This is a genomic window from Cryobacterium sp. TMT2-18-2 (genome assembly GCF_004402245.1).
GTDB lineage: Bacteria > Actinomycetota > Actinomycetes > Actinomycetales > Microbacteriaceae > Cryobacterium > Cryobacterium sandaracinum.
In genome coordinates, this window is record NZ_SOFU01000028.1 from 55,204 (window position 1) to 104,443 (window position 49,240).

Genomic DNA, 49,240 nt, shown 5'->3' on the forward strand with positions numbered 1-49,240 from the left:
GTTCGCCGACGAGCTCGCCGGCTACGGCCCGGAGGTTCTGGTGCACTCGCCCGCGGCCCTGCGCACAGCGGTCCGGTCCCGCCTGATCACCGTGCGGGATGCCCACACCGATTTCGATCTGAATGCGCACCCGGACACCACGACGGCGGCCGACGAATGAACGGCGGTCCGGCACTCGGAGCATCCGACAAGCTGACCTTCCTCCTGGCGCTGGTTCCCTTCCTGATGGACCATGACCGCATCAGCGTGACCGACGTCGCCGAGCACTTCGGGGTGTCGCCTGACCGGGTGCGCGACGCGGTCAACCTCATCGCGGTTTCCGGCATCCCCGGGGAAACCCGCCAGTACCTGCACGGCGACCTGTTCGATATCCATTGGGACGAGTTCGAAACAAACGACCTCATCGTGCTCACCCACCTCGTGGCCATCGACGACTCGCCGCGCTTCTCCGCCCGAGAAGCCGCCGCGCTGATCGCCGGCCTGCAATACCTGTCCTCGCTACCGGAGAATGCGGACGTCGACGCGATCGCGTCGCTGATGGCGAAACTCACCCGCAGCGCCTCAGCGGCTCCCAGCCAAGTTGCCGTTGCCGGCACGGATGCCCGCAGCAGCATCGCGGTCGTGCAGGCCGCGGTCCGCGGCGGAGTACAGATCGAGTTCGACTATCTGAATGCCCGCGGCGAGAATGAACTGCGCCGGGTCGACCCGTGGCGTATCCAGACTGTGGACCGGGACTGGTACCTGCGCGGCTGGTGCCACCTCCGCGAAGCGGCCCGCACCTTTCGCCTCGACCGCATGAGCGATCTGCACGTGACCGACGTGCCGACCAACCCCCGGTCCGCCGATGCCGTGCCGACCGAGACCCTCTTCGAGGGCTCCGCGTCCGACCAGGATGTGACGGTTGAACTCCCGACGTCGGCCGTTCCGCTGCTCGCGGACTACGCACCATACGGCGCCCCCGGAGCACCCGGGGACAGAGTGCGGAGGACACTCAAAGTGGCTCATTATCACGGCCTCAAACGCCTCGTCAGCGGCCTCGCCGGAGTCGTGGAAGTGGTTGACCCGGCCGAGGCGCGCGCAGTCGTGCGCGAGTGGGCGGCCGCCGGTGTGGCCCGCTACGACGAGTCCGAACCGACAGACCTGGGGGAATAGACGATGCCGTGGTGGTTGTGGGCATTGATCTGGATCGGCCTGGTGCTCGGTCTGCTCGCGATGCTGGCCTGGTTCGGGTTCGCCCTGTTCAAGAAGGTCATGGCCACACTGGAAGCCCTTCAAGAACTCGGCGATCGTGTCGCTGACGTCACCCGGGGGCAGGAGATGCCGCCCCAGGTCCGGTTCCAACCGGCCGTCTTCACAAAGCCCGCCGACCTCTACCGCGCCCTCGAACTTGTTCAGCGTGACCGGGCGCAACGTCGACAGCGGCGGCGGGATTCCTTGATCGCCAGAGGTAAACTGTTTATCACTCGCCCACTGACCCAAAGGACAGATACTGATGCTTAACAACTTGACCGGATGGCACTTCCTGATCATCCTCGTCATCGTTCTGCTTCTGTTTGGTGCGCCCAAGCTTCCCGGCCTTGCCCGCAGCCTCGGGCAGTCCATGAAGATTTTCAAGAACGAGATCAAGAGCGACAAAGAAGACGCCGAAACGACCGGCAGCGCTGACGATTCTTCGAAGGCCGCCGGCACAGCCGACCCGACGACGAAATCGTAAGTCCCGTGGCGGGGCGAATCCCTCGGCGCACGGCCACCGATGGAAAAATGTCGCTGGGGCAACATCTGCTCGAGCTGCGCAAGCGTCTCTTCCTTGCTGCGGCAGGAATTCTGGTTGGTGCGATCGTCGGCTGGTTCCTGTCCGATTTCGTGTGGGACGCCCTGCGCGAGCCGATCTACGCCATCATCGAGGCGCAGGACCGCACGGCTCAGCTGAACTACCCAGACATCACAAGTGCCTTTGACCTGAAGTTGAAGATCGCCTTCTACGTGGGGCTCGTCGTGTCCAGCCCGGTCTGGCTCTTCCAGATCTTCGCGTTCCTGGTTCCCGGCCTCACCCGCATCGAAAAGCAGTACACCTTCGGCTTCCTCTTCACCGCCATTCCGCTGTTCTTGGCGGGCTGCGCCGCGGGATGGTTCGTTCTACCGAACATTGTCGGACTGATGACGAGTTTCGCCCCCAAGGAAGACGCCGCTCTCATCGTCGCGCAAAGTTACCTCGACTTCGTGTTGAAGCTCATGATCGCGATCGGTGTGGCTTTCGTGCTCCCCGTCTTCATCGTTCTGCTCAACCTGGCCGGAGTGATCAGCGCTCAGTCGATCATCAAATCCTGGCGGATCGCCGTCCTGCTGATCACACTGTTCACCGCGATCGCCACCCCCGCTGCCGACGTGATCTCAATGTTTCTTCTGGCCATCCCTATGGTCGTGCTTTACTTCGCCGCGTACGGAATCGCGTACCTCCACGATCGACGTGCCGCCCGGCGCGCCCGTTCCCTCGAACAGGAGTTGGCGCTCTGAGCGCATCCGATGACCAACCTTGAATCGCCCGCGGAACGCTATGCCGCCTCCCGAGCCCGCGCCGGCCGGCCCCGCCTCGAGTCATTCCGCGCCGGGCTCCGCTTCGGACTGGATCCCTTCCAGCTGGCCGCTTGCGCGTCTCTTGAAGACGATAACAGCGTGCTCGTCGCCGCGCCCACGGGTGCCGGCAAAACCCTGATCGCCGAGTTCGCGATCTATCTGGCAATGCAGAGCTCACGGAAGAAGGTCTTCTACACCGCCCCGATGAAGGCGCTGAGCAATCAAAAGTTTCAGGAACTCGTCGCGGAATACGGGGCGGATGCCGTGGGCCTGCTCACCGGCGACACGAACGTGAACCCGCAGGCCCGAATCGTGGTCATGACGACTGAAGTGCTGCGCAACATGCTCTACGCCGATTCGGACCTCCTCACAAACCTTGCCTTCGTCGTGTTGGACGAGGTCCACTTCCTGGCCGACCGGTTCCGCGGCGCCGTGTGGGAAGAGGTCATCATCCATCTGCCCCAGGACGTACGTCTGGTCTCGCTCAGCGCCACGGTCTCAAACGCCGAAGAATTCGGCGACTGGCTGCAGGCCGTCCGCGGCGAAACGGATGTCATCGTCTCCGAAGAGCGACCGGTCCCGCTCGAACAACATGTGCTGGTCAAGAGCAAAATGCTCGACCTCTTCGACGCGGCCGGCCTGGCCGGGACCCACCGGGTGAACCCGGAGCTGGTGCGGCTGGCCCAGTCGGGCGGGCGCGCACCCGGCGTCCGCTCGGCGAACGGACGCCGGGGCGGCGACCGCGATCGCGGCCGGGGGACCCAGCCGCGTGGCGGTTTCGAACCGGGGAGGATGGACCGCTCCGAGATCGTGCGGCTGCTCGAGGGCAAACATCTCCTCCCGGCGATTTTCTTCATCTTCAGCCGAGTCGGCTGCGACCAGGCGGTCCGCCAGGTACTGCGGGCCGGCGTGCGCTTGACCGACGCTCAGGAGCGCGAGGAGATCCGGCAGGTCGTCGACGAGCGCTGCCGTACGCTGCTCGACGAAGACCTCGGCGTGCTCGGCTACTTCGAGTGGCTCGACGGCCTCGAGCGGGGTGTCGCCGCCCACCATGCCGGGCTGCTGCCGGCGTTCAAGGAGGTCGTTGAGGAGCTGTTCCAGAAGAAGCTCGTGAAGGCCGTCTTCGCTACGGAAACCCTGGCGCTCGGCATCAACATGCCGGCCCGTACGGTGGTGCTCGACAAACTCGAGAAGTTCAACGGCGAGGCGAGAGTGCCGGTCACCCCGGGGGAGTACACCCAGCTGACCGGTCGGGCCGGGCGACGCGGCATCGACATCGAGGGCCACTCGCTGATCCAGTGGGCTTCCGGACTCGACCCTCAAACGGTGGCGTCACTCGCGTCCCGCCGCACCTACCCGCTCAATTCCAGCTTTAAACCGACCTACAACATGGCCGTCAACCTGATCGACCAGTTCGGTCGGGAACGCACGCGTGAGGTACTCGAGTCCTCGTTTGCCCAGTTCCAGGCCGATCGGGCGGTCGTCGACCTGGCACGCAAAGTGCGACACCAGGAGGAGTCACTGACCGGGTTCGCACAGTCCATGGTCTGCCACCTGGGCGACTTCACCGAATATTCCGCCATTCGTCGCAATCTCACCGATGTCGAGCGCCAGAATGCGGCCGGGGAGACCGGCGCCCGTGCGGCGCGCGAGCGTCGCCAGCGCGAACTCGGCAGCCTGCGTAAGCGCATGCGCGAGCATCCGTGCCATAGCTGCCCTGAGCGCGAGCAGCACGCACGGTGGGCACAGCGCTGGTGGACGCTGAGGCGAGACACGGATATTGTCACCCAGCAGATTACGACGCGCACCGGCGCCGTCGCACGCGTCTTCGACCGGGTGACCGAAGTTCTCGTGGGCTACGGCTATCTCCTCGAGAATCCCGACGCCACGGTCACGCTCAGCCCGAGCGGCCTGATCCTGCGTCGCATCTACGCGGACCGTGACCTCCTGGTGGCGGAATCGCTACGCCGGGGCCTGTGGAATGACCTCGACCCAGCGGGTCTCGCCGCCATGGCCTGCGCTCTCGTTTTCGAGCCTCGCCGCGAGGAGGGTCTGATCGACGAACGTTACCTGCCCAAGGGCACCTTCCGCGAGGCCCTGCACGAGACCCAGGAGTTGTGGAGCCGCCTCGATGATCTCGAACGCGATCACAAGCTTCCCGGCAGCAACCCCCTCGCGGTGGGACTCAGCCTGGCGATGTGGAAGTGGGCGCGAGCCGGATCGCTCATCGACGTCCTGGATGAGGCCGAGATGGCGGCGGGGGACTTCGTGCGCTGGACGAAGCAGACCATCGACCTTCTGGATCAGCTCTCGGTCGTGGCCGACGACCCCGTCGGTCGCACCGCTCGCAAGGCCATGGATGCGATCCGCCGTGGGATCGTGGCCTACTCGTCAGTCGCCTAGGCTGATGACGTGATCTCGGGGACCCTTCGGCCATTGGCCCTCCCGTTGCCGGCCGCTACTGTGCTCGCCGCGGCGGCAGGCGCGATCCTGGACGCCGGGTTTCCCGATCGGTCGTGGTGGATTCTGGCCCTGGTCGGAGTCTTCCTAATGCTCTGTGCCCTGCTGGGGCGTGGTTTCTGGTCCGGCCTGCTCACCGGGATGGTGGCCGGATCAGCGTTCTGGTTGATCCACATCAGCTGGCTGACGCTCTATCTCGGATCTGTGCCCTGGCTGGCACTGGCCGGCTTGCAAACCATATTCTTCTCCATCAGCCTGGCGCTGATCGGTGTCGTGCTCGAAACGGGGCCGCGGGTGTGGCCGACCAGCCTGGGCCGCCTTGGCGTGGTGCCGGTGGTCGTGGCTGGGCTGTGGACGGCGCGGGAAGCACTCGCCTCGGTATGGCCGTATGGCGGATTCGCTTGGGGCAGGGTGGCCATCTCCCAGTCCGAGAGCCCGTTCAATTCACTGGTGGCCTGGGTCGGCATGTCGGGGCTCAGCTTCGTCCTGGTCTGGCTCTGCGCCCTGGCCCTGCAGTTGCTCCGCGAAACCCCGGTGCGACTCACCGTGCGCTCAGGCATCGCCGCAGGGGCGATCGCGGTCGTATTGGTCGTACCGGCCTGGCCGACGGTACAGACGGGGGAGGTTCGTCTGGCTGCCATCCAGGGTGCATCGGATGCCGGTCTGTTCGCGCGCTACTCACCGGGGCAGATCCTGGCGGACCACACTTCAGCGACCCTGGCCGTCATCGACGAGGAGGTCGACTTCGTCGTGTGGCCGGAGAACGCCAGCGACATCGACCCCCTTCGTTCAGCGGATGCCGCCAAGAACCTGGACTTCCTCAGCCGCCGGATGGGCGTCCCGGTCATCGCGGGAACGATAACGCAGCGGGACAACAAGTTCTACAACAGTTCTCTGTTGTGGCAAGAGGGGGAGGGCGCCGTCGACATCTACGACAAGGTGCATCCGGTGCCCTTCGCGGAGTACATGCCGGACCGTGCGTTCTGGCGGCCATTTGCTCCCGAGTTGATCGACCTGGTCGCGCGCGATTACTCCATCGGCACGCGGGACAACGTCTTCGACATCAATGGGATCGTGGCGGGAATCGCCATCTGCTTCGATATCGCCGACGACCAGCTCGTTCAGGAAATGGTCGACGCCAGGGCCGAGATCATCCTCGCCCAGACGAACAACGCCGACTTCGGCCGCACCGACGAAAGCGTGCAGCAGTTGGCCATCGCGCGACTCCGAGCCATCGAGGCCGGGCGCACGGTCGTGAATATCTCCACCGTGGGCACCAGCGCCATCATCACGCCGGATGGTGCCACGCTCGACCGTTTGCCGACCTGGCTTCCCGGAGCGATGGTGCAGTCAGTTCCCCTGAGCGACACGGTCACCCCGGCGATGGCGGCGGGACGGGCAATCGAGTGGCTGGTGTGCGGCCTCGGCCTCGCCGGGTTTGTGCTGTGCTCCGTTAATGCGCTACGCGCCCGACGGAATCGGGCGCGTAGCAGGTAAAACTGATCAGTTCAGGCGTCGAGAGAACGGGCCGATCAGGCGCCGATCTTCTGCTGTCCGCGCCGCTCCCGCAGGAACGTCAACCGCTCCTCGAGGAGTTCCTCGAGTTCGGCGCGGGTGCGTCGCTCCAGGAGCATGTCCCAATGCGTACGCGGTACTTTCTCGTCGGAATGGTCCACAATAACCGGTTTGGAGTCGACCAACCGGGTTGCTGTCTGTGAACAGAAGCGACATTCCCATTCGTCAGGGGCATCCGCCTCTGCCGAGAAGATCATGACCGTCTCCCGTGCACACGTTGCACACAGATACGTGTGACTGACTCGTGGTGAAAAGGTTACGCCCTCTTCGCTTTGAAGGCTTTGTGCGCCTAACCTCATGCCACGCAAACTGCGATCCGCCATCGTGTGGTCTCCTCTCGCGATGCAACTACTAGGTATAAACCATCAAGCTGGACGTTATCTTTCCGTTACGTGACTTCTCGGAGCGAACTCTCAGGCTCGCGCCGCGATGATCGCCACGGCCAGGTCGCACCGGTCCGTGACGATCCCGTCGACACCGAGGTCGAGGAGCCGGTTCATGGACTCCGCATCGTTGATGGTCCAGACATGCACCTCTACCTCGGTCGCGTGCATGGCGCGAATGAAGCGGGGAGTGAGGATGCGAAGGAAACGAATCGACTCCGGTACCTGCACGGCGGCGAAGCCCCTCAGGGAGTGCCGCACCGGAGCGGCAAGGCCCAGTTCGGCGGTCAAAACGGCGCGCATCAAGACCGACGCGGATGCCGATGTGGCCACCCCGGGAAGGAGCGCAGCCGTGCGGCGACGGCGGTTCTCGGAGAATGAGGTGATCAGCGTTCGGTCGATGGCGCCGGCGTCCCGGACCGCAGCGGCCGTGGCCTCGACGGCGGCCAATGATTTGACGTCGATGTTGAACCGGGCGTCCGGGAAGACGTCAAGTCCCTCGCGAAGGGAAGCGAAGGACTGTCCCTGACCGAGTCCGACCCGGCGCAGCTCGCCCATGGTGAGCTGGTCGAGGCGGATGCGGGTTCCGGCCACATCGTGTTCAGCGTCGTGGCTGAGCACGGCGATTCCGTCGTCCGTGGCGTGGACATCCGTCTCAATGTGGGTCGCGCCGACCGCCAGCGCGTGCCGGAACGCCAGCAGGGTGTTCTCCGGTGCATCGAGGGAGAGGCCGCGATGGGCGAAAACGCGCGGCCCGGCCCCCTCTAGGTACATCGTCGCCTAGGCCTCCGGGACGGCGGGGGACCGACCGGCCGTCTCGGCCTGCCCGGTCTGCGCGGCCTGCCCGGTCGGTGCGGGGGCGGCCGAGCCGCCGACGGCATGGCCGAACGCCGTCCCGATACCGTTCATCGCGGCGGTGAGTTCGCTGGGCACGATCCACAGCTTGTTCGCACTGCCCTCTGCGAGCTTGGGGAGGGTCAGAAGGTACTGATAGGCCAGGAGCTTCGGATCCGGGTCACCGTCATGGATCGCCCTGAACACCGTGGTGATGGCCTCCGCCTCACCCTGGGCGCGCAGAACGGCTGCCTTCGCGTCACCCTCCGCCGACAGGATGGCTGCCTGCCGGGCTCCCTCTGCCGTCAAAATCGCTGACTGCTTCGTGCCCTCCGCGGTCAGGATGACGGCGCGGCGGTCACGCTCGGCGCGCATCTGCTTCTCCATCGAGTCCTGGATGGACAGGGGCGGGTCGATCGCCTTCAGCTCCACCCGTCCGACTCGGATACCCCACTTGCCGGTGGCCTCGTCCAGCACGATCCGCAGCTGCCCGTTGATATTGTCGCGGCTGGTCAGCGCCTCTTCAAGGTTGAGGCCACCGACCACATTGCGCAGGGTCGTCGTCGTGAGCTGCTCGACTGCGCCCAGGTAATTCGCGATTTCGTAGGTGGCGGCACGTGCATCCGTGACCTGAAAATAGACCACGGTGTCAATGGACACCACGAGATTGTCCTCCGTGATCACCGGCTGCGGGGGGAAGGAAACGACCTGTTCGCGCATGTCCAGCAGGGGTCGCACCCGGTCGATGAAGGGAACCAGGATGTTCAGGCCCGGCTCGAGCGTCTTGTGATACTTGCCCAGACGCTCGACGACGCCGGCGTTGGCCTGCGGGATGATCTTGATGGCCCGGACGAGAACGACGACGACGAACACCCCGAGTACCAAGAGGAGGGCGGCAATGAAGATTTGCCCAATGAATTCACCGGTGGAGAGCATTATGTGATGTTCCTTTCCGAGGGCAGAACGACGGCGGTGGAGCCTTCGATCGCGGCCACGCGAACAATCTCACCGGGTTCGGCGGATTGCGTGTCGGTGTCGGGGGAGAGGCGGGCTGTCCAGGTTTCGCCGTTGGCCAGTTTGACCATTCCACCCGAGGGGCGAACGGTGGACAGTACTTGTGCGGTCATGCCGAGCAGTGCGGCGACATTGCTCGGTGTGTGATCGGCACCCTTCCTCATCAGCCGCAGGAGAACCGGGCGTATGAGCAGGATGAGGAGCACGGATACCACGGCGGCCGTGACGATCTGGAGCCACCACACGGCTCCCAGCAGGTTCGCCCCCAGGCCGGCCAGACTGCCGACCGCGATCATCAAAAAGGTGAACTCGAGAGAAAGCAGCTCGATGATCACACAGACGAGGATGAAGACGAGCCAAACGATCCACAAGTAGTCGGTCAGGTCAGCCATCAATTTTGGAGCCTCTCACGTGACGTTTCCCTGTCGAAGCTATCACCTGCTCGTCGGCCGGAGTCAAGACTGACCGAGGCTGAGTCCAGCCGCGCATGTTGGTAGGGTTGGGCGTTGTGACTATTGCACCCCAAAATCCCCTCGACGCCGGCTCTCTCACCGGCAAACGCGCCCTGGTCACGGGGTCGTCCCGTGGTGTCGGAGCGGCCACCGTCGGCCTCCTCGCTGAGGCGGGCGCCAGCGTCGCGATCAACTTCCGCAACAAGGAGGCACGGGCGATCAAGGTCGCCGATGCTATCCGCGCCGCAGGTGGCACGGCAATCACGGTCGGCGCAGATCTGACGGATGCTGCATCCGTCGAGTCCATGTTCGAAACCATCCTCACGGAGTTCGGTGGGCTCGACATCCTCGTCATGAACGCCTCCGGCGGCATGGAAAGCGGCATGGCCGAGGATTACGCCATGCAGCTGAACCGGGACGCCCAGGTCAACCTGCTGCACGCGGCACGGCCCTTGCTCGCTCCGGGTGCCCGCGTGGTGTTCGTCACCAGCCACCAGGCTCACTTTGTCGAGACCACGACGACCATGGCCGAATACGAGCCAGTCGCCCGGAGCAAGCGCGCCGGCGAGGACGCATTGCGCGCCCTCATCCCCGAGCTCGCCGAGGCCGGCATCGGTTTCGTCGTTGTCTCCGGCGACATCATCGAGGGCACGGTCACCGCCGTCCTGCTTGAGCGAGCCAGCCCGGGCACCATGAACGCGCGCAAGGATGCCGCCGGCCGGCTGTACAACGTCAGCGAATTCGGCGCCGAGGTTGCGTTGGCGGCTGTCGAGGCCGTGCCGGAGAACAACACCAGGTATGTCGGGGACATCGCGGACTACGTCGGAGAAGCCGCCAGTCGAAACTGACGTTGCGGGCAGCACGTGCGGTGCGGCCGGACGAGTGCTCTGCAGCCACTCCGTGCGGCTACGCCGTATCGAGTGTTGCCGACCGACCCCGGCCGAACATGAAGGCCTGCGCCAGTTGGATGATCCCGGACAGAACGAGGAACACTCCGCCGATCGTGACCAGAATGGTGACCGACTCGACGGGGGAGAAGAGCACCACGACGCCGGCCACGACGGCGATGGCGCCGAAGACCGTGCCGAACCACCTGCTGGAGTCCGGAGCCGTCTCGACCAATCCGGCCACACCTTCCACGATCCAGGAGATCCCGATAAGCATCCCGAGCACGGCCAGGGTGTCCAAAGGGTTCCTGATTGCGACGATACCGCCGACGATCAGCAGCACGCCGAGCAGGATGTTCACAACCCGGCTACCACCGGACGTACCCTGTGTGAATAATCCTCGGACTACGTGAACGATGCCGCTGATCAAGAAGTACAAGCCGAACAGAATCCCGAGGGACGCGACGGTGGTGTCCGGCCAGGACAGGATCAGGATGCCGACGACCAGAGCCAGCAGGCCGGTCCCAGCGATGGCCAGGCGCACACCCGTGATTTCTGACGTGCTGAGCGCTCTCGAATCCAACGACAGATCAACGGCCGTAACGGTAGTGGGCATTTCAGGTGCCTCTCGGATTCTGGGAACGAGCCGTGTCGCACACGGTAGTCGAGTCCGGCCAGCACGTCCAGACCTCTTCATTGATTGACCGATAATGCACATTATGTCAGTACGTACTGCATCTATTGCAGGAATTGCAGAATAGGACTCCCCTGGTATTTATCCGGCGGAGTGCCGGCCGCGTCAGGAACTTCCGCTGTTTCTCTGGGATGCGGGGCGCTGTATCTGCACCGGGCAAGGTCTGAGCGGTCCGATTCAACGGGGGGAATTTCGCGGCGCATATCCTCTCGGGATCCCCGTATTTCCGCGGTTTCACGCCGAGTGCCTTGCATGTTTTGCATTTGAAGAGCATAATTTGCAGACAGGTTGAGGGGGCTTATGAGCGTCGCATCGGGCCGAGTAATCCATCTGCCTCTGCGCCCCGAGGCGACCAGCCCGGATGCCGTTTTCACCGACATGGTCGACAGCTGGCGCCGCCAACAGCTCTCCCGCAATTTCCGGCACGAAACCATTTCTGGACGCGAACGAACGATCCGTCGGTTCGCGGACTTCACCGGGCACTTCCCGTGGGAATGGACGTTCGCGGACGTCGAGGACTACTTCGCCTACACGCGCTCGGTATCAAACCTGTCCCAGGCCACCGTCCGGGCGTATCAAACCAACCTCAAACTGTTTTGCGACTTCCTCACCGATCCGGCCTACGACTGGAGCGAAGTCTGCGGACGTTCCTTTGGCCGGCCCGTCACTCAGATCATCACCGACTTCAACCGGGCCACCCACACGCAACAGAATGAACAGCAGGCGACGAAACGACCGTTTTCGCGTCGTGAGCTGCAGGACTTCTTCGATCTCGCCGACCTCGAGGTCGAGCGTGTCATCAATTCGGGTCGCAAGGGCGCTATCGCCGCCTCCCGCGATGCCATCGCGTTCAAGACCGCCTACGCCTGGGGGCTTCGCGCCAACGAGGTGACCCACCTGCAGCTGGTCGACTTCTCCCGCAACCCGCACTCGCCCCAATTCGGCGACTTCGGTGTCCTCCACGTCCGTTACGGGAAGGCCCAGAAGGGGTCTGCGCCCAAGCGCCGCTCCGTTCCGTTCTCACCGTGTTCGAGTGGTCGCCTGAGGCCGTTCACCGGTGGGTCCGCACCGGACTGCCTCACCTTGCCGCTCAACCGACCGACCTGTTCCCCACCAGCCAGGGCCTCGTCGTGCCGAAGTCGAATCTGCGTCGACGCATCCGCGCCTACGTCAACGAGCTGGGCTTCCCGGCGGGCCTGGACATGCATTCCCTTCGCCGGTCCTACGTCACCCACCTGTTCGAGTTCTATGGCTTCGAGCACACGTTCGTCCAACAACAAGTTGGCCACCTCCATGCGTCGACCACATCCATTTACACGGCAGTCTCCAGCGACTACCAAACCCGGGCGTTGAACCGCGTCCTCGAGCGCACGATCAACGCGACCACCAACAGCACCCCGTGGGAGGAAAAACCATGAAACGAGAAATCGAGTACCGCTGGCGCGCACGCGAGCTCATGGCGCGCCACGGCATGAAGAACAGCCGAGAACTCGTCGCCCCGCTCCGAGAACGCGGCATCACCCTCTCGGAGTCGCAGATCTATCGACTCGTCGCCCAGGATCCCGAGCGAATCTCCTTCAAAGTCCTGACCGCTCTCTGCGACATCTTCAACGTTGAGGCGAACGAGCTCGTCACCTTCACCGCAGCGAACGCCAAGAGCCAACGCCAAGAACGAGCAATCGCCTCCGGCGAGAACATCGTCAACTTCGCCGACGCCTACAAACCCGTCCGCGCCCGCATCCTCGACGATGACGACTGAGCACCGCACCCGCGGACGCCCCCGAACCCCAGGCACCCTGCACTGCGACCGCTGCGGCGGTCTGGTCGCGAAGATTCGAGTGCACTGGCCCGACGGCGCCATCTGCGGGATCTGCCTCACCACAGCCACACACACCCGCGGCCCTTGCGCCACCTGCGGCGACACACGCCTGCTCCCTGGCAAAGACGCGGACGGATCGAACACCTGCCGTGACTGCGCCGGCATCACCACACTCCTGCACTGCGACAACTGCGGCGATGAAGCCGAACGATTTCGCAACGGCAACTGCATCCGCTGCGTCCTCCGCGTCGACCTCACCGCAACCCTCCAACCCAACACTCCCCCGGACCTCCGGCTCAAACGCCTCGTCGCTGTCTTCGCCAATGCCGAGCGCCCCAAGAGCATCTATACCTGGAAACGCGGCATCGGCGCCAGTGCGCTCCTCACCCGACTGGGCACCAGGGAACTGGCCATCAGCCACGAGGCCTTCGACGCCCTACCCGCATCCAACGCCGTCGAACACCTTCGCGAAACACTCACCCATCACGGCATGCTGCCGCCCCGGGACCGCCAACTGGCGGCATTCGAACGCTGGCTCGAGAAGCGAATCATGTCTCTTGCTGACCATCGCGAGATCCAAGGACCAATCGAACGCTTCGGTCGGTGGCATCACTTGAAACGACTCCGGGCGAAGGCGTTGCCTGGCAAGAACATGAACTTCGCCGTCCGGTCAGCGAAGCAGGAAATCACCGAGTCAGGACGATTCCTCGCCTGGCTCCTATCCGAGCACGACACCACCTACACCGATATCCGTCAGTCGCACCTCGACGACTACCTCGCCTCCGGACCATCCACTCGCCATGCCATCAACACCTTCATCGCATCGCTCGTCACATCACACGAGATCGCGAAAGTCCGGGTCCCCCGTCGTGAAGCACAATCGACCCCGATCCTGACGCAGGCAGCCAGAATCGACCACATCCGCGCCTGCCTCACCGCCGGAGAAATGCCCGCCGCAGACCGCGTCGCCGCACTCATCCTCCTGCTCTACGCACACCCGGTCGGAAAGATCGCAGCCCTGAAAACCAGCGCACTCGAAGCGCGACCCGATGGCCTCTACCTGCGTCTGGGATCGGTGCCAGCCCTACTGCCCGCACAAGTCACGGCAACCTTCTGGGACTACATCCACAACCGCCCCAACCAGCAAACAGTCAACACCGACAGCCCTTGGCTCTTTCCCGGCAACCTGCCTGGCCAACACACCCATCCAGAAACCATGCTGAACCGACTTCGCAGCTGGGGCATCGACCTCAACGGCGTCAGAAACACCGCCCTGCGCGACCTCGCCAAAGAACTCAATCCCACCGCCCTGGCCAACTCCCTCGGCTATAGCAGCAAGATAATCCACCAGCACGCCGCCGCCGGAGCACCACACGCCGACTACATCAACCTCAAATCATCACAGCTCCGGCCCTCGCCCAGGCTCAGTTCCGTGAAGGATTAGGACCCTTTCGGATAAGTCCAGTTCCCGCTTTGGCCGAAACCCGCCATGCGCAACACGTTCGTTATGCTCGTGGGCACCATCCGCGAGCGCCTACTGCAGTGCAGTTACCCACCCGATGAAACGGGCTGGGCTCGCGTAGTGGATGACGCCGTCGCGGTAGCGGTACGCGGAGTCGAACTCCGGTATCGGCCGGCTAACCGACCGCGGGCCGGTCTCGATATACCCATCAGCCAGGAGCTGAGCTCTCAGAACATCCCAAGCCGGCATATCCCGGGTCCAGTTCGCGTACCGAACGGTCAGGTCCGTCTGCGGTTTCGTCCACTCACATCGCAGACCGTCAGCTCCGACCAATGAGTCCAGTTCTTCGCGGGGGCCGTCAGCACGGAAAGTGAGTCCGTCCGTCGCCATTTTCGAATTCAGGTCAGCGGTGAAAGCGTTGTCGCATGTATCGGTTTCAGGGATCGGCGTCGGGGTTGGAGTTATGGTTACGGTCATCGTCGGCGCAGAAATTGGTCCACCAGCTCCCGGTACCGACCCAGAACATCCGATCATCGCCACCGCCAAACAACCCGCCGCCAGAACCGCACTCGCCCCTCGAAACCCCTTGATACGCATAGCCACAACCTACTGGTTCTGGCCCGCCGCGATTTCCATAAGCCGTCGTTCCGTAACTGGCGCCAGGACTCCCCTGTCAGTCAGCACGCCGCCGCCGCCGCCGCTGGAGCGCCCCACGCCGACTACATCAACCTCAAATCACCACAGCGCAGACCCCTCCCAGGCTCAGCAATGGGAACCATTAGGACCCTTTCGGATAAGTCCAGTTCCCACTTAGACTACGCTTTCGCCGGACCACGAGAGGCATCGGAGCACTTCCGAAACGTCCCGCATCGTGCCGGAGTGTGTCCAACGGTGGATTGGGACCCGTGTGCAGACATTTGGCGACAGCCAGCCGAACCGCCGCCGGCGGCCTCATTCGGGGCGGTCGATTTCCTCGTCCGTGTTCTCCGGTTCGTGCGGGCGCAGGACCATCCCGAATTCGTTCACGGGCAGGAACGCGTCCCGGTCCCACGCGCCCGGATGCGGCACGGGGCACGTAAGGATCGTGTCATGGGCGCCGCGCTCGATCGAATGCGCACGCATGGTCTGCCCACAGACCGGGCATTCCTTTAGATCGGTCGGCCCGTCCGTATCCGCGAATCGCGGATCCACTCGGTCGGAGTGACGAGTAGGACTGCTCTCCGGCGGTTTCCTGTCTTTGACCATGCGCTCAGACTACGCCGAGTTGCAAAATCGACCAGGCGTGTGTGCTGTGCGTCTACTCTTCTCCGAAACCCGATTCCAGAAGGTCTCCCAATGCGGCTACGGCTGCCGCTCCGGCCTCGTCCGAGGAGGAGATCTCCGCGGTCATGCCGCGGATGAGTCCGAGTGACATCACGGCAAGCAGACTGGACGCATCTTTGCCATTCACAGTGACTCGTGCCTCGAACGTACTGGCGAGCTTCACGAAGTCAGCAGCCGGTCGGGCATGCAGACCATCCTTGTTTACCAGGGTAACGGTTCGCGTGACCACTGGCGGCAGCGCTGGTTCCGCCCCAGGTGCGCAGACCGCCCCGGCGGCGGATTGCGCGGCCCGCACGACAGACGCGATGTCTCCCCCTATCTCGGCGGCGACGGCTGCAGCCACTCCCCCCTCGACCAGAGGCGCATCCACGATTCGTACTCGGGCACGCGCCGCGTCTCCGAGGAAATCCAACGCGGTTTCGGCCGTCAGGATCGCGGAGCCCAGGTCGCAGAGCAGCACGACGCCGGTGCCGGCGTCAGCCTGTGCAATGCCGCTGACCACCTTCGTGAAGCTCGTGCCGATACCCCCGTCGTCTGTCCCACCGGCCGGGACCATCCTCGTTCGGGGTGCCATCTGGGTCGCCAGATCGACGAGACCGTCGGCGATCTTCGAGCTGTGGGAGATGAAAACGAGACCGACAAGCCCCTCTGTGGCGGTCATTTCAGGCGGTCGCGGCGGTGTCGGCAGCTGCTCGCAACAGCAGGGCCGAAGACTGCGCTCCCGGGTCGCGGTGACCGATGGCCCGTTCGCCGAGGTAGCTAGCCCGTCCCTTACGCGCGACCCAGGGTTCCGTCGCCTCTGCCCCTGCCTCGGCAGCAGCTGCCGCAGCCATCAAAATCGCCAGGTCGTCCGCACCGTCGGCACGGGCTGCTTCGGCGGCGTCGACCGCCGGAGTCCAGGCATCGACCATGGTCTTGTCTCCGGACTCCGCTTTGCCGCGCAGGACGATGCCGTCTCGCGCGGCCGCCAGGAGTGCAACCAGAGCGGCCCCGTTAAGGTCAGCCGAGCCGGTGATGGCCACGGCCGCCTTGAGGAACGCTGTTCCGTACAGTGGACCCGCCGCACCGCCCACGGTTGAGATCAATGTGGTTGCGACGAGTTTGAAGACGTCCCCGGGGTTCGCCTCGGCCGGAAGGTCATCGAGTTTCAACAGCACCGCCTGAAAACCGCGGTCCATGTTTTCACCATGATCACCATCGCCGATTTCACGGTCCAGATCAATCAATTCCACACGGTGCTCATTCATTACCGCCGCACTGGCCCTGATCCAGGCTTTCGCCCACGTGCCGTCTAAATTCATTGGATCTCCTTCTACCCGCCTATCGTCCCCACCGTAGCGCTGCCGTCTGGACCGGCGCATCCCACAGGGCAGTCAATTCGTCATCGAGTTTCAGCACGGTGATGGATGTTCCCTGCATCTCGAGAGACGTCGTGAAGTTCCCGACGAGTGTCCTGGTCACTACGATCCCCTGTTCGGCCAACACCTCGGCGGCCCGTCGAAATACGATGTACAGCTCGATTTGCGGTGTGCCGCCCATTCCGTTGACGAAGAGAAGCACGTTGTCTCCGGCCACGAACGGGATGTCCTCAAGGATAGGGCCGAGGAGACGGTCGACGATGGCGTCGGCCGGCTCCAGCGTGATGCGCGCGCGCCCCGGCTCGCCGTGGATGCCGATCCCGATCTCGATCTCATCGTCGGCGAGCGTGAAGCTGCCTTCCCCGGCGTGGGGAACAACGCACGGCGTCAGCGCCACACCCATTGACCGCACCCCGGAGATGACCCTCTCTGCGATCGCGGCAACGGTCTCCAGGGCGTCTCCGCGCTCAGCCGACGCTCCAGCGATCTTCTCGACCAGGACCGTTCCGGCCACACCACGTCGCCCGGCCGTGTACAGCGAGTCCTTCACGGCGACGTCGTCGTTGACGATCACCGCGCGGACCTCGATTCCCTCCGCGGCGGCGAGGTCGGCGGCGGTCTCGAAATTCAAGACGTCCCCGGTGTAGTTCTTGACGATGTGGAGTACCCCCGCTCCCCCATCGACCGCCTTCGTCGCGGCGAGGATCGGGTCGGGTGTCGGTGAGGTGAAAACGGCCCCGGGTACGGCTGCGTCCAGCATCCCGAACCCGACGAACCCACCGTGAAGTGGCTCGTGTCCGCTTCCTCCTCCGCTGACCAGACCCACTTTCCCGGCAACGGGAGCTTCCGTGCGCACGATGTAGATCGGTTCCGTCGAAATCCGGACGATATCGGCGTGGGCCGCGCCGAACCCGGCCACGGCCTCAGCGACGACGTTCTTGGGATCATTGACGAGTTTCTTCATGTCTCTTCCTTCGATCGAGGTGGTTGGACTGCCCGTCGACGGGCTGGTGTGGAGCGCCGTGCACTCCAGGCTCAACCTACGCGCTGCCCTCGCTGCCGGTAAGGGGCGGTGAATTACACGTCCACCGGCCCATTCCGCTGCGTTAATCGCCGCGCTATGGTAATGCCGATCGCTCACCGCTCAGGGTTGCTCCGGCATCTCCAGCCTCACCAAGAAAGGTCAACGTGGACAATATTGGAGTCGTATTCTTATCGGAAGTGCTGGGTACGGGGATGCTCGTCCTCCTCGGAACCGGTGTGGTCGCCAACGTCGCGCTGGCCAAGAACAAGGGCCTTGGCGGCGGATTCCTCATGGTCACCATCGGGTGGGGTTTCGCAGTCTTCGCCGGCGTCATCGTCGCCTATAACTCCGGCGCACACCTCAACCCGGCAGTCACCCTCGGCCTGGTGACAGCGGGTGCGACGGAGTTCGGTTCGGGCGTTCCCGTGAACTTCCTGTCGGTCCTCACCTACATCGCGGGTCAGTTCCTCGGCGCCTTCATCGGAGCCGTCTTTTGCTGGCTGGCCTACAAACAGCACTTCGACGCTGAGCCCAACTCCGCCAACAAACTCGGCGTCTTCTCGACCGGTCCGGCCATCCGCTCCTACGGCTGGAATCTGACAACCGAGATCATCGGCACATTCGTGCTCGTCTTCGTCGTTCTGGCTTTCGGTGGCGGGCGCCAGGGCGAGAGTGGTGGACTGGCCGCGCTCGGTGCACTGCCCGTCGCGCTGCTTGTCATCGTCATCGGCACCTCGCTCGGTGGGCCGACCGGATACGCCATCAACCCGGCTCGTGACCTGGGGCCCCGCATCGCGCACTTCGTCCTGCCGATCAAGGGCAAGGGAACGTCCGATTGGGCATATTCCTGGGTTCCTGTCGTGGGTCCGGTCATTGGCGGCATGCTCGCCGGATGGGCTTCCCTGTTCCTTTTGCCCGTCCTCACGTAATCCTTCCCGCGGGCCGGTTCAGTCATTGAATCGGCCCGCACTGTGTGGCGTCACGCAGCGGCGTGCGCCGCGTCCAGCATCGATTCTCGCAATCCAAGGAGGTATTTCATGGCCAAGTACGTCATCGCAATCGACCAGGGAACCACGAGTTCCCGAGCCATCATCTTCGACAAAGCAGGCTCGGTGATCGCGATTGGTCAGCTTGAGCACGAGCAGATCTTCCCCCGGGCCGGCTGGGTCGAGCACGACCCGATGGAAATTTGGGACAACACCCGTGAAGTGATCGGCCAGGCTTTGTCCAAGGCGAACCTGACTCGGCATGACATCGAGGCCGTGGGAATCACCAACCAGCGTGAGACCGCAGTGGTCTGGGACCGCCACACCGGGCTGCCCGTATACAACGCGATTGTCTGGCAGGATACCCGCACCCAGCCGATCGTGGACCGTCTCGCCGCCGACGGCGGAGTCGAACGGTTCAAAGCCCAGGTTGGGCTCCCCCTGGCGACATACTTCTCCGGAACGAAGATCGTCTGGATTCTTGAGAACGTGCATGGCGCGCGCGCCAAGGCCGAAGCGGGCGATCTGATGTTCGGCACGACGGACTCCTGGGTGCTGTGGAACCTGACCGGCGGGCTCGAAGGCGGCGTGCACGCGACGGACGTGACCAACGCCAGTCGCACCATGTTCATGGATCTCGAGACTCTGCAATGGGACGACGACATCCTCGCCGCCTTCGGGGTGCCGAGGTCGATGCTGCCCGAGATTCGCTCCTCGTCCGAGGTCTACGGCCTCGTGAATGAGCACAGCCTGCTGCGCGAGGTACCGATCGCGGGCATCCTGGGCGACCAGCAGGCGGCCACCTTCGGACAGGCCGCTTTCGACCAAGGTGAGGCGAAGAACACCTACGGCACGGGCAACTTCCTCATCTTCAACACGGGCACCGAGATCATCCACTCCAAGAACGGTCTGCTCACCACGCTCGGTTACAAACTCGGCGACGCGGCCCCCCACTATGCGTTGGAGGGGTCGATCGCCGTCACCGGCGCCCTCGTGCAGTGGCTGCGAGACAATCTGGGAATGATCAGTACCTCCGAGGAAATCGAGACGCTTGCCAAAACGGTCGATGACAATGGCGGCGCCTACTTCGTGCCGGCCTTCTCCGGCCTGTTCGCGCCGTACTGGCGTGCGGATGCCCGTGGCGCCCTGGTCGGCCTGACCCGATTCGTGAACAAGGGCCACATCGCCCGCGCCACCCTCGAGGCGACCGCGTTTCAGACCCGGGAGGTCCTCGACGCGGTCAACGCCGACTCTGGTGTCCCATTGACCGAGCTGAAGGTTGACGGCGGCATGATCGTCAACAACACGCTGATGCAGTTCCAGGCCGACATCATCGGCGTGCCAGTGGTACGACCCGTCGTGGCCGAAACCACGGCTCTCGGCGCCGCGTACGCCGCCGGACTGGCGGTCGGGTTCTGGAGCGACCTTGACGAATTGCGGGCCAACTGGCAGGAGGACAGCCGGTGGACCCCGCAAATGGGCGAAGAAGAGCGGAACCGACAGATGCGCAACTGGAAGAAGGCCGTTACCAAGACGTTCGGCTGGGTTGACGACGACGTCGTCTAGCTCGTCTCGGTGTCTGGGCCAGCCGGGTCACACCCGACTGGCCGCAACCCACTCAGCGAGCTTGACCGTGGCCGCACCGGAGTCGACTGCCTCTGCGGCCACGGCCATTTTGGTGCGGAAGCGCTCGATGATATTGACTTGAGACTGCGCGGGATCGTTTGCCAGGTCAAACGCGACCAGGCCGGCGGCCGCGTTCAGCAGGACGATGTCACGCACCGCACCGACCTCACCGGCCAGCACTGAATGAACGACGGCGGCATTGTGCTCAGCGTCCCCGCCAACGAGCTCATTGATCGAGGCCCGTCGAATTCCCAGGTCACGCGGATCGATGTCGTGTTCCGTCACCAAGCCCCGCGACACCTCCCAGACATGGCTGTGGCCCGTCGTGGTCAGCTCATCAAGACCGTCATCACCGCGGAAGACCAGGGCCGTCGCCCCCCGCGTCTGGAATACACCCACGATGAGCGGAACTCGGTCCAGGTTTGCGACTCCCACTGCTGACGCCTCGGGACGGGCCGGATTGCACAACGGGCCGAGGTAGTTGAACACCGTGGGGATGCCGAGCTCCTTGCGCGCCAGGGCTGCGTGACGGAACCCTGGGTGAAAAGCGGCAGCGAAGGCGAAGGTGATCCCAGCCGTATCCAAAATGGCAGCAACCTGGTCGGCGGACAGTGTCAGGTCAATGCCGAGGGCAGCAAGCACGTCCGACGAACCGGACGCCGAGCTTGAGGCCCGGTTCCCGTGTTTGATCACGGGAACGCCGACCCCGGCGCAGATGATGGAGGCCATCGTCGAGATGTTGACGGTGCCGAACCGATCCCCACCAGTGCCGACGATGTCCAAGGCCATCGGGTTCACCGCCAGCGGAACGGCATGGTCGAGGATCGCATCCCGAAACCCGACGATTTCGTCAACGGTTTCGCCCTTGGCGCGTAGGGCTACGAGGAAGCCGGCCAGCTGCGCCGGAGTTGCCTCCCCCAGCATGACCTGCTCCATGCTCCACGCGGCATCGGAGACGCTGAGGTCCTCCCCCGCAAGCAGAGCGCTGAGGACGTTTGGCCAGGACTGAATTTCAAGCATGGAACGATTTTAGCGAGATCGACGATCCGTCCCGAATTCGCTTCCCGGGGCGCGTTTGTTGCAATCAGGTAGTCATTCCCGCAATTGAGGGACAGGTCCGCCCCGATGACAATAACCGCTACGCAAATCGGCCATAATGGAAGGGTGACGAGTCCATCAATTACTTACACGGTCAATGCGCCCGTTGTTAACCGGCCCAACAGCGTGGCTGTCGGCACTATCGTCTGGTTGGGCAGCGAAGTCATGTTCTTCGCCGGGCTCTTCGCCATCTATTTCACGCTGCGGTCGACGTCGCCTGAATTGTGGTTATTCGAGACAGAGAAGCACGGCTTCGGATTCGCCCTCGTGAACACGCTGATCCTTGTGTCCTCTTCGGTGACCTGCCAATTCGGAGTGTTTGCGGCAGAACGCCTGCAATCACGTTCGACCGGATGGAAACCCAGCCAGTGGGGCATGGTCGAGTGGTTCTTCCTCACCTACGCCCTCGGGGCCATATTCGTGTCCGGTCAGGTCTTTGAGTACGCGACTCTCGTTTCCGAGGGCGTCTCGCTTACCAGCAACGCCTACGGATCCGCATTTTACCTCACCACCGGGTTCCACGGTATTCACGTGACTGCCGGCCTGATCGCGTTCCTGCTCGTCATCGGGCGCGCCTTCGCGGTCAAGAACTTCGGTCACAAGGAAGCAACGAGCGCCATCGTCGTGTCGTACTACTGGCACTTCGTCGACGTCGTCTGGATCGGGTTGTTCCTCGTTATTTACGTTCTTAAATAGAAAGTCGGAGTGGACACCACGTATGACCACGATTAGCACACCGAAGCAGTCCGACGGTCGCAAAGCCGGCCGTCGCAGCCCGCTTGCCAGCGTCGCCCTCATCGCGATCGGACTCCTCTTCACAGGAGGCGCCTACGCCGCTTTCAGCACGAGCACGGCCAGTGCGGAGACGAACGCCGCGTCGCAGCAGACCGTCAGCGAAGGGCAGAAACTCTTCGCGGCCAACTGCGCCACCTGTCACGGATTGGAAGCAGCGGGGACCAATGCCGGCCCCAGCCTGATCGGCGTCGGTGCTGCATCGGTCGACTTCCAGGTGGGCACCGGACGGATGCCGATGCAGTTGAACGGACCGCAGGCTGAGAAGAAGGCCGTCCAGTTCACAGACGAGCAAATCGTGTCCCTCGCCGCTTACGTGGCGTCCCTCGCGCCGGGTCCGGCACTTCCGGATCCGTCTCTCCTCGACGCTGAGGGCGATGCCGCCAACGGCGCCGAGCTGTTCCGCATCAACTGCGCGATGTGCCACAACGTCGCCGGCGCCGGTGGTGCCCTCACTCAGGGCAAGTATGCGCCTGCCCTGGCGGGGGTCACGGAGAAGCACATCTACGAGGCCATGGTCACCGGCCCGCAGAATATGCCCGTGTTCAACGACATGAACATTTCCCCGGAGAGCAAGCGCGACATCATCACCTACCTCAAGTACCTGGACAACAACCCGTCTCCCGGTGGATTCGCTCTGGGCGCCCTCGGACCGGTCTCGGAAGGTCTTTTCCTTTGGATCTTCGGTCTTGGGTCGATCGTTGCCCTGACGGTGTGGATCACCGCCAAGTCGAACTGATCACCAACCAGGTCTGACACAAACTGTTTTATGAGAATTCCGATGAAGGAGAACAATGGCCAAGGACGATAACAGCGGGAAGGACTTGACCGCTGCTGACTCGTCGGGCGTCGGGCATGAGGGGGCTCCCGCGGGCACCGCCGTCGTCGTACGGGACGCCGTGGCCAATCCGGGTTTCCCCCCGCACCGCCTGCGCGTCACCGACCTCAACCCCAGCGCGGAGCGTCGCGCCGAGCGAACCGTCTACACGCTCTTCTACCTGTCGATCGTGGGCAGTCTCTTCGCAATCGTGGCGTATATGGTCTTCCCGATCATCCCTGAGGAACCGGATTCGGTTCGTCTGAACAACCTCTTCATCGGTCTCGGCCTCACCCTCGCCCTTCTGGCAATCGGCATCGGCGCCGTGCACTGGGGCAAGGCGCTCATGTTCGACCACGAAGGCGTCGACGAGCGCCACCCGGTGCGAGGGTCGGATGAGACCCGCGAACGCGCGGTCGAGATCTTTCACGAGGCCAATGTCGAATCGGGCATCGGTCGCCGTACGCTAATCCGAAACAGCCTCATCGGCGCCTTGATCGCCTTTCCGCTTCCGGCCGTCGTGCTGTTCCGCGGCTTGGGCCCGCAGGACACCAATCCCGCTGCAGCTCTCGAACACACCATGTGGAAGAAGGGCACCAGGCTCGCGATCGATCCCACGGGCACACCGATCAAGGCCTCCGATGTCACCCTCGGCTCGGCCTTTCATGTGATTCCCGAAGGATTGCAGGACCTCGGCCACGGCAAACTCGAAGAGAAGGCCAAGGCCGCAGTTCTTCTGATGAGGCTGAAGCCGGAAGACATCAATGAGCCCGCCGACAAGAAGGACTGGTCGTACGACGGCATTGTCGCCTACTCAAAGATCTGCACGCACGTCGGATGCCCGGTCGCGCTTTATGAGCAGCAGACCCACACGCTCCTGTGCCCCTGTCACCAGTCGCAGTTCGACGTGACGAACCAGTGCGAAGTCATCTTCGGACCGGCCAAGCGCCCTCTGCCGCAGCTGCCCATCACGGTAGACTCCGAGGGGTATCTCATTGCACAAAGCGATTTCACTGAACCCGTCGGACCGAGCTTCTGGGAGCGGAATTGAGCACTGCAACTACGACTACTGACCTAGTCGAAACAAAGAAGTCCGGTGGCCTTACCGGGGCCGCCGCGAACTACATCGACGAACGCACCAGCATTTCGACTGCGGTCAAGGAACTAGGTCGCAAGATCTTCCCCGACCACTGGTCATTCCTGCTCGGTGAGGTTGCCCTGTACAGCTTTGTCATCATCCTGTTGTCCGGTTCGTTCCTCACGTTCTTCTTCAGTGCGTCGATGACGCCGGTGGAGTACGACGGTTCGTACATGCCACTCAAGGGTGTGGAGATGTCTGCCGCGATGGCATCCTCCCTGGACATCTCCTTTGATATTCGTGGCGGGCTCCTCATGCGCCAGGTCCACCACTGGGCAGCACTACTCTTCGTGGCTGCAATCGGCTTGCACATGCTCCGCATCTACTTCACCGGTGCGTTCCGCAAGCCGCGCGAGCTCAACTGGGTCATCGGGTTCGTTCTGTTCATCCTGGCCATGGCCGAAGGATTCACCGGCTACTCCCTCCCCGACGACCTGCTCTCCGGAAACGGCTTGCGCATCATCGACGGAATGGTCAAGGGAATCCCGCTGGTCGGAACCTGGATTTCGTTCCTCCTGTTCGGTGGAGAGTTCCCGGGCGAGGCGATCGTCGGACGCCTGTACTCCCTCCACATTCTGCTGCTGCCGGCCATTATCGTGGCACTGATCGCGATGCACCTGCTCTTCGTCGTCGTACACAAACACACGCAATACCCTGGTGCCGGACGCACCAACCAGAATGTGGTCGGCTACCCGGTTCTCCCCGTATATGCGGCCAAGGCCGGTGGCTTCTTCTTCATCGTCTTCGGCATCGTGATGCTGATGGCGTCGCTGTTCACGATCAACCCCATCTGGAACTACGGTCCCTACGACCCCTCCCCCGTTTCGGCCGGAACACAGCCGGACTGGTACATCGGTTTCGCTGACGGCGCCCTGCGCCTGATCCCGCCGGGACTCGAGATGGTCTGGCTCGATCGCACCTGGTCCTTCAACATCCTGATCCCGTTGGTGTCGCTGGGCCTGTTCATCCTGGTCGTGCTCATCTACCCGTTCATCGAGGGATGGGTCACCGGAGACAAGCGAGAGCACCACATTCTCGACCGTCCCCGGAACGCCCCGACACGCACCGCCATCGGTGCCGCCGGAGTCACGTTCTACGCGGCGCTGTGGGCCACGGCCTCCTCGGACATCATCGCAACGCACTTCAAGGTGACGATGGAGGGCGTGATTCACACCATGCAGTTCCTGGTGATTGTGGGGCCCTTCATCGCCTTCTTCGTGACGAAACGCATCTGCCTGGCGTTGCAGAAGAAGGACCGCGAGATCGTTCTGCACGGCTACGAGTCCGGACGTATCGTGCGTCTGCCCGGTGGCGAGTACATCGAAGTTCACCAGCCGGTTGATGAATATGAGCGCTGGAAGCTGGTCAGCTATAACGACTACAAGCCGCTCATGATCCGCCCGAACGCCAAGGGCAAAATCACGGCGGGCCAAAAGGCCCGTGCCGGACTGTCCCGCTGGTTCTTCGAGGACCGGATCGAACCGGTATCGACCACTGAACTCGAACGGGCGCACGACCACCACCACTAGGCTCCGGCCGCGAACACAGATCGGGCATCGATGTCCCTCCAGACCCTGTCGGAGTGGCTTCGGTGCCCGAACTGTTTTCTGCCACTCACCCCCGCCGGGCCGCTGACGCTGCGCTGCGGGGCCGGACACTCCTTCGACGCGAACAAGCGGGGATACGTGTCATTGGCAGGCGGTGCGCGCCGGCTGATCGGCGATAGCGTCGCGATGGTCGACGCGAGAGCACTTTTCCTCGAGACCGGCTGGTACGAGCCGCTGCGCCACCGCCTCGCTGAGCGGGTGGCGGCTGAGAACCCCTCCCGGGTCTTAGACATCGGCTGTGGAACCGGATACTACTTGCGGGGGGTTCTCGCACTCTGTCCAGATGCGCGTGCCCTGGGAATGGACCTTTCCCCCGTGGCGGTCGGGCGCACAGTGAGCGGTCAGGACAACGTCGACGGGCTCGTGGCGGATGTCTGGTCCCCCCTGCCGGTACGGGACGCATCAGCAGATGTACTCCTCAACGTTTTTGCCCCCCGGAACCCGTCCGAGTTTCACCGGGTGCTGCGCGAAGACGGCCTGCTCATCGTCGTCGTGCCGCAAGCTTCCCACCTGCAGGAGCTCAGGGCGTCCGGTCTGGCGTTGGACGTGCCCGCGAACAAAGGCAAGCACCTGTCCGAGGCGCTGTCCCCCGCCTTCGAACTGGAAACACGGGACGAGTTGTCGTCTTCGCTGCGTCTCAACCCGGCCCAGGCATCCGCTCTGATCGGGATGGGTCCGTCAGCCCACCACACGGATGTCGACGCGCTGACCCACCAGCTCAGCGGCGTTCAGACCGTCACGGCGTCCTTCGAGTTACTCGGCTACCGTCGCATCACGATCTGAAGCCCGGCAGCCACGCGTAGCGTCCCACGACCTGAACGAATTCGACGGAGATTCTGGCAGAATCGCACCCCGACGCCCTGGAAAGACGAGTACACCAGAGAATCTCCGTCGAAATCGTTTGAGGCCATGCGGGCGGGAACTGTGGATCAGGCTACGTGGAACTGTGAAATTATCCGAACGTGTCACTCCGAAGCGATGCGCCGGGTATAACCAACGGCGACGTCCAGGACCTGTGTCCTGGACGCCGCCCCTTCTGCCTGAAGTACGCATTTCGGTTCGAATCAGCGCGCGAAATTGCCCCGGTAGTACTCGTATACCCAACCGACGAGGCAGATGACGCCGACACCCAACGCGATGATCGAGATCCACACGCCGACAGCCAGCCCCATGAAGAGCAGAGCAGCACTGGCAGCCAAGAGGATGGGCCACCAGCTCCACGGGCTGTAGAAACCAACCTCAGGGTCGCCGTCGTCGATATTCGCGTCCAGACGATCTTCGGGAAGCTCGCCGCCCTGGGCGCTGTGTACGCGTCCGAGGTAGAAGGCGATAAAGCTGAACAGGATGGCGGACAGGCCGAGTGCGAACGTCCCCGCCCACTCAACCTTGTTCTGCAACGGGTCGACGAGTCCCCAGATGACGTAGGCCACCGTGACCAGGGCGAAAAATCCTGTCAGAACCCAGAGCAGGTTGACGTTGGTTCTCATTTACTTCGTCCTTTTCGACGCGACGTCGTACGTGGGGGCATCCGGGGCGTCCTTCGCCGGCCCGATTCCGACTGTTATGGGCGCTTCCGGGTGGTTCAGGTCGAACGCAGGGCGTTCGGACCGGATGCGCGGGATCGAGGTAAAGTTGTGGCGCGGCGGCGGGCAGGAGGTAGCCCACTCCAGCGAGCCGCCGTAGCCCCACGGGTCGTTCACGGTGACCTGCGGTGCCTTGCGGGCGGTGATATAGACGTTCAGGAAGAACGGGATCATCGAGATCGCGAGAATGACCGAACCGACCGTGGACAACTGGTTCATCCAGGTGAAGCCGTCCTCGGGCAGGTACGACGCGTAGCGACGCGGCATGCCCACGACGCCCAGCCAGTGCTGTACCAGGAAGGTGGTGTGGAAACCGATGAAGAGGAACCAGAAGTGCCACTTGCCGAGGCTCTCATTGAGCATCTTGCCGGTCCACTTCGGCCACCAAAAGTAGAACCCGCTGAACATCGCGAACACCACGGTTCCGAAGATGACGTAGTGGAAGTGCGCGACGACGAAGTAGGTGTCCGAGACGTGGAAGTCGAGCGGCGGCGAGGCCAGGATGACGCCGGTGAGGCCACCGAAGGTGAAGGTGACCAAGAAGCCGAGGGCCCACAGCATGGGCGTCTCAAAGGTCAGTGAGCCCCGCCACATGGTGCCGATCCAGTTGAAGATCTTCACCCCGGTCGGGACGGCGATCAGCATCGTCATCAGGGAGAAGAACGGCAGCAGCACGGAGCCGGTGACGTACATGTGGTGCGCCCAGACCGCCACGGACAGTGCCGCGATGGAGATGGTCGCGTAGATGAGGGTCTTGTAACCGAAGATCGGCTTGCGGCTGAAGACCGGGAAGACTTCTGACACGATGCCGAAGAACGGCAGCGCGATGATGTACACCTCAGGGTGACCGAAGAACCAGAACAGGTGCTGCCACAGGATGGCACCACCATTGGCCGGATCGTAGATGTGCGAGAGGAAGATCCGGTCGGACGCCGCGGCCAGGAGCGCCGCGGCGAGGACCGGGAAGGCCATCAGGATGAGAAGCGACGTGACCAGGGTGTTCCAGGTGAAGATGGGCATCCGGAACATGGTCATGCCGGGGGCGCGCATCGTGATCACTGTGGTGATGAAGTTCACGGCTCCGAGGATGGTGCCGAAGCCGCTCAGCCCGAGCCCGACCATCCACAGGTTGCCGCCGACGCCTGGGGAGAACGTCGTGCTGGCCAGTGGCTGATAGGCGAACCAGCCGAAGGACGCGGCACCCTGCGGGGTGAGGAAGCCACCGACGGCGACAAGGCTGCCGAAGAAGAAGGCCCAGAAGGAGAAGGCGTTCAACCGGGGGAAGGCCACGTCGGGGGCGCCGATCTGCAGGGGCATGAGGGAGTTCGCGAATCCGAAAAACAGCGGTGTCGCGAACATCAGCAGCATGATTGTGCCGTGCATGGTGAAGAGCTGGTTGTACTGCTCCTTCGTCTGGACGACCTCGAGACCGGGGGCGAAGAGCTGTGCGCGGATCACCAGTGCCATGACGCCGGCGAGGCAGAAGTAGACGAACGACGTGATCAGGTACATGTACCCGATCACCTTGTGGTCGGTGGAGGTGATCCACCGGACGATGACGTTGCCCTTGCGCTCGACACCGGTGGGCCGACGCGGAGCGGTGGGGGCTGCCGGCGCGGAAGATGCCGTAGTGGTGGTAGTCATGGACTAGTTGCCCTCCTGCTCGGTCGGTGCTGTCGTTCCCGGCAGATTTTGGTTGCGCTCGTACTCGAGGCCGAGCTGGCCGTCGTTGCCTTCAGCACGCAAAGAGTCGATGTACGACTCGTAGTCTGCCTCGGAGACGACCTCGACCTTGAAGAGCATGAGCGAGTGGTACTCGCCGCACAGTTCGGCACATTTCCCGTCATAGGTGCCGATGCGCTCCGGGATGATCGACATGTAGTTGGTCTTGCCGGGGATCATGTCCTTTTTGTACAGGAAGTCGACGACCCAGAACGAGTGGATGACATCGCGGGCGTCGAGCGCCAGCTCGACCTTCTGGCCGACCGGCAGGACGAGCGTGGGGATTTCGGACTGAAGCAGCGAACCGGCGGGACCGTCGACGTCGGGCTGGCCCTGGATCCCCGCGGTATAGACGTCTTCGTTGACGTAGTTGAAGTCCCAAGCCCACTGCTTGCCGATGACCTGGATTTTGACCTCCGGCTCATCGAAGCGTGCCTCGATCTCTGCCTGGTCCCGCGCGGTGAAGGCGAAGAAACCGACCACGAGAATAAGGGGAACGACAGTGTAGAAAATTTCGATAGGCATGTTGTAACGAAGCTGCACCGGAAGACCGGTCTGGCCCTTGCGGCGACGGTAGACAACGACGGCCCAGATCGTGAGCCCCCAGGTGATGAGACCCACGATCAAAAGAACGATCCATGACGTGGTCCATAGCCCGGAGATGCGTTCGGTCTGGTTAGTCACCGCCGGCTCACCCTCGATGAAGCCGGGGAGGTAGCCATGAAGCTGGGCTTGCGAGCAACCTGCGAGAACAAGGGCCAACGACGCTGCGATTGGAATTGCAGCCCATCGGAGACGATGGTTTTTGCGCACCAGTAACCTTTCGGTGAGACTCGAGGACACTTAACTGGAAGTGCTTCTATAGACCCTCAGCTTACTGCGGGTGACACGATCCGTTGTGCAAGAACCGGCCTCCGAGATAACGAATTCGTCGCCAGTCACAGGATTTGCGGAGGTACTAGCCCGGGGCGCTTTGTCCGACGTCGGTGGGTCAGCTGAAGGAATCTCCGCATGCGCAGCTTCCGCCGGCGTTCGGATTGTCGATCGTGAACCCCTGCTTTTGGATGGTGTCCTCGAAGTCAATGGATGCCCCGTCCAGGTAGGGGACACTCATTTTGTCCACGACGATCTCGACCCCATCGAAGTCGACGAGAGCGTCACCGTCGAGTAGCCTCTCGTCGAAATAGAGCTGGTAGATGAGGCCGGAGCAGCCTCCGGGTTGAACGGCAACGCGCAGGCGGAGGTCCTCGCGGCCTTCCTGAGCGAGCAGGCTGCGTACCTTGTCAGCGGCGGTGGCGCTCAGGCCCACGCCATGGGCGGCTGTGCTGGTGGCGACTGTGTCGGTCATGGTGCTCCTCAGTGTTCGAGTCGTTTTCACGCGGTCTTTCGCGGCGGCTGAATGACCGTCGGAGGCAACGAAGATTGTACCGACCACAACCGGGAATACACCCTCTGCATTCCCGGATTTCTGCGCTCTCGGTCGGATCAGCTGCCGGTGCGCTGATTCAGACGGCCGAGTAGGAAGGCCTCACTGAGGATGGCCCGCTTGAACACTCCGAGATGCAGAGATTCGTTGGGGCTGTGCGCCCTGGAATCCGGGTCCTCGACCCCGGTGACCAGGATCTGAGCGTCCGGAAACACCCGCACCAGGTCGGCGATGAAGGGGATGGACCCGCCGACGCCGATGTCCACCGGGCTTTCGCCCCAGGCTTCGGCCATGGCGCTCCGCGTCTCAGCGACGGCCCAGCCGCCCGTGTCGACCAGGAAGGCCTCCCCCGTGTCGACGTCATCGATGTCGATCCGGGCGCCGAATGGAGCCTTGGCACGCAGATGCGCCTCGAGCGCACGGAAAGCCTCGTCGGCCGACTGACCGGGAGCGATCCGGGTGCTTAGTCGAACGGTGACGGCCGGGGTAAGCGTGTTCGACGCGTTGGCCACGGACGGCGCGTCGATCCCGGTGATTGTGATGGCCGGCTGGGACCAGATCCGGCTGAGCACCGAGCCGTGACCGATCGCGACGACGCCGTCGGTGAGCCCGGTTTCCAGGCGGAGCTGCTCCACCGTGTAGTCCGGAGTCGGAACATCGATGCTCGTCAGCCCGCGGACGGCGACGGCGCCGTCGTCGGCGTACAGGCTGTCGAGCAGACGAACGGCGGCCATCATCGCGTCGGGAACCGCTCCCCCGAACATGCCCGAGTGCGACGCGTGGTCAAGGGTGCGGACCGTCAGTCGGAACGTGACATTGCCGCGCAGCGCCGTGGTCAGTGCAGGGGTGTTGATGTCCCAGTTGTTCGAATCCGCGACGACGATGGCGTCCGCGCGCAGGGACTCCCGGTTCTCCTCCAGGAAGGTGGCGAAGGACCGGCTGCCGAACTCTTCCTCGCCTTCGATGAAGAGTGCCAGGCCGAGGTTGAAATCGGGTCCTTCTGCTTCCACGAGAGCTCGGATCGACGCGATGTGGGCCATGACCCCCGCCTTGTCGTCCGCCGCACCGCGTCCGTAGAGGCGGTTGCCGCGCACGGTCGGTTCGAACGGGTTGGAGTCCCAGTCCGCATCCTGGCCGGGCGGTTGCACATCGTGGTGCGCATAGAGCAGAACCGTCGGGCGCCCGTTGCGTGCCGCGCGCGTGGCCAAAACGGCCGGATGGCCGAGTTCGGCACCGCCCGGGATCCCGGCCCGCTTGACCTCGACCGAATCGAACACCCCGAGGTCGCGGACCAGGACCGCGACGGCATCCGCACTGGCGGCAACCTGATGCGCGTCAAAGGCATCCCAGGAGACGGAGGGAATCCGCACCAGGGCGCACAGGTCGGCAATGGTCGTGGGGAGGCCGCGTTCGACTGCCGCGCGAAGAGCCGGGGCGGCCGGGGAGATTGCCGAGGGCGCTGTTTCTCGAATATCGGTCATCAGGTAATCTTAAGGCAACCAATTGCAAGGAACTGATGTGGCTAAGCCTGTGAACCCAGACGCACAACCATCCATGGAGACCCCGGACGAGACCAGGTCTCGCCTCGCGGCATCCCACCCTGTCGGCAAAGGGCAGGCTACGCCCAGCCGCAGGCAGCAGGAGGCTTTGAATCGGCGCCCGCTTGTTCCAGATGACCGCAAGCTCGCGGCCAAGCAGGCCAGAGGCAAGGCCGCCGAGGCTCGCGAGCGTGCCCGGGTGGGTATGGCTGCCGGCGATGAGAAGTTCCTCCCGGTGCGCGACCGCGGTGCGCAGAAGCGCTTCGTGCGCGACTTTGTCGACGCCCGCTTCAACGTGGGCGAATTCATGATCCCGGTGATGTTTCTGGTCATCCTGCTCAGCGTATTCCCCGACGCGGCAGTGCAGACGTACGGAATCCTGGGCCTGTGGGTCTTCGTCATCGTCGCCGTTGTCGACTCCGTCATCCTGGGCTTTATCGTCACGCGCAAGCTCAATGCCAAGTTCGGCGCTGAGAAGGCCGAGCGTGTGCGCTGGTACGCAGCGATGCGTGCACTGCAACTGCGTGTGCTTCGCCTGCCGAAACCACAGGTCAAGCGCGGCCGCTACCCCGCCTGACGCCGCAACACTCACGCCCTCAAACGGAGAAGGTCCCCGACCTGATCAGGGGCACGCGGAGTTCCTCGTCCGTCAGCGAACCGTGCTGACCGACCATCGAACGTGCGGACTGATTCGGCTCGCGGGAGTCGTAGTAGGCGATGAGCTTGCGTGCGGCCACGATCACGTCGCCGATGCGAGGCAGGACCTCGGGTGCAACTTCGCCGAACAGCCCGGCCTCGACTGCTTCCGCGCGGCTGAAGACCCAGGCGCGGTGGCCTTCGATACCGCGCCACGTATCGGCGAGGGCTGCGGCTGCGTCGGAACCGAGTTCGGGTTCGAGGTAGAGGTGCAGGCACCGGGGATCCCCGCCGATGTGGCGGACGCCGCCGACGAGTTCGGGGACCGTGTCGAAGAGCACGTGTCTGGTCATCGGGACGTCGATGATTCCGTGGTCGGCCGTGACCAGGAGACCCTCATCGGCTGTCAGTGCGGCCGCGAAGCGGGCAACCGCGCCGTCGAGGTTTTCCAGCGCGGACAACCACCGCTCGGACTCCCAGCCGTGCGCGTGCGCGGCCACATCCAGCTCGGGAACGTAGACGTAGACGAGGGCGCGCGGCTCGGTGTCCAGAAGGTGTCGCGCGGCGGCGAACCTGTCGGGCACGCTCTCTGCGGGCACGTAGTGCGCACCGCGAAGCGCCGCCTGGGTGAAGCCGGATGTGGTGTACCGGCGGGGTCCGATGGCGAAACCGGGAATGCCGGCATCCGCGGCGCGTTCGAAGACGGTGCGCGCACGCTGCCAGGTCTCCGGTCGCATGCCGTCGTCCCAGCCGGTCAGCTGGTTCACCACACGGTCATGGTCGGCGTCTCGGACCCGGTAGCCGACGAGTCCGTGCTGCCCGGGTGCGACACCCGTGGTGAGGGTCGTGATTCCTGCAGCCGTGGTGGATGGGAAGACGCCGTCGATCACGCTGGACTTGGTCAGCAGCGAGTTCAGGAATCGGGCGTGCCCGGGACGGGCTCGGAGGGAACTGACGCCGAGGCCGTCCGCCAGAAGGACGACCGCCTTGTTCGTCTGGCCGAGGTCCAGAATGTTGGAAATGCCCTCGATCGATGAGAGAGAACTTGTGAGAACGTCGGCAAGGCGCAGGGTGCCGAATTGGCGGGCCGGTAGCATGGGGGGCATCGTGCCAAGTCTGACATAGACAGGGCCGGATCGATCCAGCGCCTACCCGACAGCGCGCGTCCCGCAACGCACGCCTCAGCAGAATTCACGAATGAGCCGTTCAGACAGCACCACGCCCGCCACGTTCACCGAGCGCATCGAAGACGTCGATGTCTCCACCGAGATGCAGGGCTCGTTCCTCGAATACGCCTACTCGGTCATCTACTCCCGGGCGCTCCCGGACGCCCGGGACGGGCTCAAGCCAGTGCAACGGCGCATCCTGTACCAGATGAGCGAGATGGGGCTCCGCCCCGATCGCGGCCACGTCAAGTCGGCGCGGGTCGTCGGCGAGGTCATGGGCAAGCTGCACCCGCATGGCGACACCGCGATCTATGACGCTCTCGTGCGCATGGCGCAGGCGTTCACGCTCCGGGTCCCTTTGATCGACGGCCACGGCAACTTCGGCTCGCTCGATGACGGGCCGGCCGCCCCGCGGTACACCGAGGCCAGGCTGGCCGCGCCGGCCCTGGCCATGACAGAAAACCTCGACGAAGACGTCGTCGACTTCGTACCCAACTACGACAACCAGCTCACCCAGCCGGACGTTCTCCCGGCCGCCTACCCCAACCTGCTCGTCAACGGCGCGAGCGGTATCGCCGTCGGCATGGCCACCAACATGGCCCCGCACAACCTGATCGAGGTCGTCGGCGCGGCACGCCATCTGCTCGCCCACCCAAACGCGACCCTCGAAGACCTGATGGAGTTCGTCCCCGGGCCTGACCTGCCCACCGGCGGCACGATCGTCGGGCTGTCGGGAATCATGGATGCCTACGCCACCGGGCGCGGCAGTTTCAAGACCCGGGCGCGGGTATCCGTCGAAGCCATCACCGCGCGCAAGGCCGGTCTCGTCGTCACCGAACTTCCCTATCTGGTCGGGCCCGAGCGGGTCATCGAAAAGATCAAGGACGGGGTCAATTCCAAGAAGCTCAGTGGCATCTCCGATGTCACCGATCTGACGGACCGCACCAAGGGGCTCCGTCTCGTCATCGGGATCAAGACCGGTTTCAGCCCGGAGGCCGTGCTCGAGCAGTTGTACCGGGTGACCCCGCTCGAGGACTCATTCAACATCAATGCGGTCGCCCTCGTCGACGGCGGCCCGCAGACACTGGGCCTGCGAGAACTCCTGCTCGTCTACATCGGACACCGAATCGAGGTCGTGACCCGGCGCTCGGCCTACCGACTGGCCCGACGAACGGAGCGTCTGCATCTCGTCGAAGGCCTCCTGGTGGCAATCCTGGACATCGACGAGGTGATCCAGGTCATCCGCGCCAGCGACGACAGCGAGCAGGCGCGCGCCAAGCTGATCGACGTTTTCGACCTGAGCCAGATTCAAGCCGAGTACATCCTCGAGCTCCGCCTGCGGCGCCTGACCCGCTTCTCGCGCATCGAACTCGAAACCGAGCGGGATCAGCTGCTGGCGGAGATCGCGACGCTGAAGAAGCTTCTCGGCAGCAAGGCCTCCATCCGCACCCTGGTGTCCGACGAACTGGCCTCGGTGGCCGAGCGTTTCGGCACGCCTCGGCGAACCCTGTTGACTGAGGCCAAGGCGAGTGTCGCCGGCGCCAACAGCGCCGCCGCCAAGCGGAAGGCCGCCATCCTCGAGGTGACGGACACCCCGACCCGGGTCTACCTCAGCGTGACGGGCAAGATCGCCCGGGTGGAGATTCCGGCCGGCTCCACTGTCCAGCCGGAGCGGATCACCCCGGCTCAGAGGCGCAGCAAGCATGACGCCGTCCTGTCCGTTCTGGACACCACCAGTCGCACCGAGGTTGGAGCGGTCACCAGCCTGGGACGGCTCATCCGCTTCTCCCCCGTCGACCTCCCCGTGCTCCCGCCGACCTCGGTCCAGCTCGGGGCCGGCGTACGCGTGCGCGACTACCTGGCCCTGTCCAACACAGCGGAGAAGATCGTCGCGCTCGTCGCGCTCGATTCCGAGCATTCGATCGTTCTCGGGACCAGACAGGGCATCGTGAAACGCGTCACACCCGGCGACTGGGCAAACAAACCCGATTTCGAGATCATCGCGCTGAAGCCCCAGGACGTGGTGGTCGGCGCGGCGCAGGGTGCGGAAGACGACGAACTCGTCTTCATCGCCTCCGACTCACAGCTGTTGCGTTTTCCTGCCGGGTCGGTGCGCCCGCAGGGGCGCACCGCCGGCGGCATGGCGGGCATCAAACTGGCCGCGGACGCGCACGTGGTGTACTTCACCAGCGTGGAAACGCACGGCGCGGCCGCGCTCGTGGTTGCGACCATCGCGACCGGCAGCCACACCCTGCCCGGAACAGACCCGGGCAGCGCCAAAGTGTCCGATTTCTCCGAGTACCCGGCGAAAGGCCGGGGAACGGGTGGGGTGCGCTCCCAACGGTTCCTGAAAGGCGAGGACACCGTCTCCGTCGCGTGGGTGGGGCCTCTGCCGGCCCGGGCGGTCGCGTCGGACGGCACTCCCCGCACGCTTCCTGAATCAGGGTCGCGGCGTGATGCGTCCGGGGCCATGCTGGACTCCGTGATCGGCGCCATCGGCGCCAGGATCGGCTGACACCCGAGCACGATCCCCAGCCATGTGCGGCGGGTAGTGCGTTATGGTGGCGACATGACACACCTCGACGATTCCGTCATTCTCGTCCTCGGCGCCTCGGGGGGTCTGGGAAGTGAGATTGCCCGACTTCTGGCTGCCGGCGGCGCCCGACTCGTCCTGAGCGGTCGCAACCAGGCGAAACTTGAGGCGCTCCAGATCCCCGGAACCCCGCTCGCCGCCGACCTCACCGATCCGAACGCAATCACGACCCTCGTCGCCGACGCGATCAGCGTGAACGGACGGCTCGACGGCATCGTCAACGCATCGGGGGTGGTTGCCTTCGGACCGGCGATCGAGGTGAGCGATGAGACGCTCGCCGAGCTGTTCGCCGTGAACACGTTGGCACCGATCCGCCTGCTCCGTGCGGCTCGGATCGCGCTGGGCGAATCCGCCGAGCAGGGGCGAGAGCCCTTTATCGTCACCCTCAGCGGCGTCGTCAGCGAGAGCCCCACTGCCAACCTCGCCGCATACTCGGCGTCCAAGGCCGCCCTCGCTGCCTTCGGACAGGCCGCCGGCCGGGAACTGCGGCGTAGCGGCATCCGCATTCTGGACGCGCGGCCCGGTCACACCGAGACCGACCTCTCCACTCACCCGATCTCCGGAAACGCCCCGCGCCTGCCGGCCGGCTACTCTCCGGTCGTCGTCGCCCAGCGCGTTGTCGACGCCATCATCAACGGCGAACGCGACCTGGCCAGCACATCGTTCCACTCGTAGGCCCCCCGGTCACGGGCGTCACACGTCGATGCGGTCGCGACTCAGTTTGTCCGAGCTCTCGATGATGAACTCCTTGCGCGGCGCGACGTCGTTGCCCATCAGGAGCTCGAAGACGTTTCCGGCCATCTCCGCGTCGGCGACCCGCACGCGGCGCAGCGTGCGATGCGCCCGCTCCATAGTCGTCGTGGCGAGCTGGTCTGCATCCATTTCGCCGAGGCCCTTGTAGCGCTGAATCGGATCCTGGTAGCGCTTGCCGGTTTTCTTGAGTCCGGCGAGCACGGCCTGAAGCTCCACCTCCGAATACGTGTAGATGGTCTCGTTCGGCTTCGTGCCCGGGTTCATCACCACGACTCGGTGGAGCGGCGGTACGGCCGCGAAAACGCGCCCCTCCGTGATCATCGGGCGCATGTAGCGGAAGAACAGGGTGAGCAGCAGCGTGCGGATGTGCGCGCCGTCGACATCCGCGTCGCTCATGATGATGACCTTGCCGTAGCGCGCCGCGGACAGGTCGAAACTCCGTCCGGATCCGGCGCCGATCACCTGGATGATGGACGCGCACTCGACGTTCGACAGCATGTCGGCAACGGATGCCTTCTGCACATTCAGGATCTTGCCGCGAATGGGGAGGAGTGCCTGGTGCTCGCTGTCCCGGGCGAGCTTGGCCGTGCCCAGGGCGGAATCTCCTTCGACGATGAAGAGCTCGCTCGTCGAGACATCATTGCTGCGGCAGTCGACCAGTTTCGCGGGCAGGGACGAGCTCTCCAACGCGTTCTTCCGGCGCTGGGTTTCCTTGTGGGCGCGAGCCGAGATTCGCGATTTCATCTCGGCCACGATCTTGTCCAGGACGACCGCGGCCTGCGTCTTGTCGTCGCGCTTCGTGGACACAAAACGCGCGTTCATGGCTTGGGCGACGACGTTGGCCACGATGGCGCGAACCGCGGGGGTGCCGAGCACCTCCTTGGTCTGCCCCTCGAATTGAGGCTCGGGCAGCCGAACGGTGAGCACGGCTGTGAGGCCGGCCATCACGTCGTCCTTCTCCAGCTTGTCCGACCCCATTTTGAGCCGCCGAGCGTTCAGCTCGACCTGCGCACGCAGAAACTTGAGCAGGCCCGCGTCGAACCCGGCTTGGTGCGTTCCGCCCTTCGGGGTGGCGATGATGTTCACGAAGCTGCGGACGACCGTATCGTAGCCTGTCCCCCAACGGAGGGCGATGTCCACGGCACAGTCCCGGACCAGCTCGGTGGGCACCATGGCACCCGTCGGGGTCAGCACCGGGACGGTCTCCCGGAAGGTTCCGTTTCCGGTCAGTCGCCAGGTGTCGGTGATCGGGCTATCGGTGGCGAGGTGATCGACGAACTCCGAGATCCCGCCCTCGAACTTGAAGGACTCGAGCACGTGCACGTCTGTGCGCTCGTCCGCGATCTCGATCCCCAGGCCCGGGACGAGGAAGGCCGTCTGACGCGCCCGCTCGAGCAATTCCTCGGTCTGAAACGACGCCCCCTTCGTGAAGATCTGACGGTCGGCCCAGTAGCGCACCCGAGTCCCGGTCACACCGCGCTTGACCTTGCCGATGACACGTAGTTCGCTCTGCTTCTCAAAAGGCGTGAACGGCGCGTCGGGGCTCTTCTTTCCCGAGTCCGCGAAAATCCCAGGTTCGCCGCGGTGGAACGACATGGCCCAGGTCTTGCCGTCACGGTCGACCTCGACGTCGAGGCGCTCGGACAGGGCATTGACGACGGATGCGCCCACCCCGTGCAGGCCACCGGACGCGGCATACGATCCGCTGCCGAATTTGCCGCCGGCGTGCAGTTTGGTGAAGACGACCTCGACGCCGGTCAGTCCCGTCTTCGGCTCGATGTCAACCGGAACGCCCCGAGCCGTGTCGCGCACCTCCACGCTCTCGTCAGCATGGAGCACGATGTCGATGCTGGTGCCGAACCCGCCCAGTGCCTCGTCGACCGAGTTGTCGATGATCTCCCAGAGACAGTGCATGAGCCCGCGCGAGTCGGTGGACCCGATGTACATGCCCGGGCGTTTGCGAACCGCTTCCAGCCCTTCGAGGACTGACAGATGGCGGGCGGAATAATCAGAAGAACTCACAACGGTCAAGAATACCGAACCAGCGCCCTCCCCCGGTCATCAACACCCGATTGAAGTGCGCTACGCGGTGAGCGAAATAACGGGCAACCGACTCGATAACCTTGCCAGACCGTGTTTCCATTGAGTACAGGTTAAATTGGTATCAATTGGTATCAGTCTGGAGGAGGAAACCATGTCCCAGATCGCAGCCGAGAATGGTGCCATCAACCACGAGAAGGCTCCCCACCAGCTCACCGCGGCAGACCGCTGTGATGCGTGTGGAGCCCAGGCCTACATTCGTGTGGTCGTGAACAACAGCGAACTGCTGTTCTGCGCGCACCACGGCCGTAAGCACCAGGAGAAGCTCGCCGCCATCGCGGAAAGCTGGCACGACGAGTCGAGCCGCCTCCTCGAGGACCAGCGCTCCTAGCGGTATCGGTTGGCCTCAGGCAGTTCAAGTTGTCCTGCGACCGGCCGATGGGCCGCTACTCCGTGGAGAGTCCGAGCCGCACCGCAATCTGATTGCGTGCGGCTCGTGCCATGTCGTCGGCAGCCAGCGCATGGTCACCGGGCAAGTACTCGTGCCCGATACGGGACAGGGTCATACGCAGCAGGTGGTCGGCCAGTCCGGGGTTTTTGGCGAGAACGGGACCGTGAAGATGGGTCCCGACGACGCTACCCATGACCAGTCCCTCCGCACCCGCGCCATTGCCCGTTCCGGAGAGCACCTGGCCGAGCGGCGACGCCTCGCCTCCGACATAGCTGCGCTGATGATTCTCGAAACCGATCAAACGTCCGTACCGGGAGGCCACCGCGATGTCATCCGTGGCCCGTGCCGGCATCGGAACAGCGCGACCGGCCACGATGCCCAGCCCCTCGACAACGGTTCCGTCAGCGAGTTCGATACCCCAGCTCAGAAGTTCCCAGCCGGTTCCGACCAGGAGGATGGGGACACCCGCGGTGGCCCAGGTGCGCAGCTCCGTGGTCATCGTCGCGAGGATATCCCTGGCACGCACAATGTCGGAGTCGGAGCCCGATCCGACGACGACGGCATCGACCTGGTCCGGCAGATCGGCCGCGGAGCGCACCTCCACGACCGTGGCATCGGCACCGGCCCATCGGGCCCGCTGGGCGAGAACGCGAGCGTTGGCGGCATCGCCGTTGGTGCCCAGGAGTTCGGGAAGCAGCGACACGATCGAGAGCGGACGGGTCATTCCTGCTCCTCCCTGTTGGTGACGAGCCCCAGGTGCGTCCTGGTGCGTCGCATGGAGTCTGCGGAGAAGATGATCGTCTTCAAACCCGTCAGCGGTTCGGGCAGGGCCAGGAAATCGTCCAGGGCCAGTCCCAGGTTCGGCTCGATGCGGTCGACGACGACGTCGTCGTACACCAGCTGGAGGGCAATTTCGTGCGCCTTCGAACCGGATGCAATGCGGACCCGGCCCAGACCCGAGGTGTTGACGGGCCAAAAGTAGGACGGGTCGCGCACGTCTGACCCGATTGCGATGAGGATCTGCTCGGTCTTCGGCTCGAGGCTGTCTACGTTCAGCTGGAAACTGGCCGGGTTCTGCACCAGTACGAATTCAACCTGCTTGCCTCGAACCGTGACGATCTCACCACGGCCGAAGACCGGTGGGATGGCCGAGATGGCGTTGATGGCCAGCACCGGATCGAAGCGGTCGCCGAGCGCGGCCTGCGCCGTGCACAGCGCGGTCAGGGCGTCGACGGCATAGTGCGTTCCGCGGGCGGGCAACCCGAGCGGGTAATCCACACCCGCAATGCTCACGGTGGCGCGGCGGCCCTGCACGGAGGTGAGGAGCATCCCCTCCCCCGCGTCCAGCCTGGTGGCGGTGGTCGCGCTGTAGCCCAAGCCCCGCGGATTGTCCACGAGAACGTCGGCGGAGACGCCGTAGCGCGCGACGGCAGAGGAAACGGGTAGGCGTGCGGCAAGGTCGCTCAAGTACTGATCGTCCGCGTTGACCACGACGGTTCCGGTGGCTCTGGCGGCGATCTTGGCGAGCATGGCCGCGACCATGTCCGAGTCATGAAATCGGTCGATCTGGTCGACCATGACGTTCGTCAGCGCAACGACGCGCGGCGTCAACGTACCGGAGATCAGGGCTCCGTGGCCCTCATCCATCTCCAACACGGCGATGTCGCCCGCGATATGACCGCTCAGGCTGGCCTGCTCGAGCAGCGCGGAGGTCAGACCCTGGCTGATGTTGGCCGTGGACTGGTTGGTGAAGACAACGGTGCCGTGAGCACGGAGCGCTGCGACCAGCATCTTGGTCGTCGTCGACTTGCCGCTCGATCCGGTGACGATGACCAGGCCGCCCGGAAAGCTGTTCAGGCTGCGCGGAAGGAATCCGGGTGCGATCCTGTTCACCACGAGACCGGGGATCGCGGATCCGCCGCCCGGCTTCCGCCACCGGGCCACTCTGCGTACGACGCGTCCCAGAAGAATCGCCGGTGCGTAGCGCAAAACGACCTCTACTCGAGGTAGTCGCGTAGGGACTGCGACCGTGAGGGGTGACGCAGTTTGGCCATGGTCTTGGACTCGATCTGACGGATGCGCTCACGCGTCACGCCGAACGTGTCGCCGATCTGGTCGAGGGTCTTCGGCATGCCGTCCCCGAGGCCGAAGCGCATGCGGATGACGCCGGCCTCTCGTTCGGAGAGCGAGTCGAGCAGGCTTTCGAGCTGCTTCTGCAACATCGTGAAACCGACGGCGTCCGCAGGCACAACGGCTTCCGTGTCCTCGATCAGGTCGCCGAACTCGCTGTCGCCGTCCTCACCGAGCGGAGTGTGCAGGGAAATGGGTTCGCGGCCGTACTTCTGGACTTCGACGACCTTCTCCGGGGTCATATCCAGTTCGCGGCTCAGCTCTTCCGGTGTGGGCTCCCGGCCGAGGTCCTGAAGCATCTGGCGCTGGACGCGGGCGAGCTTGTTGATGACCTCGACCATGTGCACTGGAATCCGGATCGTGCGGGCCTGGTCGGCCATCGCACGCGTGATCGCCTGACGGATCCACCAGGTCGCGTAGGTGGAGAACTTAAAGCCCTTGGTGTAGTCGAATTTTTCGACGGCACGGATGAGGCCCAGGTTGCCTTCCTGGATCAGGTCGAGGAATTGCATGCCGCGGCCCGTGTAGCGCTTGGCGAGCGAGACGACCAGGCGAAGGTTCGCCCCCAGGAGGTGGCTTTTGGCGCGGGCGCCGTCTTTGGCGACCCACATCAGCTCGCGTCCGAGGGCACTCTTCTTCTCGGCGTCGCTCATCTGGGACATCTTGTCTTCGGCGAAGAGCCCGGCTTCGATGCGCATCGCGAGCTCGACCTCTTCGGCGGCGTTCAGTAGGGCAACCTTGCCGATCTGCTTCAGGTAGTCCTTGACAGGGTCGGCCGTCGCGCCGGTGATTGCGCTGGAGTAAACCGGCACCTCGTCGTCGTCGTCGACCAGGGACAGTACTAGGGCACCGCTCGGGAGTGCCTCCGCGGATGCTGCGCGCTTCTTTTTGGCCTCGTCGGAGTCGTCGTCGGCATCCGCGTCATCGCTGCGTGCGGCCTCATCGTGTTCGTCAGATGCCGGCTTGGCTTTCGCCTTCGTGCTGGCGGCGCGCTTGCGCGGCGCGGGCTTCTCTTCACCGTTTGCTGCGGCGGCGGCCGCAGCAGCGGCCTTGGCCAGAGCGGACTTGGTCGGCTTCTTCGCGGCGACCTTGGGTGCCGGCGCAACGGCGTCTGAAACCTCAGTGGCGCTCACGGTGGATTCTTCGGTTTGCTCGATTTTTGTGCGGGTTGCCATTCGAACACCTCTCATGCCGTGGCGCGGGAGCCTGCGGCGCTGCCAGGCGGGTCCCGACCGGGTGGGTCTGGCGGGAGAGGAGCCTGGGCAGTGTGGATTTTGGGCAGTACTAGGACCCATGTCAAGTCCCAGGCTATTAACACCGACACTGATGTCGTTGTTCCCAGGACCAGAACGGGCCCTATTGACAATTATTGCATGCTTTGTGTAGGAGACAAGCCAGGCGCGCAGCTATTCCGGCTGCTGCCTCAGGCGCCAGGCTCGCGCCACGGCGACCCAGAGCGGCGCGACTTCCACTCCCTCGTCGCGCGACAGCTTGCTGCGGGTGCGGGCCCGGGCGTGCAGCAGAAGAATCACGCCGAGTCCCACAACCAGGAACTGCACGGAAAACGCAACCCGAAAGGAGTCGAGCGAATACAGATCGCTCACCTCCCCCCTGGCGATGCGCCAGCCGTCCTGCAAGTCAAGCAGTAGCCCGATCAGGTAGACCATCACGAAACTGGCGGTGAAGCCGCCCACGTTCACGACGCCGTTCGCCGAGCCGTGGCTGCGCTGGGGGTTGAAGGTGCGCGCGAAATCGAAGCCGATCAGCGAGCCGGGTCCCCCGATGCCAAGTGCGACGAGCAGCACGAGCATCAACCAGAACGGGGGCTGCTCCGGCCACAGCAGCACCGCGGCCCAGGCCGCTCCCATCAGTGCGACGACGCCGAGTACGATGGTGCTGCGGCGCAGCGGAAAGCGCGCCGTCAGGATCCCCAGGATCGGCCCGCACACCATGCCGGCGCCCACCAGGACCATCAGCATCCCCGCGGCGAGGGACGTGTCGTAGCCCAGTCCATACACCATGAAGGGGAATCCCCAGAGCAGGGTGAAGACGGTTCCGGAGGACTGTGTGACGTAGTGCGACCAGAAGCCGAGCTGGGTTCCGGGCCGCTTGAAACTGTGTGTGAGCTGCAGGAGCGCGCCACGCCAGCTGGTGGTCCGGTTCTGCATGGATGCGCGGTCCGGTTGGTCCGTCACCACGACGATGACCACGATCAGGGCCAACACGGCAACCGCGGCGGCGGAGAGGAACGTCGGCGTCCACCCCCAGGTGTGCAGCACCCACGCCAGCGGTAGGGCGGACAGCACCTGGCCGAGCTGACCGATGTTCCCCAGCCACTGCGAGAGCTGAGGAACGATGCGTCCGGAGAACCACGAGGCGATGAGGCGAATCATCGAGATGAAGATGGCGGCGTCGCCAGCACCGACGAGGATGCGCCCGAGCACGGCAATCGGGATGTCGGGGGCGAAGGCGAGCGTGGTCTGGCCGACCACCATCAGCGCTGTCCCGGTGGCGACCAGCACGCGTGGCCCGTACCGATCGATCAGGACTCCCACCGGAATCTGTGCCGCCGCATAGACGGCGAGTTGCACGACGGCGAGGCTGGACAGCAGCGCGGCAGACCCGCCGAACCGTTCAGTAGCGGCGACACCGGCGATCCCGAGGGAAGAGCGCTGCAGGACGGCGGAGAGGTACGCGAACGATCCGACGTAAAAGATCAACCAGGAGCGGCGCGAGTTCATTGCCCCAAACTTACCCGCGCCGGAGCATCCGGCTTCACGGCGACGCTCGGCGGATCAGGCCGGCGAACCGTCGTCTCTGCTGCGCCGGGTGGCGAGGAAGTTCTCCAGTTCGGCGGCGATCTCATCGGCGCTGGGCAATTCGCCGGCCTCGTCGGTCAGTGGGGAGCGCAGCGTGCTGCCCTCCATATAGGCGTCGTAGCGCTCTTCGAGCGTGCCGACGAGCTTGCCCAGCTCGGGGTTGTCCCGCACTTGCTCGTCGATGCGGGCGACGAACTCGCGGTTCTTCTCTCGCACCCGATCGGTGGGGAAGATCAGCCCGGTGGAGGCACTCGTGCTGTCCAGGGCTGCGAGGGCGGCGAGGGGGAATTCCGTGTCGGCCAGATAGTGCGGGATCAGCAGTACGAACCCGACGACGGAGGTACCAGCCTCCTGCAGCCGATATTCCACCAGGTGCAGCGCATTCGCCGGAACCTGGGTGTTAGGACGCCAGACCGACATACTCTCGACCAGATCGGACCGGTTTCCGCTGACGGTCACGCCGATCGGACGGGTGTGCGGGACCGGCATCGGAATCGCGTGCACCCAGGTTGTGGAGGCCACCTTGAAGCGGCGCTCGAGCTGCAGCACCGCGGCGGTGAACTGTTCCCAGCGGAAATCCGGCTCGAAGCCGGTCAGCAGCAGGAACGGCTGGCCGATCTCGTCCCTGACCTGGTACACCCTCAGGGCGGGAGACTGATAGTCGGTGAGGTGGTCCTGGTCGAACTGGATGATCGGCCGCCGCGCCCGGTAGTCGAGCAGCACGTCGGCGTCGAAGGTCGCGACGACGGTGTGGTCAAGGGTTTCCAGAAGATATTCGGTGAATTGCGAGACGGCACCACCGGCATCCGCGAAGCCCGTCACACCCGCGACAAGATGGAGCCCCTCCGGGACGTTTTCCGCGTCCGCAGTCAGCTCGTAAATGTCACCAGGATCCCGCATGACATTAACTGTAAGCGCCAAATTCCGGGCGGTGCGGGAATCGACGACGCCGTCGTGATGCCGAGAGCGAACACACCCGGAGCGTACGATCGGTGGATGACCGCACCCCGCCTGACCATATCCGCAGCACCCGCCCTCGAATCGGAGGTGGACGTTCTCATAGTCGGGGCGCTCCAGTCCGGCGACTCCACCGCCCTGTTCGCTGACGCCGCCTTCGCCGGCCTCGCGGACCAACTCGCGCCCCTGGGTATCACGGGCGGTCGCGATCAGGTGGTGCGACTGCCTGCGTCGATCGGCAACGCCCGCAGCATCGCCGTTGTCGGAATCGGCAAGGAGGCCACGGTCGATGCGCTGCGCCATGCCGCCGGGTCGGCCGTTCGCCAGCTTACCGGCGTGACCTCGGTTGCCTTTGCCTTCCCCACGACCACGGATGCCCAAGTGGAGGCCGTCCTGGAGGGTGCCGCACTCGGTGCGTACTACTACACCGCGTACCGGCAGAACTCGCTCGCCGCGACCAGGGTCCCGGCGCAGGAGATCACGGTGCACGCCGCCGCGGAGGCGGCCGGAGTCTCCGCCCGCGTCGGAGTCATCGCCGAGGCCGTCAACCTGGTCAAGGACCTGGTCAACATGCCGCCCTCCGACCTCTACCCGGACGCACTCGCGCGCCAGGCGATGGACGCCGCCGCGGGCCTTCCCGTCGCCGTGCGCGTCTGGGACGAGACGGAGCTGGCCGCGGATGGTTTCGGCGGGATCGCGGGCGTCGGCCAGGGTTCCAGTCGGCCGCCGCGCTTGGTCAAGGTCAGCTACACGCCGGAGGGCGCGACGCAGCACATTGCCCTGGTCGGCAAGGGCATCACCTTCGACACCGGCGGACTCTCACTGAAGCCGCCGGCATCCATGGTCGGCATGAAATACGACATGACCGGCGCGGCGACGGTGCTGGCTGTGACCCTGGCGGCCGCCCGCCTGGGGCTCAACGTGCGCATCACCGCCTGGCTCTGCATCGCGGAGAACATGCCGTCCGGCTCGGCCATCCGACCCAACGACGTGTTGCAGATCCGCGGAGGCCGCACGGTCGAGGTGCTGAACACGGATGCGGAGGGTCGCCTGGTTCTTGCGGACGGTCTCGTCGCGGCCGGCGAGGAGTGCCCGGATGCCATCGTCGACGTGGCGACACTGACCGGCGCCGCCCTCGTCGCACTCGGCACCCGCTACTACGCCGCCATGGGTGAGGATGCCCTGGTCGCCCGGGTGCTCGCCGCCGGCAAATCGGTGGGTGAGCTGGTGTGGCCGATGCCGCTTCCCGCGGAACTGCGCCCTCTACTCGACTCGGATGTCGCCGACATCGCCAACGCGAAGATCGGCAGCACCCACGGCGGCATGCTGCTCGCCGGAGTATTCCTGCAGGAGTTCATCGGGACCCGCGGCAACGGGGACGGCACCGAGACGATCCCGTGGGCTCACCTGGACATCGCCGGGCCGGCCCACAACACCGGCAGCGGGTGGGGATTCACGAATGCTGGGCCGACCGGAATCTCGGTTCGGACTCTGCTCCGCCTGGCCGAGGATTTTTCGCGCCCGTAGTACAGTCGAGTGGGCGAGAAATCTCGCCCACTCTCGCCTGCCCGGATGCGTATCGTCGCTGAGGGCCGACCGAGTTGTGATGTATGAGGGAGTATCTGGGTGTCGGAACAGAATTTTGACCTTGTCGTTCTCGGCGGCGGAAGCGGTGGCTACGCGGCCGCATTGCGGGGCGTTCAGCTGGGGCTCACCGTTGGCCTGATCGAAAAGGGCAAACTCGGCGGAACCTGTCTGCACCTCGGTTGCATCCCGACCAAGGCACTCCTGCACTCGGCCGAGGTGGCCGATGTCAGCCGCGACGCCGCGAAGTACGGCGTCAAAACGCAGTTCGAGGGCATCGACATGCCCGCCGTGAACGCGTTCCGCAAGAGTATTGTGGCGTCGAAGTTCAAGGGGCTGCAGGGTCTGATCAAATCGCGCGGCATCACAGTGATCGAAGGTGAAGGTCGACTGATTTCGCCGAACACCGTGCAGGTCGGTGCCGACACCATCGTGGGTAAGAACATCGTCCTCGCGACAGGCTCCTACTCCCGCTCCCTGCCGGGGCTCGCCATCGGCGGTCGAGTCATGACCAGCGAGCACGCCCTGGAGCTCGAGTTCGTCCCGAAGAAGGTCGCCGTGCTCGGCGGCGGCGTCATCGGCGCCGAATTCGCGAGCGTCTGGAAGTCCTTCGCCGCCGACGTCACCATCATCGAGGCACTTCCCCACCTGGTTCCCAACGAGGAAGAGTCCATCTCCAAGCAGCTGGAGCGCGCCTTCCGCAAGCGCGGCATCGAATACTCGCTCGGCATCCGGTTCCAGAGCGTCACTCAGCACGAGAACGGCGTCGTCATCACCCTGGAGGACGGCACCGTCATCGAGGCGGAGATTCTGCTCGTCGCCGTCGGGCGTGGCCCGTCGACCGCCGGACTCGGCTTCGAAGAGGTCGGCGTCACCATGGACCGCGGCTTCGTCCTGACCGACGAGCGCCTCGCGACCAACATTCCCGGCGTCTTCGCCGTGGGCGACATCGTCCCCGGCCTGCAGCTCGCGCACCGCGGATTCCAGCAGGGCATCTTCGTCGCCGAGGAGATCGCCGGTCTCAACCCGATCGTCGTCGACGACCTCAACATTCCCAAGGTCACCTATTGCGACCCGGAGATCGCCTCCGTCGGCTACTCGGAGGCCAAGGCTGCCGAAAAGTTCGGCGCCGACCAGATCTCCACCTTCGAGTACAACCTGGGTGGAAACGGCAAGAGCTCCATCCTCGGCACGAGTGGCTCCATCAAGCTCGTCCGGGTCAAGGACGGCCCCATCCTCGGTGTCCACATGATCGGCGCCCGCGTCGGCGAGCTGATCGGTGAGGGACAGTTGGTGGTGAACTGGGAGGCCTACCCGGAAGACATCGCCCCGTTCCTGCACGCGCACCCCACCCAGAACGAGGCACTCGGCGAGGCCTTCCTGGCGCTGGCCGGCAAGCCGCTTCACGCGTAGCCGCCGAACCTCTGCATTCAGACACTCAGCACTCTAATTACAGACAATACGTTTTGAAGGAGACAATCGCATGAGCGAATCCGTTAACCTCCCGGCACTCGGTGAGAGTGTCACAGAGGGTACGGTCACCCGCTGGCTGAAGAACGTGGGAGACCGCGTCGAAGTCGACGAGCCGCTGCTGGAAGTATCAACCGACAAGGTGGACACGGAAATCCCGTCCCCCATTGCCGGCGTGATCGAGGCCATCCTGGTCCAGGAAGATGAGACCGTCGAGGTCGGAACTCCGCTGGTCACGATCGGTGACGGTTCCGGTGCCTCCACTCCCGTCGCGGAAGCGCCTGCGCCGGTGGACGCTCCGGAGACCATCGCGGAAGCGCCGGCACCGGTCGCGGCCCCCGCACCGGTCGCGGCCCCCGCACCCGTGGCGGCACCGGCACCCGTGGCGGCACCCGCACCCGTGGCGGCACCCGCACCCGTGGCGGCACCGGCACCCGTGGCGGCACCCG

At 64.3% G+C, this 49,240-nt stretch carries 48 protein-coding genes and 1 pseudogene (1 of these 49 cut by a window edge); 26 read left to right on the forward strand and 23 right to left on the reverse strand.

The genetic code is table 11. The features are described from left to right. The 7 genes in view from E3O22_RS09140 to lnt are tightly spaced (at most 47 nt apart) and all read left to right on the forward strand, a layout consistent with a single transcriptional unit that may run on beyond the window. Positions 1 to 160: the 3' portion of a YafY family protein gene (locus tag E3O22_RS09140; RefSeq protein WP_241976591.1), read on the forward strand. It extends 902 nt beyond the left edge of the window; 160 of the gene's 1,062 nt are visible here — the last part of the coding sequence; its start codon lies beyond the left edge, outside the window; its stop codon occupies positions 158 to 160. Next, positions 157 to 1,152, forward strand: coding sequence for a YafY family protein (locus tag E3O22_RS09145; RefSeq protein ID WP_134395561.1), 996 nt, complete (start codon positions 157 to 159; stop codon positions 1,150 to 1,152). The genes E3O22_RS09140 and E3O22_RS09145 overlap by 4 nt, the downstream gene beginning before the upstream one ends. Before the next feature lie 24 nt (positions 1,153 to 1,176). Beyond that, positions 1,177 to 1,500: a hypothetical protein gene (locus E3O22_RS09150; RefSeq protein WP_134395562.1), complete on the forward strand. Its 324-nt coding sequence runs from the start codon at positions 1,177 to 1,179 to the stop codon at positions 1,498 to 1,500. Continuing rightward, on the forward strand, positions 1,493 to 1,714 hold the full coding sequence (gene tatA, locus E3O22_RS09155; protein ID WP_104102079.1) for a twin-arginine translocase TatA/TatE family subunit: 222 nt from the start codon (positions 1,493 to 1,495) through the stop codon (positions 1,712 to 1,714). Before E3O22_RS09150 ends, tatA begins: the two co-directional genes overlap by 8 nt. A gap of 47 nt (positions 1,715 to 1,761) precedes the next feature. Beyond that, entirely contained in the window at positions 1,762 to 2,514 is a 753-nt protein-coding gene (tatC, locus tag E3O22_RS09160; RefSeq protein WP_134395563.1) for a twin-arginine translocase subunit TatC, read from the forward strand. A gap of 9 nt (positions 2,515 to 2,523) precedes the next feature. Beyond that, entirely contained in the window at positions 2,524 to 4,977 is a 2,454-nt protein-coding gene (locus tag E3O22_RS09165) for an RNA helicase (protein WP_134395564.1), read from the forward strand. Between the two features lie 9 nt (positions 4,978 to 4,986). Continuing rightward, the gene (gene lnt, locus E3O22_RS09170) at positions 4,987 to 6,531 is read left to right on the forward strand and encodes an apolipoprotein N-acyltransferase (RefSeq protein WP_134395565.1); all 1,545 of its coding nucleotides are present in this window, start codon (positions 4,987 to 4,989) and stop codon (positions 6,529 to 6,531) included. Positions 6,532 to 6,566: 35 nt separating this feature from the next. On the opposite strand, the gene E3O22_RS09175 is transcribed toward lnt, so the two are convergent. The 4 genes from E3O22_RS09175 to E3O22_RS09190 all read right to left on the reverse strand — a co-directional run bounded on the left by E3O22_RS09175 (position 6,567) and on the right by E3O22_RS09190 (position 9,232). Then, entirely contained in the window at positions 6,567 to 6,932 is a 366-nt protein-coding gene (locus tag E3O22_RS09175) for an RNA polymerase-binding protein RbpA (RefSeq protein WP_134395566.1), read from the reverse strand. A gap of 90 nt (positions 6,933 to 7,022) precedes the next feature. Beyond that, positions 7,023 to 7,766: a glycerophosphodiester phosphodiesterase family protein gene (locus E3O22_RS09180; RefSeq protein ID WP_134395567.1), complete on the reverse strand. Its 744-nt coding sequence runs from the start codon at positions 7,764 to 7,766 to the stop codon at positions 7,023 to 7,025. A gap of 6 nt (positions 7,767 to 7,772) precedes the next feature. Then, a complete protein-coding gene (locus tag E3O22_RS09185) occupies positions 7,773 to 8,762 on the reverse strand; it encodes an SPFH domain-containing protein (RefSeq protein WP_134395568.1) in 990 nt (329 codons plus the stop codon). Further along, the gene (locus E3O22_RS09190; protein WP_174720088.1) at positions 8,762 to 9,232 is read right to left on the reverse strand and encodes an NfeD family protein; all 471 of its coding nucleotides are present in this window, start codon (positions 9,230 to 9,232) and stop codon (positions 8,762 to 8,764) included. Before E3O22_RS09190 ends, E3O22_RS09185 begins: the two co-directional genes overlap by 1 nt. A gap of 116 nt (positions 9,233 to 9,348) precedes the next feature. Between E3O22_RS09190 and E3O22_RS09195 the strand changes: the two genes are divergently transcribed. Then, positions 9,349 to 10,140, forward strand: coding sequence for an SDR family oxidoreductase (locus E3O22_RS09195; protein WP_241976592.1), 792 nt, complete (start codon positions 9,349 to 9,351; stop codon positions 10,138 to 10,140). Between the two features lie 58 nt (positions 10,141 to 10,198). Here the strand turns inward: E3O22_RS09195 and E3O22_RS09200 are convergent, their stop codons facing one another. Then, the gene (locus tag E3O22_RS09200; protein ID WP_166784606.1) at positions 10,199 to 10,795 is read right to left on the reverse strand and encodes an HdeD family acid-resistance protein; all 597 of its coding nucleotides are present in this window, start codon (positions 10,793 to 10,795) and stop codon (positions 10,199 to 10,201) included. Positions 10,796 to 11,251: 456 nt separating this feature from the next. On the opposite strand from E3O22_RS09200, the pseudogene E3O22_RS16360 reads away from it, so the two are divergent. Beyond that, positions 11,252 to 11,443, forward strand: a pseudogene (locus tag E3O22_RS16360) (site-specific integrase); the annotation flags it as partial. On the opposite strand, the gene E3O22_RS16365 reads toward E3O22_RS16360, so the two are convergent. Beyond that, positions 11,417 to 11,836, reverse strand: coding sequence for a hypothetical protein (locus E3O22_RS16365; RefSeq protein ID WP_241976593.1), 420 nt, complete (start codon positions 11,834 to 11,836; stop codon positions 11,417 to 11,419). The pseudogene E3O22_RS16360 and the gene E3O22_RS16365 overlap by 27 nt on opposite strands. Before the next feature lie 62 nt (positions 11,837 to 11,898). On the opposite strand from E3O22_RS16365, the gene E3O22_RS16370 reads away from it, so the two are divergent. The 3 genes from E3O22_RS16370 to E3O22_RS09215 are packed head-to-tail and all read left to right on the forward strand — an operon-like array spanning position 11,899 to position 14,136. Continuing rightward, positions 11,899 to 12,291, forward strand: a complete 393-nt coding sequence (locus E3O22_RS16370) for a tyrosine-type recombinase/integrase (protein WP_241976594.1) — start codon at positions 11,899 to 11,901, stop codon at positions 12,289 to 12,291. Next, a complete protein-coding gene (locus tag E3O22_RS09210; protein WP_104169166.1) occupies positions 12,288 to 12,632 on the forward strand; it encodes a helix-turn-helix transcriptional regulator in 345 nt (114 codons plus the stop codon). Before E3O22_RS16370 ends, E3O22_RS09210 begins: the two co-directional genes overlap by 4 nt. Further along, the gene (locus E3O22_RS09215) at positions 12,622 to 14,136 is read left to right on the forward strand and encodes a site-specific recombinase (protein ID WP_241976595.1); all 1,515 of its coding nucleotides are present in this window, start codon (positions 12,622 to 12,624) and stop codon (positions 14,134 to 14,136) included. Before E3O22_RS09210 ends, E3O22_RS09215 begins: the two co-directional genes overlap by 11 nt. Positions 14,137 to 15,105: 969 nt before the next feature. Here the strand turns inward: E3O22_RS09215 and E3O22_RS15910 are convergent. The 4 genes from E3O22_RS15910 to dhaK all read right to left on the reverse strand — a co-directional run bounded on the left by E3O22_RS15910 (position 15,106) and on the right by dhaK (position 17,799). Then, a complete protein-coding gene (locus E3O22_RS15910) occupies positions 15,106 to 15,276 on the reverse strand; it encodes a hypothetical protein (protein ID WP_166784607.1) in 171 nt (56 codons plus the stop codon). A 175-nt stretch (positions 15,277 to 15,451) separates the two neighbouring features. After that, on the reverse strand, positions 15,452 to 16,138 hold the full coding sequence (gene dhaM, locus E3O22_RS09220) for a dihydroxyacetone kinase phosphoryl donor subunit DhaM (RefSeq protein WP_134395572.1): 687 nt from the start codon (positions 16,136 to 16,138) through the stop codon (positions 15,452 to 15,454). Between the two features lies 1 nt (position 16,139). Further along, positions 16,140 to 16,778, reverse strand: a complete 639-nt coding sequence (gene dhaL / locus E3O22_RS09225) for a dihydroxyacetone kinase subunit DhaL (protein WP_134395573.1) — start codon at positions 16,776 to 16,778, stop codon at positions 16,140 to 16,142. A 19-nt stretch (positions 16,779 to 16,797) separates the two neighbouring features. After that, positions 16,798 to 17,799 carry a dihydroxyacetone kinase subunit DhaK gene (dhaK, locus tag E3O22_RS09230; RefSeq protein ID WP_134395574.1) on the reverse strand — a complete coding sequence of 334 codons (1,002 nt, stop codon included), beginning with the start codon at positions 17,797 to 17,799 and terminating at the stop codon, positions 16,798 to 16,800. Positions 17,800 to 18,023: 224 nt separating this feature from the next. On the opposite strand from dhaK, the gene E3O22_RS09235 reads away from it, so the two are divergent. Together E3O22_RS09235 and glpK are read left to right on the forward strand one after the other, a co-directional pair. Continuing rightward, complete coding sequence (locus E3O22_RS09235; protein WP_134395575.1) at positions 18,024 to 18,788, forward strand: MIP/aquaporin family protein; 765 nt, start codon at positions 18,024 to 18,026, stop codon at positions 18,786 to 18,788. 108 nt (positions 18,789 to 18,896) lie between these two features. Next, positions 18,897 to 20,411, forward strand: a complete 1,515-nt coding sequence (gene glpK, locus E3O22_RS09240; RefSeq protein WP_134395576.1) for a glycerol kinase GlpK — start codon at positions 18,897 to 18,899, stop codon at positions 20,409 to 20,411. Positions 20,412 to 20,438: 27 nt separating this feature from the next. Here glpK and trpD read toward each other — a convergent pair whose 3' ends face one another. Next, the gene (gene trpD / locus E3O22_RS09245) at positions 20,439 to 21,491 is read right to left on the reverse strand and encodes an anthranilate phosphoribosyltransferase (protein WP_134395577.1); all 1,053 of its coding nucleotides are present in this window, start codon (positions 21,489 to 21,491) and stop codon (positions 20,439 to 20,441) included. Positions 21,492 to 21,596: 105 nt separating this feature from the next. On the opposite strand from trpD, the gene E3O22_RS09250 reads away from it, so the two are divergent. The 5 genes from E3O22_RS09250 to E3O22_RS09270 are packed head-to-tail and all read left to right on the forward strand — an operon-like array spanning position 21,597 to position 26,706. Further along, positions 21,597 to 22,265, forward strand: a complete 669-nt coding sequence (locus E3O22_RS09250; protein ID WP_134395578.1) for a heme-copper oxidase subunit III — start codon at positions 21,597 to 21,599, stop codon at positions 22,263 to 22,265. Between the two features lie 22 nt (positions 22,266 to 22,287). Continuing rightward, positions 22,288 to 23,100, forward strand: a complete 813-nt coding sequence (locus tag E3O22_RS09255) for a cytochrome c (protein WP_134395579.1) — start codon at positions 22,288 to 22,290, stop codon at positions 23,098 to 23,100. 55 nt (positions 23,101 to 23,155) lie between these two features. Beyond that, positions 23,156 to 24,229: a ubiquinol-cytochrome c reductase iron-sulfur subunit gene (locus tag E3O22_RS09260; protein WP_134395580.1), complete on the forward strand. Its 1,074-nt coding sequence runs from the start codon at positions 23,156 to 23,158 to the stop codon at positions 24,227 to 24,229. Then, a complete protein-coding gene (locus E3O22_RS09265; protein ID WP_134395581.1) occupies positions 24,226 to 25,845 on the forward strand; it encodes a ubiquinol-cytochrome c reductase cytochrome b subunit in 1,620 nt (539 codons plus the stop codon). The genes E3O22_RS09260 and E3O22_RS09265 overlap by 4 nt, the downstream gene beginning before the upstream one ends. Before the next feature lie 30 nt (positions 25,846 to 25,875). Further along, positions 25,876 to 26,706: a methyltransferase domain-containing protein gene (locus E3O22_RS09270; RefSeq protein ID WP_134395582.1), complete on the forward strand. Its 831-nt coding sequence runs from the start codon at positions 25,876 to 25,878 to the stop codon at positions 26,704 to 26,706. Positions 26,707 to 26,987: 281 nt separating this feature from the next. On the opposite strand, the gene E3O22_RS09275 is transcribed toward E3O22_RS09270, so the two are convergent. The 5 genes from E3O22_RS09275 to E3O22_RS09295 form a co-directional block, all read right to left on the reverse strand. Continuing rightward, positions 26,988 to 27,410: a cytochrome c oxidase subunit 4 gene (locus E3O22_RS09275; RefSeq protein WP_134395583.1), complete on the reverse strand. Its 423-nt coding sequence runs from the start codon at positions 27,408 to 27,410 to the stop codon at positions 26,988 to 26,990. Beyond that, positions 27,411 to 29,150, reverse strand: coding sequence for a cytochrome c oxidase subunit I (gene ctaD, locus E3O22_RS09280; RefSeq protein ID WP_134395584.1), 1,740 nt, complete (start codon positions 29,148 to 29,150; stop codon positions 27,411 to 27,413). A gap of 3 nt (positions 29,151 to 29,153) precedes the next feature. Further along, entirely contained in the window at positions 29,154 to 30,041 is an 888-nt protein-coding gene (gene coxB, locus E3O22_RS09285; protein ID WP_134395585.1) for a cytochrome c oxidase subunit II, read from the reverse strand. A 178-nt stretch (positions 30,042 to 30,219) separates the two neighbouring features. After that, the gene (locus tag E3O22_RS09290; RefSeq protein ID WP_134395586.1) at positions 30,220 to 30,576 is read right to left on the reverse strand and encodes an iron-sulfur cluster assembly accessory protein; all 357 of its coding nucleotides are present in this window, start codon (positions 30,574 to 30,576) and stop codon (positions 30,220 to 30,222) included. 137 nt (positions 30,577 to 30,713) lie between these two features. Further along, positions 30,714 to 32,135: a dipeptidase gene (locus E3O22_RS09295; protein ID WP_134395587.1), complete on the reverse strand. Its 1,422-nt coding sequence runs from the start codon at positions 32,133 to 32,135 to the stop codon at positions 30,714 to 30,716. 37 nt (positions 32,136 to 32,172) lie between these two features. On the opposite strand from E3O22_RS09295, the gene E3O22_RS09300 reads away from it, so the two are divergent. After that, entirely contained in the window at positions 32,173 to 32,769 is a 597-nt protein-coding gene (locus tag E3O22_RS09300) for a DUF3043 domain-containing protein (RefSeq protein ID WP_241973235.1), read from the forward strand. Between the two features lie 19 nt (positions 32,770 to 32,788). On the opposite strand, the gene E3O22_RS09305 is transcribed toward E3O22_RS09300, so the two are convergent. Further along, complete coding sequence (locus tag E3O22_RS09305; RefSeq protein WP_198410591.1) at positions 32,789 to 33,934, reverse strand: alkaline phosphatase family protein; 1,146 nt, start codon at positions 33,932 to 33,934, stop codon at positions 32,789 to 32,791. 91 nt (positions 33,935 to 34,025) lie between these two features. Here E3O22_RS09305 and E3O22_RS09310 point away from each other — a divergent pair, with 91 nt between their 5' ends. Both E3O22_RS09310 and E3O22_RS09315 read left to right on the forward strand, forming a co-directional pair. Then, on the forward strand, positions 34,026 to 36,509 hold the full coding sequence (locus tag E3O22_RS09310; RefSeq protein WP_134395588.1) for a DNA topoisomerase (ATP-hydrolyzing) subunit A: 2,484 nt from the start codon (positions 34,026 to 34,028) through the stop codon (positions 36,507 to 36,509). 54 nt (positions 36,510 to 36,563) lie between these two features. Next, positions 36,564 to 37,262, forward strand: coding sequence for an SDR family oxidoreductase (locus E3O22_RS09315; RefSeq protein WP_134395589.1), 699 nt, complete (start codon positions 36,564 to 36,566; stop codon positions 37,260 to 37,262). An 18-nt stretch (positions 37,263 to 37,280) separates the two neighbouring features. Here E3O22_RS09315 and E3O22_RS09320 read toward each other — a convergent pair whose 3' ends face one another. Then, positions 37,281 to 39,362 carry a type IIA DNA topoisomerase subunit B gene (locus E3O22_RS09320; RefSeq protein ID WP_134395590.1) on the reverse strand — a complete coding sequence of 694 codons (2,082 nt, stop codon included), beginning with the start codon at positions 39,360 to 39,362 and terminating at the stop codon, positions 37,281 to 37,283. Positions 39,363 to 39,534: 172 nt separating this feature from the next. Between E3O22_RS09320 and E3O22_RS09325 the strand changes: the two genes are divergently transcribed. Further along, positions 39,535 to 39,771: a hypothetical protein gene (locus E3O22_RS09325; RefSeq protein ID WP_134373800.1), complete on the forward strand. Its 237-nt coding sequence runs from the start codon at positions 39,535 to 39,537 to the stop codon at positions 39,769 to 39,771. 55 nt (positions 39,772 to 39,826) lie between these two features. Here the strand turns inward: E3O22_RS09325 and E3O22_RS09330 are convergent, their stop codons facing one another. From E3O22_RS09330 to E3O22_RS09350, 5 genes are all read right to left on the reverse strand, one after another. Further along, on the reverse strand, positions 39,827 to 40,555 hold the full coding sequence (locus E3O22_RS09330) for a type 1 glutamine amidotransferase (protein ID WP_134395591.1): 729 nt from the start codon (positions 40,553 to 40,555) through the stop codon (positions 39,827 to 39,829). Continuing rightward, positions 40,552 to 41,724 carry a Mur ligase family protein gene (locus tag E3O22_RS09335; protein ID WP_134395592.1) on the reverse strand — a complete coding sequence of 391 codons (1,173 nt, stop codon included), beginning with the start codon at positions 41,722 to 41,724 and terminating at the stop codon, positions 40,552 to 40,554. The genes E3O22_RS09330 and E3O22_RS09335 overlap by 4 nt, the downstream gene beginning before the upstream one ends. A gap of 104 nt (positions 41,725 to 41,828) precedes the next feature. Further along, positions 41,829 to 43,136 (reverse strand): RNA polymerase sigma factor, encoded by a 1,308-nt coding sequence (locus E3O22_RS09340; protein ID WP_370448432.1) that lies wholly within the window; start codon positions 43,134 to 43,136, stop codon positions 41,829 to 41,831. 231 nt (positions 43,137 to 43,367) lie between these two features. Then, on the reverse strand, positions 43,368 to 44,702 hold the full coding sequence (locus E3O22_RS09345) for a nitrate/nitrite transporter (protein ID WP_134395594.1): 1,335 nt from the start codon (positions 44,700 to 44,702) through the stop codon (positions 43,368 to 43,370). A gap of 54 nt (positions 44,703 to 44,756) precedes the next feature. Beyond that, a complete protein-coding gene (locus E3O22_RS09350) occupies positions 44,757 to 45,680 on the reverse strand; it encodes a proteasome assembly chaperone family protein (RefSeq protein WP_134395595.1) in 924 nt (307 codons plus the stop codon). Between the two features lie 96 nt (positions 45,681 to 45,776). On the opposite strand from E3O22_RS09350, the gene E3O22_RS09355 reads away from it, so the two are divergent. From E3O22_RS09355 to E3O22_RS09365, 3 genes are all read left to right on the forward strand, one after another. Continuing rightward, a complete protein-coding gene (locus E3O22_RS09355; protein ID WP_134395596.1) occupies positions 45,777 to 47,264 on the forward strand; it encodes a leucyl aminopeptidase in 1,488 nt (495 codons plus the stop codon). A gap of 99 nt (positions 47,265 to 47,363) precedes the next feature. Next, positions 47,364 to 48,734, forward strand: coding sequence for a dihydrolipoyl dehydrogenase (gene lpdA, locus E3O22_RS09360; RefSeq protein WP_134395597.1), 1,371 nt, complete (start codon positions 47,364 to 47,366; stop codon positions 48,732 to 48,734). A 70-nt stretch (positions 48,735 to 48,804) separates the two neighbouring features. Continuing rightward, positions 48,805 to 49,240, forward strand: a 436-nt coding sequence (locus E3O22_RS09365; protein WP_304988789.1) for a biotin/lipoyl-containing protein, incomplete at its 3' end; no start/stop codon positions are given.

Excerpts from the sequence above, each read along its gene's own strand:
- E3O22_RS09145 (WP_134395561.1), top strand. The coding sequence starts at position 157 with ATGAACGGCGGTCCGGCACTCGGAGCATCCGACAAGCTGACCTTCCTC.
- tatA (WP_104102079.1), top strand. The coding sequence starts at position 1,493 with ATGCTTAACAACTTGACCGGATGGCACTTCCTGATCATCCTCGTCATC.
- tatC (WP_134395563.1), top strand. The coding sequence starts at position 1,762 with ATGTCGCTGGGGCAACATCTGCTCGAGCTGCGCAAGCGTCTCTTCCTT.
- E3O22_RS09165 (WP_134395564.1), top strand. The coding sequence starts at position 2,524 with ATGACCAACCTTGAATCGCCCGCGGAACGCTATGCCGCCTCCCGAGCC.
- E3O22_RS09175 (WP_134395566.1), bottom strand. The coding sequence starts at position 6,932 with ATGGCGGATCGCAGTTTGCGTGGCATGAGGTTAGGCGCACAAAGCCTT.
- E3O22_RS09180 (WP_134395567.1), bottom strand. The coding sequence starts at position 7,766 with ATGTACCTAGAGGGGGCCGGGCCGCGCGTTTTCGCCCATCGCGGCCTC.
- E3O22_RS09185 (WP_134395568.1), bottom strand. The coding sequence starts at position 8,762 with ATGCTCTCCACCGGTGAATTCATTGGGCAAATCTTCATTGCCGCCCTC.
- E3O22_RS09190 (WP_174720088.1), bottom strand. The coding sequence starts at position 9,232 with ATGGCTGACCTGACCGACTACTTGTGGATCGTTTGGCTCGTCTTCATC.
- E3O22_RS09200 (WP_166784606.1), bottom strand. The coding sequence starts at position 10,795 with ATGCCCACTACCGTTACGGCCGTTGATCTGTCGTTGGATTCGAGAGCG.
- E3O22_RS09210 (WP_104169166.1), top strand. The coding sequence starts at position 12,288 with ATGAAACGAGAAATCGAGTACCGCTGGCGCGCACGCGAGCTCATGGCG.
- E3O22_RS09215 (WP_241976595.1), top strand. The coding sequence starts at position 12,622 with ATGACGACTGAGCACCGCACCCGCGGACGCCCCCGAACCCCAGGCACC.
- E3O22_RS15910 (WP_166784607.1), bottom strand. The coding sequence starts at position 15,276 with ATGCGTGCGCATTCGATCGAGCGCGGCGCCCATGACACGATCCTTACG.
- dhaM (WP_134395572.1), bottom strand. The coding sequence starts at position 16,138 with ATGACCGCCACAGAGGGGCTTGTCGGTCTCGTTTTCATCTCCCACAGC.
- dhaL (WP_134395573.1), bottom strand. The coding sequence starts at position 16,778 with ATGAATTTAGACGGCACGTGGGCGAAAGCCTGGATCAGGGCCAGTGCG.
- dhaK (WP_134395574.1), bottom strand. The coding sequence starts at position 17,799 with ATGAAGAAACTCGTCAATGATCCCAAGAACGTCGTCGCTGAGGCCGTG.
- glpK (WP_134395576.1), top strand. The coding sequence starts at position 18,897 with ATGGCCAAGTACGTCATCGCAATCGACCAGGGAACCACGAGTTCCCGA.
- trpD (WP_134395577.1), bottom strand. The coding sequence starts at position 21,491 with ATGCTTGAAATTCAGTCCTGGCCAAACGTCCTCAGCGCTCTGCTTGCG.
- E3O22_RS09250 (WP_134395578.1), top strand. The coding sequence starts at position 21,597 with ATGACAATAACCGCTACGCAAATCGGCCATAATGGAAGGGTGACGAGT.
- E3O22_RS09255 (WP_134395579.1), top strand. The coding sequence starts at position 22,288 with ATGACCACGATTAGCACACCGAAGCAGTCCGACGGTCGCAAAGCCGGC.
- E3O22_RS09260 (WP_134395580.1), top strand. The coding sequence starts at position 23,156 with ATGGCCAAGGACGATAACAGCGGGAAGGACTTGACCGCTGCTGACTCG.
- E3O22_RS09270 (WP_134395582.1), top strand. The coding sequence starts at position 25,876 with ATGTCCCTCCAGACCCTGTCGGAGTGGCTTCGGTGCCCGAACTGTTTT.
- E3O22_RS09275 (WP_134395583.1), bottom strand. The coding sequence starts at position 27,410 with ATGAGAACCAACGTCAACCTGCTCTGGGTTCTGACAGGATTTTTCGCC.
- ctaD (WP_134395584.1), bottom strand. The coding sequence starts at position 29,150 with ATGACTACCACCACTACGGCATCTTCCGCGCCGGCAGCCCCCACCGCT.
- E3O22_RS09290 (WP_134395586.1), bottom strand. The coding sequence starts at position 30,576 with ATGACCGACACAGTCGCCACCAGCACAGCCGCCCATGGCGTGGGCCTG.
- E3O22_RS09295 (WP_134395587.1), bottom strand. The coding sequence starts at position 32,135 with ATGACCGATATTCGAGAAACAGCGCCCTCGGCAATCTCCCCGGCCGCC.
- E3O22_RS09305 (WP_198410591.1), bottom strand. The coding sequence starts at position 33,934 with ATGCCCCCCATGCTACCGGCCCGCCAATTCGGCACCCTGCGCCTTGCC.
- E3O22_RS09310 (WP_134395588.1), top strand. The coding sequence starts at position 34,026 with ATGAGCCGTTCAGACAGCACCACGCCCGCCACGTTCACCGAGCGCATC.
- E3O22_RS09315 (WP_134395589.1), top strand. The coding sequence starts at position 36,564 with ATGACACACCTCGACGATTCCGTCATTCTCGTCCTCGGCGCCTCGGGG.
- E3O22_RS09325 (WP_134373800.1), top strand. The coding sequence starts at position 39,535 with ATGTCCCAGATCGCAGCCGAGAATGGTGCCATCAACCACGAGAAGGCT.
- E3O22_RS09330 (WP_134395591.1), bottom strand. The coding sequence starts at position 40,555 with ATGACCCGTCCGCTCTCGATCGTGTCGCTGCTTCCCGAACTCCTGGGC.
- E3O22_RS09340 (WP_370448432.1), bottom strand. The coding sequence starts at position 43,136 with ATGGCAACCCGCACAAAAATCGAGCAAACCGAAGAATCCACCGTGAGC.
- E3O22_RS09345 (WP_134395594.1), bottom strand. The coding sequence starts at position 44,702 with ATGAACTCGCGCCGCTCCTGGTTGATCTTTTACGTCGGATCGTTCGCG.
- E3O22_RS09350 (WP_134395595.1), bottom strand. The coding sequence starts at position 45,680 with ATGCGGGATCCTGGTGACATTTACGAGCTGACTGCGGACGCGGAAAAC.
- E3O22_RS09355 (WP_134395596.1), top strand. The coding sequence starts at position 45,777 with ATGACCGCACCCCGCCTGACCATATCCGCAGCACCCGCCCTCGAATCG.